At 48.1% G+C, this 57,671-nt stretch carries 34 protein-coding genes (2 of these 34 cut by a window edge); 30 read left to right on the top strand and 4 right to left on the bottom strand.

Going from position 1 to position 57,671, the window contains the following annotated elements:
* Window positions 1-5,141: the 3' portion of a DUF4962 domain-containing protein gene (locus LOZ80_RS19300; RefSeq protein ID WP_238173045.1), read on the top strand. Its footprint begins 619 nt before the window's first position; the window shows 5,141 of its 5,760 coding nt (coding positions 620-5,760); the start codon falls outside the window, past its left edge; it ends in the stop codon at window positions 5,139-5,141.
* Window positions 5,142-5,216: 75 nt separating this feature from the next.
* Here the strand turns inward: LOZ80_RS19300 and LOZ80_RS19295 are convergent, their stop codons facing one another.
* Window positions 5,217-6,245, bottom strand: a complete 1,029-nt coding sequence (locus tag LOZ80_RS19295; protein WP_238172841.1) for a Leu/Phe/Val dehydrogenase — start codon at window positions 6,243-6,245, stop codon at window positions 5,217-5,219.
* A gap of 536 nt (window positions 6,246-6,781) precedes the next feature.
* Between LOZ80_RS19295 and LOZ80_RS19290 the strand changes: the two genes are divergently transcribed.
* The 23 genes from LOZ80_RS19290 (at window position 6,782) to LOZ80_RS19180 (ending at window position 47,784) form a co-directional block, all read left to right on the top strand.
* Window positions 6,782-15,484 (top strand): cadherin-like beta sandwich domain-containing protein, encoded by an 8,703-nt coding sequence (locus LOZ80_RS19290; RefSeq protein ID WP_238173044.1) that lies wholly within the window; start codon window positions 6,782-6,784, stop codon window positions 15,482-15,484.
* 202 nt (window positions 15,485-15,686) lie between these two features.
* Window positions 15,687-16,541, top strand: a complete 855-nt coding sequence (locus LOZ80_RS19285; protein WP_238172840.1) for a sugar phosphate isomerase/epimerase family protein — start codon at window positions 15,687-15,689, stop codon at window positions 16,539-16,541.
* A gap of 3 nt (window positions 16,542-16,544) precedes the next feature.
* The gene (locus LOZ80_RS19280; protein WP_238172839.1) at window positions 16,545-17,576 is read left to right on the top strand and encodes a Gfo/Idh/MocA family protein; all 1,032 of its coding nucleotides are present in this window, start codon (window positions 16,545-16,547) and stop codon (window positions 17,574-17,576) included.
* Window positions 17,573-18,346, top strand: a complete 774-nt coding sequence (locus LOZ80_RS19275) for a glucosamine-6-phosphate deaminase (protein ID WP_238172838.1) — start codon at window positions 17,573-17,575, stop codon at window positions 18,344-18,346. The genes LOZ80_RS19280 and LOZ80_RS19275 overlap by 4 nt, the downstream gene beginning before the upstream one ends.
* A complete protein-coding gene (locus LOZ80_RS19270) occupies window positions 18,333-19,517 on the top strand; it encodes an N-acetylglucosamine-6-phosphate deacetylase (protein WP_238172837.1) in 1,185 nt (394 codons plus the stop codon). The genes LOZ80_RS19275 and LOZ80_RS19270 overlap by 14 nt, the downstream gene beginning before the upstream one ends.
* A 12-nt stretch (window positions 19,518-19,529) precedes the next feature.
* Complete coding sequence (locus LOZ80_RS19265) at window positions 19,530-20,387, top strand: sugar phosphate isomerase/epimerase family protein (RefSeq protein ID WP_238172836.1); 858 nt, start codon at window positions 19,530-19,532, stop codon at window positions 20,385-20,387.
* A gap of 44 nt (window positions 20,388-20,431) precedes the next feature.
* Window positions 20,432-21,337, top strand: coding sequence for an AraC family transcriptional regulator (locus LOZ80_RS19260; protein WP_238172835.1), 906 nt, complete (start codon window positions 20,432-20,434; stop codon window positions 21,335-21,337).
* Window positions 21,338-21,364: 27 nt separating this feature from the next.
* On the top strand, window positions 21,365-22,444 hold the full coding sequence (locus LOZ80_RS19255) for a Gfo/Idh/MocA family protein (RefSeq protein ID WP_238172834.1): 1,080 nt from the start codon (window positions 21,365-21,367) through the stop codon (window positions 22,442-22,444).
* A 701-nt stretch (window positions 22,445-23,145) separates the two neighbouring features.
* Window positions 23,146-23,334 carry a hypothetical protein gene (locus LOZ80_RS19250; protein WP_238172833.1) on the top strand — a complete coding sequence of 63 codons (189 nt, stop codon included), beginning with the start codon at window positions 23,146-23,148 and terminating at the stop codon, window positions 23,332-23,334.
* A gap of 106 nt (window positions 23,335-23,440) precedes the next feature.
* A complete protein-coding gene (locus LOZ80_RS19245; RefSeq protein ID WP_443147040.1) occupies window positions 23,441-25,159 on the top strand; it encodes a spore germination protein in 1,719 nt (572 codons plus the stop codon).
* On the top strand, window positions 25,107-26,228 hold the full coding sequence (locus LOZ80_RS19240) for a GerAB/ArcD/ProY family transporter (protein ID WP_238172832.1): 1,122 nt from the start codon (window positions 25,107-25,109) through the stop codon (window positions 26,226-26,228). Before LOZ80_RS19245 ends, LOZ80_RS19240 begins: the two co-directional genes overlap by 53 nt.
* The gene (locus tag LOZ80_RS19235; RefSeq protein ID WP_337951024.1) at window positions 26,200-27,423 is read left to right on the top strand and encodes a Ger(x)C family spore germination protein; all 1,224 of its coding nucleotides are present in this window, start codon (window positions 26,200-26,202) and stop codon (window positions 27,421-27,423) included. The genes LOZ80_RS19240 and LOZ80_RS19235 overlap by 29 nt, the downstream gene beginning before the upstream one ends.
* A 36-nt stretch (window positions 27,424-27,459) precedes the next feature.
* Entirely contained in the window at window positions 27,460-27,660 is a 201-nt protein-coding gene (locus tag LOZ80_RS19230) for a CLC_0170 family protein (protein WP_238172831.1), read from the top strand.
* A 154-nt stretch (window positions 27,661-27,814) separates the two neighbouring features.
* The gene (locus LOZ80_RS19225) at window positions 27,815-29,380 is read left to right on the top strand and encodes an extracellular solute-binding protein (RefSeq protein ID WP_238172830.1); all 1,566 of its coding nucleotides are present in this window, start codon (window positions 27,815-27,817) and stop codon (window positions 29,378-29,380) included.
* Window positions 29,381-29,464: 84 nt separating this feature from the next.
* Window positions 29,465-31,843: a glycosyl hydrolase family 95 catalytic domain-containing protein gene (locus tag LOZ80_RS19220; RefSeq protein ID WP_238172829.1), complete on the top strand. Its 2,379-nt coding sequence runs from the start codon at window positions 29,465-29,467 to the stop codon at window positions 31,841-31,843.
* Window positions 31,840-34,167 carry a glycoside hydrolase family 95 protein gene (locus tag LOZ80_RS19215; protein ID WP_238172828.1) on the top strand — a complete coding sequence of 776 codons (2,328 nt, stop codon included), beginning with the start codon at window positions 31,840-31,842 and terminating at the stop codon, window positions 34,165-34,167. Before LOZ80_RS19220 ends, LOZ80_RS19215 begins: the two co-directional genes overlap by 4 nt.
* Before the next feature lie 167 nt (window positions 34,168-34,334).
* Complete coding sequence (locus tag LOZ80_RS19210) at window positions 34,335-35,351, top strand: response regulator (protein ID WP_238172827.1); 1,017 nt, start codon at window positions 34,335-34,337, stop codon at window positions 35,349-35,351.
* Entirely contained in the window at window positions 35,348-37,174 is a 1,827-nt protein-coding gene (locus tag LOZ80_RS19205; RefSeq protein WP_238172826.1) for a cache domain-containing sensor histidine kinase, read from the top strand. Before LOZ80_RS19210 ends, LOZ80_RS19205 begins: the two co-directional genes overlap by 4 nt.
* Before the next feature lie 11 nt (window positions 37,175-37,185).
* Window positions 37,186-38,991 carry an alpha-L-fucosidase gene (locus LOZ80_RS19200; RefSeq protein ID WP_238172825.1) on the top strand — a complete coding sequence of 602 codons (1,806 nt, stop codon included), beginning with the start codon at window positions 37,186-37,188 and terminating at the stop codon, window positions 38,989-38,991.
* A 31-nt stretch (window positions 38,992-39,022) separates the two neighbouring features.
* Entirely contained in the window at window positions 39,023-40,321 is a 1,299-nt protein-coding gene (locus LOZ80_RS19195; RefSeq protein ID WP_238172824.1) for a cupin domain-containing protein, read from the top strand.
* 180 nt (window positions 40,322-40,501) lie between these two features.
* A complete protein-coding gene (locus LOZ80_RS19190; protein WP_238172823.1) occupies window positions 40,502-41,458 on the top strand; it encodes an ABC transporter permease in 957 nt (318 codons plus the stop codon).
* A gap of 23 nt (window positions 41,459-41,481) precedes the next feature.
* Complete coding sequence (locus tag LOZ80_RS19185) at window positions 41,482-42,351, top strand: carbohydrate ABC transporter permease (RefSeq protein ID WP_238172822.1); 870 nt, start codon at window positions 41,482-41,484, stop codon at window positions 42,349-42,351.
* 192 nt (window positions 42,352-42,543) lie between these two features.
* Window positions 42,544-47,784: an immunoglobulin-like domain-containing protein gene (locus tag LOZ80_RS19180; RefSeq protein ID WP_238172821.1), complete on the top strand. Its 5,241-nt coding sequence runs from the start codon at window positions 42,544-42,546 to the stop codon at window positions 47,782-47,784.
* 580 nt (window positions 47,785-48,364) lie between these two features.
* Here LOZ80_RS19180 and LOZ80_RS19175 read toward each other — a convergent pair.
* A complete protein-coding gene (locus tag LOZ80_RS19175; protein ID WP_238172820.1) occupies window positions 48,365-49,789 on the bottom strand; it encodes an aminotransferase-like domain-containing protein in 1,425 nt (474 codons plus the stop codon).
* Window positions 49,790-49,904: 115 nt separating this feature from the next.
* Between LOZ80_RS19175 and LOZ80_RS19170 the strand changes: the two genes are divergently transcribed.
* Entirely contained in the window at window positions 49,905-50,831 is a 927-nt protein-coding gene (locus LOZ80_RS19170) for a DMT family transporter (RefSeq protein WP_238172819.1), read from the top strand.
* A 177-nt stretch (window positions 50,832-51,008) separates the two neighbouring features.
* On the top strand, window positions 51,009-52,508 hold the full coding sequence (locus LOZ80_RS19165) for an MDR family MFS transporter (protein WP_238172818.1): 1,500 nt from the start codon (window positions 51,009-51,011) through the stop codon (window positions 52,506-52,508).
* Between the two features lie 72 nt (window positions 52,509-52,580).
* On the opposite strand, the gene LOZ80_RS19160 is transcribed toward LOZ80_RS19165, so the two are convergent.
* The gene (locus LOZ80_RS19160; RefSeq protein WP_238172817.1) at window positions 52,581-52,742 is read right to left on the bottom strand and encodes a hypothetical protein; all 162 of its coding nucleotides are present in this window, start codon (window positions 52,740-52,742) and stop codon (window positions 52,581-52,583) included.
* A 343-nt stretch (window positions 52,743-53,085) separates the two neighbouring features.
* On the opposite strand from LOZ80_RS19160, the gene LOZ80_RS19155 reads away from it, so the two are divergent.
* Complete coding sequence (locus LOZ80_RS19155; RefSeq protein ID WP_238172816.1) at window positions 53,086-54,279, top strand: beta-ketoacyl-[acyl-carrier-protein] synthase family protein; 1,194 nt, start codon at window positions 53,086-53,088, stop codon at window positions 54,277-54,279.
* Window positions 54,280-54,282: 3 nt separating this feature from the next.
* Window positions 54,283-55,701: a sensor histidine kinase gene (locus tag LOZ80_RS19150; RefSeq protein ID WP_238172815.1), complete on the top strand. Its 1,419-nt coding sequence runs from the start codon at window positions 54,283-54,285 to the stop codon at window positions 55,699-55,701.
* 73 nt (window positions 55,702-55,774) lie between these two features.
* Here LOZ80_RS19150 and LOZ80_RS19145 read toward each other — a convergent pair whose 3' ends face one another.
* On the bottom strand, window positions 55,775-56,233 hold the full coding sequence (locus LOZ80_RS19145) for an Lrp/AsnC family transcriptional regulator (protein WP_238172814.1): 459 nt from the start codon (window positions 56,231-56,233) through the stop codon (window positions 55,775-55,777).
* A 171-nt stretch (window positions 56,234-56,404) separates the two neighbouring features.
* On the opposite strand from LOZ80_RS19145, the gene LOZ80_RS19140 reads away from it, so the two are divergent.
* Both LOZ80_RS19140 and LOZ80_RS19135 read left to right on the top strand, forming a co-directional pair.
* Complete coding sequence (locus tag LOZ80_RS19140; RefSeq protein WP_238172813.1) at window positions 56,405-57,580, top strand: serine hydrolase domain-containing protein; 1,176 nt, start codon at window positions 56,405-56,407, stop codon at window positions 57,578-57,580.
* Between the two features lie 15 nt (window positions 57,581-57,595).
* A protein-coding gene (locus LOZ80_RS19135) for an MFS transporter (RefSeq protein ID WP_238172812.1) crosses the window boundary here: on the top strand, window positions 57,596-57,671 show its 5' portion. The gene runs 1,133 nt beyond the window's last position; the window shows 76 of its 1,209 coding nt (coding positions 1-76); the start codon lies at window positions 57,596-57,598; its stop codon lies beyond the right edge, outside the window.

Below are 57,671 nucleotides of genomic sequence, written 5' to 3'. Positions count from 1 at the left end.
AATGCAAATTGGTAGAACCGACTTTCCCGTATCCGGCTACTTACAGTCATAGTGCCCCAGAGTACGTGAAGGCGCAGCAAGAACTGCGAAACAAAGCAGAAGCGGCCGTTAATAAAATGTTCAATGCAGCGTTCCTGTATTTCTTGACGCAATCTCCGGAAGTCGGCGAATATGCGAAGGACCGGTTAGTTGATCTGGCAGGCTGGAATCCGAATGGGTCAACAAGTTATTACATTCACGATCAGGTGCATCGGATCATTGCGCTTGATTCAGCCATGGCTTATGACTGGCTGTATGATCTGCTTTCACCAACGGAAAAGCAGGCGGTGCTGACGATGGTGAAAGCACGCACTTCAACGATGGTGGAGGAAATCGTCAACAAATACCCGATACAAAACAATCCGTATGATTCCCACGGATGGACTGCATTCGGCTTTATCGGCATCATCGCCACGGCGTTGTTGAATGATATACCCGAAGCGGAGTCATGGTTTCGACGAGTCGTTCCTGCCTATATCAATATCTTGCCGCCGTGGGGCGGAGAAGACGGAGGCTGGTCCCAGGGAACTGGCTACTGGCAGTGGTCGTCGACACTTTCCAAACAGTTCATGGATGTCCTGCTGAGCGCAAGCGGTTTTAACCTCTATGACAAAGCCTACTCCCGCAATGAAGGCTTGTATCCGCTGTATGCGTTTCCTAAGGGGAGTCCTTCGGGAATCTTTGGCGACGATAGTCAATATACGCCTGGAGCACCGAGCGTGACCGTCTATAACCGCCTCGCGCAAATGTATGGTGACCCTCGGTTGAAATGGGCAGCGGGCGCCATCGGAACGGGCATGAACGGGGAGCTCAGCAACTATTTTTATGGCGATAACAATCTTGCCGCAAGGCCGCCTGTGGATTTGCCGGATGCCAAATGGTTTCAGGACATCGGTCTGGTGACGATGCATTCGAAGTTATACGATCCAGACCGTGTATCGCTTTACTTCAAATCAAGTCCGTTCGGTACGTTCAATCACAGTCGCGCGGATCAGAATGGCATCATCGTGAATGCATTCGGCGAAGCGCTCGCCATTGAGAGCGGCTTCTATGACTACTACGGCAGTAAGCACGATGTTCATTATGCGAAACAAACGTATGCAACGAATGCGATCACAGTGGATCGCAAGCAAGGACAGCCGTATGACAATCTCGATGCGGACGGCAAGATCATGAGCTTCGTCACGCATCCGGACTTTGATGCAACAAGCGGTAATGCGGCAGACGCATATGCCGGCAAGTTAAATAAGGCTGATCGCAGCATTGTTTATGTCAGACCTGATATGTTCGTTGTCATCGACCAACTGCAAGCGGCTGATCCGCAGGGCTCTGAATTCGAATGGCGGCTGCATGCTGACCGGGAACTTGAGATTGACGACGATCATGCTGGTGCGACGATATGGCGAAGAGATGCGGGGCTGAAAGTGCGTTTTCAAGCACCAACAGGACTTCGAACAACGCTGGAAAATCAGTATCTGGATGCCGACGGGATGGAATGGAACCCGGATGCGGATTCCGTTTATGCCGACAAGAGGCAGCTTCATGCAGCTTTCATTACGCCCAAAACGAGTAATACAACTTTCGTCTCTACGATGGAAGCTTTTAAGAAAGGGACTGAACCACAACAAGTGGTTTCCGAGAATCACGGATCGTATATGAAACTTTCGTTCAGCGATGGATCGATCGTATATGTGCGATTGGCTGCGAGCGGGGAAGTGGATGCCGGCAGCATCCGTTTTGACGGCACGGCTGTTGCGGTGAAAGGGAGTACGGTGCTGCTCGTAGAGGGGACGAAGCTAGTGAAAGACGGGACCGCGCTGATTCAGAGCAATCAGCCTGCGACTGTCGTGTACGGCGGAGATCAACTATCGGTGTCGAGTGCTTCGGATGCACAAGTGCAGATAGCTGTGAATGGAACGGTGCTGGTGCGTGATGCGGAGAGCGGCCGGGAAATTCCAAGCGGCGGCTCTGTTGCGGAAGCCATGGGACTGCGGGGAGTGCAGTGGAGTATAGCAGAGGGGACACTTATGCTTCATGTCGAGCAAGGACAGCATGCATTCAAGCTGAGTAATGCGCCGATGCCGCACGTGATGGCTCCAGCGACGCTGCAGACAGAGATTAACGGGGTACAGGGATCTGTAACGCTGCAAGTGTACAGCGATTTGCAAGGCATTCCTGTAGCGTGGGGCAAACTTAACAATTCGGCTGGCTTATACCACATTGAAGCAGCGCCGGAGGGCTTTGTTTTTGAAAAACACGGACGTCCGAATGACGTCTACCTGGAAGCGAATGCCTCCCTGCTGATTCGCGGTCCATTGAGTACAGTCAAACTGGCGAAAACAGCCGGAGATCACGTTGCGCAGACAGAATCATGGACGGATCCGGAAACGACAAAAAACAAACTGTTTTTTGACTGGGTGGAAGCGGAGTCCTATGCGGATGCAGATCCGGGAGTTAGCGTGTATGCAACAAGAGCGTTTTTGTCTGGCAAGAAAGGGGTCGGCACCTGGGATCAGCAGGGACAGGAGGTAGAGTGGAACTTCCATGTGCCTAAGGCGGGAACCTATGATCTGGTGATGAAATATGTAGCTGGATGGGGCATGAATCCTGGTGAGCTCGCAAGTCGAAGCGTGATGATCGGGGATCAAGCGGCTACCTTCGAGGTGCCCATGACTTACGATTACGGGACGCAACCGCAATATTGGCAAGGGCTTCGCGTTAAGTTGGGGCAGTCGTTGGCAGCGGGGCCCGTTACCATTAAAATGTGGAATGACAAAGGTCCGATGAATCTGGATTGGATTGGACTCATCGAACGGAAAAGTGATGAAGAACGCCCGACAACGCCTGGAGGTATCCAAGTTGTTTCGCAAACAACGACGTCCGTTAATGTCCTTTGGCAGGCATCAACGGATAATGTTGCCGTTAAAGAATATGCCCTATATGCGAATGGCCAATTGAATAAAAGAGTCCCGGCCGGTACATTGGCAACAGCAATTACGGGACTGGAGGTAGGTCATGCGTACAACATAACGGTGGCTGCTGTAGATACGAGCGACAATTTCTCGCTCATAAGTGAAGGTGTTTACGCATTGACGGATGATCAAGATGCGCCTACATGGGATGCCTCGGCAGCGCTCCGTTTGGTGCAGTGGCTGCCGGGAGCAGCAAGATTGGCTTGGGAACCGGCGGAAGACAACTCTGGCAAAGTGTCCGCCTATACCATTTATCGGAAGGAGGCAGCTCAATCCTCTTATGTCAAAGTAGGGACAGTAAGCGGGGCGGTTTATGGCTATGATGTGACAGGTCTGCAGCCGGACATAACCTATACGTTCCTGGTACAGGCGAAGGATGGGGCGGGCAACGAATCGGCCGATGGCCCGAGCAAGACAGCGAAGATGCCAGCGGCTAGCGGTACAGGCGAATACTATGAGTCGTTTGACGACAGGGCAGTGGGCCCGATGACAACTGGCGGCGGCTGGACGGTGAGTGCAGAAACAGGGTCTGCCGTATCGATCATAGCGTCACCAGATTTGAACGGCAATGTGCTTGAACTGACCGATCAATATGCGCCTACGCAGACGGATTCAACGGAAAGGCCTGTAGTTCTAAGAAGCAATACAGCGGTAAGCGGAAAGGTCACTTTCGAAACTAGATTTATGTTTAAAAAGATGGACAGCGACATCGGCAACTTCGAGCTCAAGCTGCGCGGTTCCGGGACAGATGTCGTGCGAATCAACGGCTTCTCGGATGGCGCATTCGGCTACTGGAATGTGCTTGGCGGTACGAATACGTCTGTCAAAGTCCCTGGCTCCGGATTTAAGCTGCCGCTTGATCAATGGCTTTCACTTCGTGTGAATTTGGATACTGCGACGCATAAATATGACCTCACCATTCAGTCAGATGCGTTCAAAACCTACAGTGGCACCGTGGACGATGCCGGAAAACTGGATAGGAAAACAGGCACTTACCAAATCACAGGGGTTCCATTTTATAACAATAATACGACAGCTGCCTCCCTTGACAACTTCCGGTTCAGTTCATTCAGGTTCACTAGCAAGTTCCTGCTGGATTACGTGGCGTTGTATAAGACCATCGATCTGGATACAACGGCGCCAACATGGGGGGGATCCGCTGCAATCCAACCTGTTAACTTGTTCCCGAACGCTGCTAGATTGGCGTGGACTCCTGCAACAGATCTTTCAGGCGAGGTAGCTTCCTATGTGATCTACCGCAAGGAAGCAGCACAAACTTCCTTCGTGAAAGCAGCGACGGTAAGCGGAAGTACGTACGGCTATGACGTGACTGGCCTGCAGGCGGGAGGAACGTATACGTTCCAGGTGCAAGCGGTCGATGCACAGGGCAACGAATCGTCCGACGGCCCAAGCTTGGCGGTAACACTCCCCGCTGGAGGCAGCAGCGGCGCCTACTATGATTCCTTTGATGATTGGGCGACTGGTAACATAGTGAATGGCAATAATTGGACTGTGAGCACGAATAGCGGCACGACTGTTTCGGTCGTAACCTCACCGGATGGCGTGGGGAAAGCACTCCAACTACTGGACAATTATGCTTTATCAGACAGCGATTATACGGAAAGTCCTGTTGCTGTGAGAGCAAATGCCGCGCTTGACGGCAAACTCGCCTTCGAAACTAGATTCATGTTCAACAAGGTGAACAGCGATATCACCAATTTTGAACTCAAGCTGCGCAGTGCCGGAACCGATATCGTGCGGTTCAATGGCTTCTCGGACGGCACTTTTGGATATTGGAAGATCTTGGGAGGCGTCAACTCGAATGTCAAAATTCCCAAAGCCGCTGGCATAGCGCTCCCACGCGATCAGTGGATCACGCTTCACTTTGATTTGGATATGACTGCAAAAACGTTTGACATTCGTATGCAGGCGGATAGCTTCAAAAGTTATGCTGGTACCGTGGATTCTCCAGGCACACTGGATAAAGCAAGCGGCACTTATCGTATCAATGGCATACCGTTCTATAACAACAATGCAACAGCAACGTCCATCGATGCTTTCCGTTTCAGCACATCGCGTTTCACGAGCAAAATCTTGCTCGATTATGTCACGCTGTACAAAAATCCATAAACATTGGCTGATGCCGCCTACTAGCAAGGGCTATTCCGATTCCGTTTGACAGCGGAAGGGAATAGCCCTTCGTTGTTACTTGGCTAGGAGCTGCATGGTAAGATCATCCGCAGCAGCTGAAGGCGAGATGCCTTTATTATCAGCAATGGTGAAAACGTTCGTTAACGTGTCGAAGATTTTCTCCACTTCCTGCTCAGCTGTGCGGGCATCTCCGCATGCCAGTTCAACGGAAGTGACAATAATTCCGCCAGCGTTTATCACATAGTCCGGGGCATACAAAATACCAAGTTCATGAAGCTTGTCGCCATGCCGACGTTCCGCCAGCTGATTATTGGCGCCTCCTGCAATAATCCGGCAATTAAGCTGTGCAATTGAATCATCATGCAAGATGCCGCCGAGCGCGCAAGGAGAGAAAATATCGCAGGTTGTCTGAAGGATGGCATCTGGAGGCAGCGTCTTGGCCGCAAAGTCTTGGACAACTCGTTGCGTTCGCTCGGGGTCAACATCGGATACGACTAATTGAGCGCCAACCTGATGCAAATAACGACATAGCTGATAGCCTACTTTGCCTAAGCCTTGAACGGCAATCACTTTATGTTGGAGTGCTTCCGTACCATAAGCGCGTTTAAGCGCCGCTTTCATGCCCAAAAATACCCCGTATGCCGTCATTTTCGCTGTAAATTCTCCTTCTGCGCCGAGGGAACCGCTTGTGTCCGTGACATAAGAAGTTTCCTGACGTATCCAATCCATATCTGCAACGCCTGTACCCAGGTCCATACCTGTTATATAACGCCCTTGCAGGCTCTCTATATGTCGACCTAATGCTCTGAATAACTGTTCACGTGAGCCTTGACCTGGATGACTAAGGATTACCGCTTTGCCGCCTCCGAAAGGGAGTCCTGAAACAGCCGATTTGGAAGTCATTCCCCGGGCTAGCCGCAGTGCATCTTGAATGGCCTCTTCCTCACTATCGTACCGCCACATCCGACAGCCCCCAAGGGCAGGCCCTAACTTCGAGTTGTCAATCACGATAATCGCTTTGAGGCGAACGATGGGATCTTGGAGGAAAATAAGCTGTTCATAATTTTGCTCGAATACGTCCATGTTAAATCCTCCTTTTGCAGCCTTAGTCAGCACTTTAGGATATATCCTATTCAGGAAAGGCTGATTGGGCTACTGCGAGAAAGGACCGTGTGAAAAGGTCTTACGAACACCATAGACCCTATTTGATCAAAAAGGGGCATTTAAAAAATCTAGCGAATTCCAGAGTCGCTATACCAAACAAATAATCACAATTCCGCCATATCCGACTACATAACGCCAATACAATTCACTAGATCTCAAAAGTAGCCATTTTCTCGTCTATAAGCATCAATCAGTTCGTTAGAGTCACTTAATTGCGGATAATGTCGAAAAAACAGCCTTCTTGTAAGTGAATTGTAAGAATTCAATCCTACAATAGAACTATGTTCGCAGTTATTGTTTCCCACTTGAACACTATTTTTTGAGAAGGGAGGATCCTTAGTCAGAGGCTAGGCCTTTTCACTCAAGAGGAAGTAAGGAGTTTCTAGTATTTTGAAAAGGAAGTATATGGTTGTCGTGATTGAATTTGAGGAAAAGAGGAATAATCGTTGAACAAAGTGTATCATCGCATGCTGACTTCATTTGCAACTACTTCTACTCTGATGCGAAAACGTTGGAAGGCCGGGCTAGCCAGGCTATTAATCGCTGCGCTGCTGCTGCAGTGCTTGCCTCTTATTGGCGGGGGGCTGAGCACAGCGCAGGCAAACGGGACGGTAACGGAACAAACTTACGGCAGCGGAGCTGGCAAATTCACGGTTCAGTCGAATATCTACGCGCCCGCTACTAAACTAACGGACTATACCTGGAACCGAGTAACCCTTAATTTATCGCCTGATGCTAGGCAGGCTGCTTCGATGATCTATGACGAACAAGCCGGCAATGTGGTGATGTTCGGTGGTCAGGGCAATAGCGGCCTCTTGGATGACACCTGGATTTGGGATGGAAGCGAAAAAAAATGGCAGGAAATGTTGAATCGCTCTCCGAAACCACTGAAACGCAAAGGCGCGGTAATGGCGTTTGACGCTGTAAGCCAGAAGGTTCTTTTGTTTGGTGGAGAAGGTCAGTCAGGTGTACTAGGTGATACGTGGCTTTGGGATGGTATTGATGCCAAATGGGAACAAGTTACGCAGCTTGCGACATCTCCTTCCGCTCGTGGTGGAGCGCAGCTAGCCTTCGACGGCGAACATCTTATCCTGTTCGGTGGTTATACGGGCAGTGGAAATTCAAAGACGCCGCTCGGCGATACGTGGATATGGGACGGTGCGGCTTGGACTGAAGCTCAGCCAACGGATTCCCCGCCTGCTGCGTACAGCGGACAGATGGCTTATGATGGCCATACGGCAGTGCTGTATGGAGGCAATTCCGGTGCTATCACAGCCTCTTATGAAAGTACAAACACACATGAAATAAAATCCATCACTCACGATGACAGCTCTCCACTTCTGTGGAAATGGGATCGCGAAGCACAAAATTGGACTTCCACAGACGGCCCTGAACCGTATGGTCGTTGGGGTCAAAGTATGGCTTATGATGGACGTCGCGTAGTATTCTTTAGTGGTGAACGGGATTATATTCATATGTATTATCCTGTACTGGTAGACAATTTGAAATTGCCTTCCACCACTTATCCCTTGATGGCTGGCAGTATGGCATATGGATGGACGGGCAGTGCGTGGGAAAAATTGCCGCGAACGGTATCCATGGAAACAGCCTATAAAAGCGACACAGACGGAACAGGAAAGGTGTTTTCGGTCCAACGAGTTCCGAATCAGCTGCCTTTTCCGATCAGTTACGCGAATATGGCGTTTGATGGCAAAAACTTCGTCGTGTTTGGTGGAAACAGAAGCGAAATCAAAATCATGGATAAGGTTTTTGGTTCCGTTGTTGGTTCAATGCCAGCCGGCAATATGAACGAAACCTGGGTGTTGGGCTATACACCGCCTTCAGCGCCAGGTATCAAGATGACAGTTGATCCTATTCTCAACTTTGACCCCCAGCATACCCATGATACGGTCAGTGTGATCTCGAATGTGTATGATGACGGGACCCGTGCCATCAAATCGCGTGGTGTGGAATATCGGCTTGTCACCGAGACAAATGATGCTGCTTGGATCCAAGTTCCTTATACGCATACAGGTACAGGTACAGGTACAGAAGCAGAGGAAACAAGCTCATTTACTGTTCAACTGGAAGGCTTAACCTGGCACCAAAAGTATGAGGTTCGCGGTTATGCTGTCAATGAAATTGGCAGAGGCTATACGGACACGAAGTCCTTTGAGATGAAAAACGATCCGAATATGAAAGAGCCAGATGTCGACTATGATCGCGTCGGCGCATCGGTCCTTCATGTGAAGGATAAAAAGCGGTTGGTCGCAGTTGGAACGGGTGTCCCCAACTTGCTGCGGAAGCCTCTGGACAACATTCATTATTTCCTGCAAAGCCAGAGTGGTGTGCAATATAAGCTTAATTACAACGTTCTCAATGAACGCCAACTGGAACTGACATGGAAGGATGAATTGCCGTCAGGCAAATATGATGTACATCTGGAGCATGATTTCTACAACGATTATGTCTTCCCTGAAGGGCTGTTGATTACAGCGCTTGATTTCTACAAGCCGCGCAGTTTCGCGAGAGTAGAAGTGCCAAGCTCATCGCCCAGCAATGAAGTGAACAGCTTGGTGCTGCAAGGACCGTTTACTGAGGATCCGTCAGCGGCAAATGTCTACGTGCTTAATGATACGTCTGAGCCTGTAATGATTAATGATTCGGTCATGTTCAAAGGCAGTCGACTAGTCGTAGACAAAACAACTGCTAAGGCCACGATCAGCGGAGAAGGCCGCTTGTATGTGAACGGTGGCGGCGCGTTGGGATCTAATTTGTCTTATACGCTGCAGGATGGACCGTTCACGATCTCATCGGACAACTTCTCCCTTGCACTCAGCACTTCAGAAGCGACGGATTATTTAAATGTCGATATGCCTGTGAAGGCAAGCTCATTTATTTTTACCAAAGATGGCTTGCGTTTGACCGGTGATCTTCAAATCGGCATGCAGGTAGGGAATCAGAAAGTTTCCGATACCGTGTCTGTAGAAGCTTTGAATTACCGTAATAACCGTTTTGATTTGTCTGGAACTTTTGTGATGAACAAGAGCTTTAAGGTGGGGCCGTTTCAGGTCAAAGACTCCAAGTTTGTCGTGGACAGCCGCATTCCTTATATGAGCGTTCGTGGCACTGGCAGTTTGCCTGATACTGATCTTAGCTTCGATCTATCGATGAAGACCAAGCAAGGACGTCTTGACGGCGTTAATTTCGGTATGTATCAGAAAGTGAAACTTGCATCGACAGGTCTTCAAGTCAATTATTTATTCGGTAACGTGGAAAAGCTGGCGGAAAAAACACAAGTTCCTCAGAAATTCAACGTCACAGGCTCGGTAAATGACGTTATTGTGCCGGAACTTAAGCACCCGCAAGTCGATTACAAGTTCAATCTGCTTGGCACCGATTCGGTGGATATGGATGTGTCCTCCTATGGATTTAACGCCAGTGGAATCGAGTATTATTATTGGCTGCCTGTGAAGAACATGAACATACAAACGGTGGTTAACCCGACCGCAGCCGGGATCAAAGGCTTTACGGCTCCAGGTTTTGCTGCAAAGGGCGATATCAATGTCTTTGATGTTGTCAAGGGAGCAATCGGTACGTATTCGTTCAATAAAAAAGGTTTTGACGGAGTAATCAAAGGTACGGTCTATGTGCCTAAAGGTATTCCGCGTATTGGTGGCGCGACAGTAAACAACGTTGCCCTCACAGTAAATGAAAAGGGCATATCCGGCACTTTCAGACATAATGGGGTTGGTGCCAATCTGAAGTATACCTTCAACAACAACACCATCTTGTTTGAGGTGGAAGCGGAGCCGCCACCGAAGAAGTGGTGGGAAAAAGGTCTTGATTTCATAAACAATGTTTCCGACTTTATGGACGCGGCTGAGCCTTGGCTGGACATTGCGGAAGAACTGTTTCTGATGAAGCCTGCTTCCAAGCAAGAAGTCAGCATCGCTGCTGCGAATCCGCTCAAGCGAGTGTATGATTTGAAGCCGATAAGCTTGTCCTTCCAGCCGGATGAATCAGCGCAAAAGGATGGCAAGGCGCGAATTGTTGACGGACAATTAACGACGATTGATCGGACTCCAATGATCTCAACGGAGGCGACGAGCGGCACGTCAACGACAAGTTTTGCGGTAGATCGTTCGTACGAAGCACTAATTGCCTTATCAGGCGATCAGCGAGCTGCTGTATTGAAAGCTGCTCCTGCTGGTCAACAGTACGAGCAAACGGTGCGGTCGGAGAAGTTCTATGACGCTGCGAACGCTATGACTTTCATGCGTGCAACGTTGAATGCAGGAAACTTGAAGCTTGCTACAAACGGCAGCAGCCATATTAGCATCAATGAACTTGTGTTTGCGAACGAATCCTTGAAGCTTGAGGAGCTTGTTGGCCTCTGGACAAAAGCACCTGAGCGTTCGGTCACCTCGCTGGTGATGAAGGAACGCGGGTCATATGTGCTTAGGGTTGGCGAGGCGCAGGGCGAAGTGATTGTGTATAAGCCGGATGGTCGACCTTACAGTCTGCAAACGAACTCAAGTAAGCCGGACTGGAACGCCTTCCGCGATGGAAGCGGCCAATTATATGTTTTATTGGATGCGGTGGAAGCAGGCACTTGGATGATCAGTGCTGGCACGAGTCCAGCGGCGGCGCTGAACAGCGTATCTCCTGAGACTACGATCAGCGATGTTAGACAGTGGGGTCAATCCCAAGCGTATCCAAACGTCTTTGAGATGAGCCGAACGGACAATGGCCAGGCCATCGTAGAAATTTATGGGGCAGATGCACAAATGAAGCTGTATCAGCCAAGCGGTGAACTTTATACGCTGCAGCTCGATCCGAATCAGCCTGGCATGAATGCCATTTATGACGAAGGGCAGCACAAGCTGACGATCCTGCTCAATGAGGTTGAATTGAAAGGGCAGTGGAAAGCAGTGGCTCGTAGCTATACGAGTGTTGTCGCGTATAAGTCCACCAGAAAATTCAAGTCGATCAAGCCTCTTCTGATGGAAGGTAGATTCTCGAAGTTCTTCCAGCTGCCGCAGAAGGGCGATTATATGCTGGCTGTCAGCGGCGGGGATGCGAACACAGTCATCACGGCTCCTGATGGAACGCCATATAAGCTGAACTTTGAAACGCCAAACGGCAATGCTTATCTGCAACCGGCATCAGATCGGATGGCAACACTCAGTCCGCCAGGAGTTCCGCTTGATCAAACGAAGATTGACACGCCAACTCCTGCGCTGGATGGACGAGATATGCTTTATGTGTCTTTGCTGGGTGCGTCTGCTGGCAAATGGACGATTCAAAGCACGAAAAAGGTTGATGTGCAAATCCAGAAATTAATTGCGCAGTCAGCTATGAAGGCGTCCGTATCTCCTGTACCGGGTGTCGAAAACCGGATACAAGTGACGTGGTCACTGGAAAATACGGCGCCTGATACGACTGTTACGGTCAGTCTGACGGACAGTGCGGATCAAACGATTGGAGAAGTTATCGCCGAAGGGTTATCAACTGCAGGTCAAACAACGATTGATCTACCAGCTTCCATGCAGCCTGGGACTTATTATTTGTCCGTGGCAAGTGCCGGCGCGAACATAGTGCCAGTGTACGCAGTAGCTGAAACGACAGTTGAGGTAACCGCTCCGTATACCCTGAATACGCCTGCGCAGCCTGAAGTGATCTCCACAGGCAACGGAGAAGTATCACTTCGCTTTGCTTCTCTTGCTGGCGATGTGACGGCGTACCGGATCTGGGCTCGCCAAGCTGATAAAGGCCAAGCGGCTGTTCCTGTATGGGAAATGGTTCCGGTGCCAGGGAATTTGCAGCAAGCAATCGTTACTGGCTTGACGGCAGGAGCTTCCTATACCTTCGCGGTATCGGCAGTGGGGCAAGAGCAAGGACGTTTGGCCATAAGCCCTCAGTCCGCAAGCGTGACAGCTGAACTTCCTGTTCCACAACCGGCTAATTTAACGCTGAAGCTAGATGCAGGAGCCAAGGTAGTCACTGAAAGCGAATATACGGCTTATGACGGAAATAAGGAAAAACTGCTGTTAACAGCAGCAGAGCAAGCATCCTTGCAGGTAACTGCGGATCAAGCTGCAACCCTTACCCTATCTGTAAATGGTCAGCAAGTTGATACTCAGCAAGTATCCGTAGGCGGAACTTACGCGTTCGCGCTCCAGGATCTGCTGCATGTGAGCGTGCTGAAAGAGCGGGAATACAATCTGTTGATTGAAGCTGTTAATGAACGCGGAGATCGCACTCTTGTTTACCGCAAGTTGTTTGTTGATCGGACGGGTCCGATGCTGATAGCGTCCGGCGGCAATGATACGCAAGGCAAGCCGATTTCGTTGAACGGAACGGTGACAGACGACAGCAAAGTGTATATCACGGGTCAAACGGACGCTGGCGCTAAGCTGGTTATCAATGGTACGAACGTTCCGCTTAGTGTTGAAGGACGTTTTGTCTATTATGCTCCGCTTGTTTGGGGGGCGCAGACGGACCGCAATCAAGTGACATTGACGGCAACCGATCAAATTGGTAATAAAACGGAGTATGGCTTTGAGGTGCTGCGCGGGATTGTTGGAACACTGCCGACATATCCTAGCGATCTTGCGACTTTGACGACTGGGAACGCAAAGATGAGTGCGCCTTACGTTTTCGGACAGACGGCTTATCAAGCTTCTGCTTTCGCTGACAAGGTGCGTGTATACGCAGTACCGATGGATGCCTCTTCGGTCGTGAAAGTAGATGGACAAACACTTCCGGATGCAGGTTATGTGGACGTGGTTGTGCCTGCTGCTGGAAGAACGGTGGCTGTAAGTGTTCATCCAACCGCTGGCGCTGACAAGCAGTATAGTCTGCAAGTGGGCGGAACCGGATCCAATGTAGCTTTGTTAAGCACATTGAAACTGAATAACGCTACAGCAGCGCAAGCAGGTGAAGTGCTGCCTGCCCAAACGTTCACGGGAGCAGAGGATTCCTATGCTGTTTATGTGGATAACACAATCGACAGCGTTACTTTGACACCTGGCGCTCTTATGGCGGGATCCAGCATTCAAGTGAAAGGACAGTCCGTTCAGAGCGGTCTAGCTTCCCAGAAGATTCAGCTGCAAGTCGGCGAAAATCAAATTCCTGTGACGGTTAGTTCACCAGACAGAGCGGAAACGCGCAGCTATCAAGTTCGTGTAATGCGGGAACAAAGCGGCAATGCCCAGCTTCATAGCTTAGGGCTGGCTACTGACGGAGCGCAGCTGGTGTCGGCCTTTAAGCCCACTACTATGAGCTATCAGGTGCTTGTACCATACGCGACGGCAGCTTTCAAGCTGCTTCCTGTCGCTGAGCAGTCTGATGCCGTAATTAGTTTGGATGGCCAAGCGGTAACGAACGGGAATGTTGTATCGATTCCTTTGGCGAAAGATGCCCAAACGTATGCGATTAAGGTCCGCGCGCAGGACGGCACTACGCTCACTTACAGTGTGTCCGTGCTGCGTCAACAGACATTGCCTGTTCAACCGCCTTTGCTGGCGAGCTTGGAGGTAAGTACTGTTCTCGATAGTGAGTTCAATCCATACAAGCTTAACTACGGTTCCAAAGGAAAGACAACGAACAATAGTGTATTGGTAATAGCACAGGCCAATGATCCACTGGCTACAGTGACGGTAGATGGCATTTCCTTGAAAGGTGGCGGCAGCTTTGGGCCGAGCCTCAATCTTGGAGATAATACCATTCTCGTAAGTGTTGAATCGGCAGATTTGAAGTCATCACAAATGTACGCCATTGATGTAGTTCGTTTAGATGATTCCAGCGCGCCGCCTCCGAACGTTCGTGAAACGACGATAACTGGCAGCAATGGGGGTTGGACGTTCCAAACGTCAATCGTTCGGACCACTTCGACGGATGGGAAGATCCTTGATACGGTGAGACTCGATGCCTTGAATGCCCGCACGATCTTGGAAAAAGCTGAGCAGAATAAGGATAAAGTTGCACGCATCTATGTCTCTGACCTGCCGGATGCACCTGCAGATGAGCGGATTGTAAGTTTGAGCGCTGAATCTCTGAAACTGCTTGCGGATGGCGCTATGTCGCTTGAGCTTATGCTGCCAGACGCCAAATTGGTTTTATCTGCGGAGTCTCTGCAGCAGATGAGCCGTGATGGGAAAGACGCTTATTTCCGAGTGGTTCCGATTCGAGCTGCTGAGGAGCGCAGCGAGGTTGCATCACGCGTGAAAGCGGCTGAGCTGGTACTAAATGCTGCGGGAGGGCAACCTATCGCTATTCTCGGTCAACCAGTGAAGATTGAGACGAATTACACAGGCTACAAGACGGAGATTTTATTCCCGCTGGATAACTTGAAACTGCCAGCCAATAAGGCTGCTGCTAAACGAATTTTAGCAGAACTCGCGGTGTATATTGAACATAGCGATGGTGACAAGGAACTTGCGCAAGGAGAAATCCGGTATGACGCCGAAGGCAAAGCCGGTATTGCCATTCAAGTGAGCAAGTTCAGTACGTTCACGATCATTCAAAAGAATGCGCAACAGGTGCTGAAACCTTACTTGTCCGGTTACCCGGATGGCACATTCCGACCATCACAAGCGATTACACGTGCGGAATTAGCAACTATTCTGCACCGTGTTGGTGTGGATGGTGCTGAAGGTACCGGCCTTGCAGCAGGCTATCCAGATGTTGCCCAAGGACATTGGGCCATGGAAGCTATCGCTCATATGCAGCGATCAGGCGTGATGCTTGGCGATAACAATGGCTTATTCCGCCCCGAAGATTCCGTTACTCGCGGGGAAATAGCCAGTATTGCAGCGAGACTAGCTGGAACTGCTGCGGATGGATCTGCACAGACCGGTAATTATAGCGATACACAGGGGCATTGGGCTGCGGACGCCATCCGACAAGCGTCGAGAATGGGTATTCTGCAAGGTTACCCAGATGGCACGTTCCAACCTGATAACCAACTGAATCGCGCTGAAGCGGTGCAAGTGCTGAACCGATTGTTTGGACGACCGACGGCCGTAGTACAGGCTTCCAGTTGGCCAGATGTTCATCAAGATCATTGGGCACTCAAGGAAATTGAGTCGGCTTCCGGCAGTGTAGAATTGCTGCCAGATGGCCGTGTCAAAATAGTGCCAAACCATGAATAAGCGTTAATTGCAGAGGGGCTGCCTCTCAGGGTCACATGACCATGAGAGCAGCCCCTCTTTTCGCTGTTGCCATATCGCCTGCGAAGCGTAAAAAATGTCTATTTATTTCGAAAGAAAAGTCAACTTTAAGAAAAGCAATGTTGATATAGTAGTAGACAGGATTAGAAGAACCTTGGGAACAGGTCAATGAGGAGGGCTAAGGGTGGTATGGGAGCGTTTGGGCGTATTAACAGATGAAGTGTCTGCCCACTTCGAAGAGGCGTTGGACTGGGCTGCTGAACAGGGCTTGAAGCATGTTGAAATTCGCGTAATCAACGGACAGAATGCAGCTGATCTGGATAACGAGCAAGTAAGTGAAATTCGGCGTCAGGTGGAGGCGCGGGGATTGTTCATTTCAGCGATTGCTTCGCCATTGTTTAAGTGTGCGCTGGATCCTTCGAGGCAAGTTGCCGCAGGGGATACTTTTGGTCAAAGGGAAGAAAGCGTGCAGTCGCATTTTGCTAAATTAGACCGGGTTATCACGATTGCGAATATGCTTGGGACAACGAGAATTCGTATCTTTTCATTTTGGCGGGAAGCGGACCCTGCCTCGCATAGAGATGAGATCGTACGTTATTTGCAGCAGGCAGCAGTGGTGGCAGAGGCCCGGGGTGTTCAGCTTTTACTGGAGAATGAGCCAGCATGCAACGGGGGTTATGCGGAAGAAGTGGCGGTGATTGTCCGTGCGGTTGCATCGCCTGCCCTTCGGGGTTTATGGGATCCGGGCAATGAGGCCTATGGCGGGCTGGAGGCATTTCCAGCTGGATACACGGCTATGAAGGATGTGCTTGCACATGTTCATCTCAAGGATGCCTATATCCGTGAAGACGGACTGCCCCATTGTGTTCCGCTAGGTTCAGGCAATGTGCCCGTTATTGCTCAGTTGAAAGCGCTGCTCGCAGACGATTATAATGGACTTTTTACGATTGAGACACATTATGTGCCAGTCGGGGGCAATCAGATGATGGGTACCTTGATGTCCCTGCAAGCACTTCGTGTTCTAATGAGCGAGGTGTAGCCCGTGACGAAATGGAGATTCGGAATTATTGGCTGCGGCTCAGTCGCAGATTTTCATATCGAGGCGATCCGCCAGATGGAGGAAGCTGAGCTTACATGCGTGTCGAGCCGCAACGAAGCGAAAGCGCAAAAAAATGCCGAACAAGAGAGTTGTGCCTGGACGACGGACTATCATGAGCTGTTGAGCCGGGCGGATGTCGATATCGTCTGTGTGACGACCTCCAGCGGCAGTCATGCCCGCATTGGACTTGATGTGCTGAATGCCGGCAAGCATCTCATTATCGAAAAGCCCATTGCGATGAGTTCGCAAGAGGCAATGGAACTCGTACGTACAGCAAAAGAACGCGGCGTTATCCTCTCCGTCATCTCGCAGAGGCGATTTGAGGCGCAGAATCAGGCGATAAAACGCGTGCTTGATGAGGGAAGCTTAGGTAAACTGCTTTTGGCAGAATTGTCGATTCCGTTCTTTCGTTCCCAAGCTTATTATGAAAGCGCTGATTGGCGCGGTACCCGCAATGAAGATGGCGGTGTTTTGATGAATCAAGGCATTCATGGGCTGGATCTATTATTGTGGTTTGCAGGAGAGATTCAGAGCGTATTCGGCAAGATAGCAACACAAACGCATCAAATGGAAGCAGAAGATCTGGGACTTGCTTTGCTGCAATTCAAGAATGGCGCATTCGGAACCATCATGGCATCTACCAGCATTCAGCCGGGATTCGCAGCTACCATGAATCTGTACGGAGACAAGGGGACAATTAAGTTGGAAGGATCTTCCATTGTTCATTGGTCGGTACCAGGCTGGAGTGAGCCCCATTGGACACAAAGCCACATGTATGGCGGCATCTCAGATCCGCGAAGCATCGTTTCCGATTTTCATCAAAGTCAATTCATTGATGTAATCGCAGCGATTGAAACCGGGGGGGAACCGTTGGTAACCGGAGAAGATGGCTGGAAGGCGCTGCAGCTGGTTGAAATGATCTATGAGAGTGCGGCATTAGGCGCGCAAATACAAAACGGGGAGGGAACACAATGAGTAAGCAACAGCAGGCTGCGAAGCACGCCGTGGATGCATTGAAGGTGCAAGTTTATCAAGATCGTCATGTCATGGGGGCTGCTGCAGGAACTGACGTTGCCGCCAAAATCAAAGAGCTGCTGCTTGTCAAACCATCGATTCGGATGATTTTTGCTGCTGCACCGTCACAGAATGAACTGCTAGGCCATTTGGCGGCGGACAACACGATGGATTGGTCGCGCATCACAGCTTTTCATATGGATGAATATATCGGATTACCGAAAAATAGTCCGCAAACCTTTAGCTATTTTTTGAACAAAAGCCTCTTTGAACGAGTTAATCCGGGTAGGGTTCATTTAATTGACAGCTCAAATTCGAGCGCGGCAGAATGCCTTCGCTACAGCGAACTGATTCAGGAAGCTCCCATTGATATCGTCTGTCTGGGCATCGGGGAGAATGGACATATTGCTTTTAATGACCCGCCAGTAGCTGATTTCAATGATCCTTTGCTGATCAAAAAGGTTGAACTGGACGACGCATGCCGTCAGCAGCAGGTAAATGATGGTTGTTTCCCTTCATTTGCAGATGTCCCAACGCATGCCTTGACCCTTACGATTCCTGCTCTTCTCGCTGGCGCTCATCTATTTTGTATCGTTCCAGGCAGGACGAAGCATCAAGCGGTTAAGCGAACATTGAGTGGATCTATTTCCACGGAATGTCCTTCGACGATACTAAGGAACCACTCGGACTGCACCTTATATGTGGATCGTGACGCTTATGGGCCTGTCTAAGACGCAAGTGAAAGCCATCCATTATGCGACCGAGCAGCCCGTTGTGATGGGAATTGAGAACGGATTCATCAAGTCGATAGAACCGGTCCATCTGCAGGAGCATGAGAAATCCGAACTGGCGATAGTCGCACCAGGCTTGATCGACTTGCAAATTAATGGCTATGCAGGCTGTGATTTCAACCTAGGTTCGATGCCTGAAGATATGGTCGGCAAGGTGATCCGAATGCTCTGGCGAGAAGGTGTAACAGCCAGCTATCCAACGCTGATAACGAACAGCGATGAAGCTATTACGCAGGGGCTGAAAACGATAGCTCGCGCCTGTGAGGAAGACCCGGTTGCTGCTGCCGGCATCGCAGGCATTCATCTGGAGGGTCCCTTCATTTCTCCGCATGACGGCGCAAGAGGGGCGCATAACCTGGGGTATGTCAGGGCGCCGGAGTGGGAGCTGTTCTGCCGTTGGCAGGAAGCTGCCGGAGGAAGGATTCGCCTTCTCACCCTGTCCCCGGAATGGCCGGGGAGCGGTGATTTTATCCGTCGATGCTCGGAAAGCGGCGTTACGGTGTCGATCGGACATACGTCTGCAGCATCGGAACAAATTCAGGAAGCGGTCGCATGCGGAGCGCGCATGTCTACCCACTTGGGGAACGGTGCACAGCTATCCCTGCCGCGTCATCCCAATTATATCTGGGAGCAGCTAGCGCAGGAGTCCTTGTGGTGTTGCCTGATCGCTGACGGCTTTCACTTGCCTGATCAAGTCTTAAAGGTAGTGCTTAAAGTAAAGGGAAACAAGGCTATGCTTGTCAGTGACGCAGTTTCAATCAGCGGATTGGCGCCAGGCGCGTACACCTCTCATATTGGTGGTAACGTTGTACTCACCCCTGAGGGAAAGCTGCATATGGCAGAGAATGAGCAGTTGTTGGCTGGTTCCGCGCAAATGCAGCTTTGGGGAATTGAGCACCTGCTGAATCGGGGAATCGCAAGCTTGACAGACGCATGGAATATGGCCTCTCTCGGACCCGCGAGTTGTATGAACTTAATTTCAGCGGCAGGTTTGTCGCCCGGCGCGCCTGCTGACTTCGTCTTGCTCAGTAAAGAAGGAAACCGTCTTCGCGTGGAACAAACGTACAAATCAGGTGAACGTGTATTCAAGCGGAATTCACTTCATCACTAGGAGGAGCCATCATTGAAATTTGCAGCATTTAGCGGTGTTTTTATTTCACACAGTATTCAAGAAGCGATGAAGCTGACCCAACAGCTGGGCATGGATGGGATCGAGATAGCTGCTCGCGAGCCACATCTCTCACCCACAACGAGTGCTCCGCGGATCCAGGAAATCAAGACGCTAGCAGCGGATTTGGGGCTGGAAATTCCGGTGCTTGCCGGCTATATGGGCGGCTTCTCGACAGCTAGTGATCAAGAGTGTGAGGAAGCATTTGGCGATTTTAATCGTTTGTTGGACATGGGTGGAGAACTGGGATCATCGATGATTCGGGTAGCACCGGGAGGGCCGAATGCGTTCATGGCGCACGACTACCATTATGCCAAAGCGGCTCACTGGCTGAATAAATGCGCTGAGGCGGCACAAGCCTATCAGATAAAACTCGTGCTGGAAATCCACAATCAGTCGCTTGTAGAAACCGTAGACAGCAGCTTGAAGCTGCTGGATCTGATTGAGCATGACCATGTTGGGGTGATTCATGACGCGGGTAATATGTATATTACGGAGACGGATTATGGCAGGGATTCCATCGTCAATCTAGGCAAGCACTTGTTCCATGTCCATGTCAAAGATGAGATTCGTGTGGCGGAGGTTGGTGCGCCGGGCACTTTCCTTAACCTGACGCATCGCGGAGAAGAGGGGTTTCTGCAAAGTCGCTTGGGCGAAGGGGCAGCCGATCATCAGCCCATGTTCGATGCCCTGAAAGAAGTCGGTTATAACGGATGGATAACACTGGAATGTCATGCGCCGTTTCCTGCCTACGAACGGCTTGCGCATGATTTTCAAGTAGTCAAAAAAATGTTGTCTTGGGAACATGCATAACATATGCTTGGGTAGTCAATTAGCTCAGGGAAGGTGGTCGGAATATGGATAAAGGGAATGGCATGTCCTATTTGCAAAGCAAGTCCCAATTGAATCAGGACTTTCCTTTCAAAATATTTCGCTACTCGAGCCAGCTATTGAAGCAGCCTATGCATATTCACGATTACGTTCAAATCGCTTATGTGCTTAATGGCGTATGCAATCACCAGTTGCGCGGTAAATCGTTGACCGTAAGCCGGGGGGACGTCTTCCTTATTGCTCCGGGTCTTGAGCACAGTTTCCGTGCTATCGAAGACAAAGCGTTTGAATTGGTGCTAATTGATTTTCTGCCGTTTCTTATATCCGAGCAACTAAAACCTTTTTCAGGTACCTTGGGGCCGCTGCTGTACCCTTCTGAGGATAACGTCGAGAGCGCTGCAGTCCCACAACCGTGGCTGCATATTGGGAAAAACAAGCAAATATTGTTCGAGCATCTCCTGCAAGATATGCAAGATGAGTTTGAGCATAGGGAGCTCGGCTATCAGTATGCGATCCGGATAACGCTGGCCAAGCTGCTCATCTTATTCGACCGTGAGTGTCGCAAGGCTAAACGAAAGCCGGCCAAACAACCGACACTTGTCGAGCAGCAACCAATTGATGAAGTGAAACGCTATATCAATGACAACTATAGTCAAGACATCCCACTCGAGCATGGAGCTTTTCTTGCCAATATGGCACCGGCTTATTTCAGTCATGTATTCAAGAAGGAAACGGGGCAGACGTTTATCGATTTCGTCAATGAAGTCCGTATCGAGCGGGCTATGGAGCTTATACGCCGAGATGCGCATACGATCACGCAGATTGGTTTTCAGGTTGGTTTCCATCATTTGAGCCATTTTATTCGCACCTTTAAGAAGCGAACAGGGATCACGCCGACCGAGTATAAGAAAACATTTCGTAATTTCTTATAAATCTGATTAGAATAGAGGTCTTTACATATGAGCCATCCACAATTGAAAATTGGCATTATTGGACAAGGGCGCAGTGGTCGCGATATCCATGGAAATTTGCTGGCCCAAATTACGGAATACTACAAGATTGTCGCCGTTGCTGATGCCATTCCTGAGCGTCAAGCACTCGCTCGCCAAGAATATGGCTGTGCCGCCTACTCCACTTGGGAGGAAATGGTAGAACATGAGGAGCTTGATCTGGTTGTTAATGCCTCAGTGAGCCACCAGCATTTCTCGATTTCCCTTGCCTTGCTGAATCGGGGATTCCACGTGCTTTGCGAAAAGCCGCTTGCCAAAACTGCCGAAGAAGTAGACCAATTGATAGAGGCTTCTGAGCGAAATGGGAAAATATTGGCTGTCTTCCAGCAATCCCGTTACCAGCCAGCCTTTGTGCAAATTCGCAAAGTGATTGAGTCGGGCGTCTTAGGAAGGATTGTACAGATTAATTTCACGTTGAACAACTTCGCCCGCAGGTGGGATTGGCAAACACTGCAAAGCAACAATGGCGGAAGCTTAATGAATACGGGGCCTCATCCCCTTGATCAAGCGTTGCAATTGTTTGGGACAGACACCATGCCATTCATTACATGTATCATGGATCGGGCCAACACTTTCGGAGATGCGGAAGATTATGTGAAGCTGATCATGCGTGGAGCGGGGCGTCCGACGATTGATCTGGAAATTTCTTCGACGTGTGCGTACCCGCGTGAAACCTTTCACATCCAAGGCACGAACGGCGGGCTGAAAGGGACAGGCCAGGAACTGGAATGGAAATACTTTGTGCCGGAGGAAGCGCCGGAGCAGAAGCTTATTAAGGAGCCGCTGGTGAACGCGAATGGTTTGCCTGCTTATTGCAGCGAAACACTAACTTGGCATGCAGACAGCTGGAATCTTGTACTTGCCGAAGACCGCGATACGATGAGTCATATGACGGAGCAATTATACCTCATGCTCCATCGGGCGCTGACACAAGGGGCTGATCTTGAAATTACACCGCAGCAGGTACGCCAGCAGTTGTTGGTTATCGAAGAGTGTCAAAAACAAAATCCACACATTTATTTGACTTAAATGAAAGCCTCTTAACCGAAAACCTCGGTTAAGAGGCTTTTTTAAAAGAATATATTTGGAGTTGATCGCTGCCCGTTACCCAGTGGCCTCGCAGGAGATAAGGGAACCTCAATCCGTTATTCTAGCAAAAAAGTGCCCATATCGCGAGGTTAAGGGAACTACAGGGCGCTATTTTGCTGTTTCATGAGAAATTCAGCGATTTTCGCGGAAATAGGACCCTGTAGTTCCGCTACCATCCTAGCATCCCTGCTATTTGACCAAATAGCGTCCCACAGTTCCCTCAATAGAATTTGTCGCTTGTAAGAAGCTCAACATTCAGAGCGGCGAAGCCGTTTTTTTCATTGGCGTCACCTTAGACTACTTTGCTACGGAGGTTCGTGGACTCCAAGGGGATTTAATGAACGGCATGGTGCTTATAGACGAGAAAATAGTTGTACCGTGAGCCAAACTCTTACGAATTCCAAAGACCCTATTTGATCAAAATTGGTCATTTAAAAAATCTAGCGAATCCCAAATTCGCTATTTCGCAAAAATGATCACAAAACCGCCCAAAAGCGACTACTTAACGCCAATACAATTCGATAGATCGCAAAAGTAGCCAATTTCTCGTCTATAAGCATCATACAGTTCGTTAGAGTTACAGATTGTGAGAGAGGCTACAACCTGATGCGTAGTGTTGCAAAGGTCATCTTGCAGATTGAGTGCGAAGCTACAACCCGGCGTGCAGTGTTGCCAAGATCCGCGAACTGGCGATCAGCTATGCCAAGGTCTGCGAACTGGCGATCAGCTATACCAAGGTCCGCGAACTGGCGATCAGCTATGCCAAGGTCCGCGAACTGGTGATCAGCTATGCCAAGGGCCGCGCCCCAGTTAGCAGCTTCACCAAATAGCCAGATCAAGCGGAAAAATAGCCGTTATGTATATATTCCGAAATTTGGATAAAAATACGTAGACGGAAATGCTTGGAAAGCGGCAAAGTTGGGGAGGCGGTATCCTATGGCAGATTGGCAATGGTTGAAGCGATTGTCGAAAAAAGGGACTCAAAGCCAGCAGTTCCGCAGGAATCCGCCAAAGCAAGCTACCATTAATGAAACGATGGAACAAAAAGAAGCTGAGCTCATCAGTCCATATATTGAAGAGACAAAGTCGTTCATTGAACAAATGCTTGGTGAAAATGATGATTTTGTACTGCGCGAATTTTGCATATTTGATCTTTATCCCGCTTTCGTGATGTATTTCTCTGACTTAGTCGATAAGCAGTATTTGAACGAACATATTTTAAAACCGTTAATGTTAACGTCCACACACGAACAAGGGAAGGACAGCCGTCCCTTGAAGGAGGTTTTGCTCAACGATACGCTGTACGCCTCAGAAGGCAGAACAGAAGGGCGTCTAACGGAGATTGTCCAAGCCATCGTGCAGGGGGAAACGGTCCTCGTTGTGGAAGGGTTAGAGGAAGCGTTCCTTTTCAGCACACGCCATGTGGACAAGCGATCGATTACACAACCAGAGACGGAACAGGTCATCCGAGGCGCCCGGGAGGGCTTCATCGAATTGTTGGGAACGAATCTCTCGTTGCTGCGATATCGCTTGCCCACCCCGGAGTTTCGGGTGAAAACGATGCGCATTGGGCATGTCACCAAATCCAAAGTAGCGATTTGTTACTTGGATGGGATCGTGAATCCCGAGCTGGTTAAGGAAGTATTCCGAAGACTATCCCTGATCGATACGGATGGCATCATTGATATCGGTTACTTGGAACAGTTTATCGAAGACAACCATATCTCGCCGTTCCCGCAGATTCAGAATACCGAACGCCCGGATAAAGCCGTTGCTAATTTACTGGAAGGACGAGTTATCCTGCTGGTGGACGGCTCACCGTTTGCGCTCATTCTACCGACTGTATTCAGCCAGTTTTACCAGACGGTAGAAGACTATTCCGAACGATTTATTCTAGTCAGTTTCATTCGGTTGGCGCGACTGGTAGCGCTGGTATTCTCATTAATATTTCCCTCTTTATATGTGGCCTTGATTTCGTTCAATCCCGAGCTTATACCAACGGAGTTCGCGGTCGCTGTTTCAGGAGGGAGAGCAGGGGTGCCTTTCCCTTCGGTCATTGAAGTTCTCATCATGGAGATTTCCATGGAGGTTTTGAGGGAAGCGACCTTGCGCCTGCCCCAGCAGGTTGGCGGAGCGCTCTCGATTGTCGGGGTGCTTGTCATTGGACAGGCTGCCGTCGCGGCAGGCTTCATCAGTCCGATAACCGTCGTCATCATTGCATTAACGACGATTGGTTCTTTTGCGACACCAGCCTACAACGCAGCTCTTGCATTAAGGATGCTGCGCTTTCCGCTCGTTATTTTGGCAGGCATATTTGGCTTATATGGGGTTATGATCGGATTAATTCTCATCGCCAATCATATGCTTTCGCTCAAATCGTTCGGGGTCCCCTATTTAAGCCCCGTAGTCCCTGGAAACTTTCAGGGGATGAAAGATACAATTGCACGCTTTCCTCTATGGGCTATGCCGAAGAGACCTGCTCTTTTGCATACGCCAAATGAAACGCGTCTGGGTTCTGACATTAAGGAATTAAAAGATAAACAAAAGCCAAACAATACGTTGGATCCGATCAAAGTATTGAATTCAAAGGGGGAGATTTCCGATGGAGCAGCCTCGCCAAATCACAGTCATTCAAGCAGCGATCATATTGATTAGCTCGATTATTGGCGTAGGTGTGTTGGCGCTTTCGCTCTTTGGTGTGCGAGCAGCAGATTCAGCGGCGCCGCTCGTTACTATTTTAGGCATCTTCTTAGGAACTGTCGGACTTTGGCTGCTTACGAAGCTTGGCATGCGTTTCCCCCGTCAGTCGATTGTCCAGTACAGCGAAGAATTAATCGGCAAATGGACGGCTCGTGTGTTCAGCGTCTTAATTATTGCTTTTTTTTCTATCATAACCGCACTGGCTTCTCGTGAATTTGGGGAAGTTGTTGTTACATCAGTTATGACGAAAACACCATTGGAAGTGACCGTTATTGTGATGCTGATCCTTGCGGCCATTTCTTCGCGTGCGGATATGACGACTTTTACTTATTTCCATCACTTTTACTTCCCCATCATCGTGTTTCCACTTGTATTAATTGTAGTTCTTTCCTTGAAAAATGCGCAAATGGTCTATTTGATGCCAGTATGGGGCAATGAACCGAGTGGCATGTTTGCCGGGACGCTTACGATGGCTGCCTTGTTTCAGGGATCATTCATCATAACACTGGTGATTCCTGCTATGCGCAGGCCGGAGAGAGCGATGATAGCGAGTTTCGTCGGCATGGTTATTTCGGGTGGACTGTACCTGCTCATTGTTGTGGCCACCGTTGGGGTATTCGGAGCGGAAGAGGTCAAAAATTTAGTGTGGCCAACGCTCGAGCTGGCAAAGACGACATCATTGCCCGCTAATATTCTCGAGCGATTGGATGGCGCTTTTCTTGCCGTATGGGTGACAGCTGTGTTCACAACACTGCTATCGAGCTACTACTCGGCTATTCGTTTTTTAATGCAATTATTTCGCCTGCAAGATCATAAATTGTTCTCGTTTTTTCTGATTCCTTTTATCTATGTCATCGCGATGCTTCCTCAAAACTTGCTTGCTATGTATGACTTTATTGAGGTTGTCGGTCGTTGGGGATTAGTTTTTACGATCGGTTACCCCTCCGTTTTGCTTATCGTAGCCCTCATTCGGAAGAAAAATCAAGGGAGTCAGGGTGATCCAAGTGTGGCGAAACCGAATTAAGCGAATATTCGTCTTCCTATGTTTCGTTCCCCTGCTCACAGGATGTTGGGATCGGTTGGAAATTGAAGATCGAGCGGTTGTGCTGGCCATTGCGATCGATGAAGCAACGTCCGAAGACAAGAATGAGAGCAGCAATGCTACCCAAATGACGAAAAATGATTCGAACATCAAAAGACCATTGATCAAGATTACCGTACAAATTGCTGTCCCTGGACGCATCCCTTTGGGCGCTGGGGGCACGGGAACGCCATCGAATCAGAAACCTGTCTGGGTATTGAGCAGCTTCGGATATACGATCGAAGACTCCTTGATGAATCTTCAGCAGCAGTTGGCAGATCGTCTGTTCTATGGGCATTTGCGTGTTATCGTCGTTTCAGAAGCCATTGCTCGCAAGGGGATTCAGAACGAAAAGGACTTCTTCCGCCGTCAGCCACAAGTACGAAGAACGGTTTGGATGGTTGTTTCCAAAGGAAAAGCTTCTGAACTTATGAAAGCAACGCCTCAATTAGAACGTGTACCCTCTTTATATTTGCTGGCTACGCTTGAACACGCTACAGATATGGGGAGGCTCCCCAATTATTTCCTGGGGGTGTTTTACAGCGCGAGTTCTGCCAAAGGGCAGGAAGGAGCGCTGCCTTATCTTGAATTGAAGAAAGCATCGAATATCGAAATTGCGGGATTGGCTTATTTTAAAGGGGATAAAATGGTAGGGGCTACGACCGCACTGCAGATCGGTCATTTTATGGCAATGAAACAAATCAATCCTGGGGGATACAGCGTCTTAGAGCAAATTCCCGAGTCGGATACAACGGTTGTTTTTCAATCCACTCATCGGAGGGCCAAAATTATAACCAACATTGTGAACGGTAAGGTTCATGCTACCATCGTGAGTCAGATCGAAGGTGATTTGCGAGAAAAAACAGACGAAAATTGGCTCATTACCAGGGAAACAATCAAAAAACTGGAGCAGAAAATTGAAAAAGACGGTGAACAAGGGTTTCTGAAATTAGTTCAGCAAACGCAAAAAGATGCTTGTGATATTTTTGGCTTTGGTGAATATGTGCGTGCTTTTCAACCCTCCTTTTGGAATCGGGAAGTTAAAAACAAGGAGCAGTGGAGCAACTTGTACAAGACGATGACTGTCGATATTAAAGTGCAAATCAAGATTCGACGTATCGGAACGAAAACCCAATAGGTCCTCGTTCCTGCCAGCAATCGGAGGGGGTTAATCATGATAACCTTTAATTACTACACCATCATGCTGTTGCTCCTTTCAGGGATTCTTGTTTTGGTTTTTGATGTCAAAATTTATGCCAAAGCCAATCTGACAAGGGAGAAGAAGGGGGCTTTAATCCTAGGTTGGCTCAATATCGTTCTCGCTGGCCTGTCCTATATCTGTTATTTCATTTATGATAAATGGTTCTGGAAATAATTGGGCAGTTTTCTTGCGCAGAATACCCCGAAAATAGCCTATTTCGAAAATGAACACAACAGGAGTGTAAAAAAATACATACCGAATCCTGTCGGCAAAGGGTAAGATACGAATAACCAGACGTGGTTAATTCTAGGAAATTGAGGCGTATGAGATGAAAAAAGTGATGGGGTTGTTATTGACATGTGCAATGACGGTCAGCGTAGTGGCAGGTTGCAGCAGCGATGCGACACCGAGTCCGACATCCAGCCAAGCGGCTAAAAAAAATGAAAAATTAAAGTTTTCGATGTCCATAACAACAAGCGGCAATAAGTTTGCCGAGAAATCAGCGGACGTCAATCAGGAAAAATGGGTGAAGAAGCTGGAGGAGTTAACAAATACAGACATCGACTTCCGCATGCTTCCTTTGAAAGATTTTGACCAAAAAATGTCATTGATGTTCGCTTCAAATGATATTTCTGATGTTGTTCAGAATGTTGGAGGCGCTACCACAAAAGGGATGTCGGGATCGGTTGAATCCGGCGTGTTCATGCCCTTGGATGATTTGCTCAAACAGTACGCACCGACAATTATGAAATTAGTACCGAAAGAAGCTTGGCAGGAAACAAGTTTCAACGGTAAAATTTACGGAATTCCATCATGGTTGTCCACGCCTTCGCGCCGCGCCTTGTTTATGCGGACTGATTTGCTTGAAAAAACCGGCTTGGCTGCTCCCAAAACAGTGGATGAATTCTTGAATGTGATGCGGGCCTTTAAAAAGCTGGGTGTTGAAAACCCGTACCAAATGCGCGAAAACTTTAAGTATGCCGACACGATACTAGGCGCATTTGACGTACTGCCGTCTCAATTCGAAGTGCAAGGGGATCAGGTTGTTCCTAAGTTCTATGATGTTGAGAATATGACGAAAGCGCTTCAAACATTCAAAACGATGTTCGATGAAGGTTTAATCCCTAAGGATTTTGCGTCGATCAGCTCATCTGATTATGGCAAGAACATTGATGCAGGCAAAGTAGGCATGTGGTCTGCCAATGCACAAGGATTGAGCATTTACCGTGAAAAATTCAAAAATACAGTTCCCAATGCGAAAGTGGACATTGTTCCTGCCCCTCGTGGTCCCGAGAACAGAGGAGGCCATCTGCTGTATTCGAGCATCAACACGTCCTACTACATCAACAGCAAGGTTTCGAAGGAGAAAGCGATCGAGATTGTTAAGTTCTTCGAATGGATGACAACGCCAGAAGCAGAAAAATACTTTTCCTTCGGCATCGAGGGCGAAACGTACACAATGGAGAATGGCAAAGTGAAGTTTACAGCGCCAACCACGCCTGAGGAGATTGATCTTGACGGCTTCCGCGGCATGTTCTGGTTTGTTCATGACACCGCATACAACAAAGCCAAAGAAGAGCTGACGCCGACAGGGCGCGAGATGATGAATATCCTTGATAATGTTATTTCCAAGGAAGGTCTAGGCTCGGTACGTTTCGTACCTGCGCTGCAAACTTATTCGAAATATCCGGATGTTGCTGCACAAGCGGATGATGTCGGTCCTAAGCTGATTCTTGACCATATGATCAAGATGGTATACGGCAAAGAGCCGATCTCCGATTGGCCGAAGGTCATTGAGGAGTACAAGAACAAAGGCGGCAACGACATTATTAAAGAAGCGTCAGAGCGTTACAAACAAGGCAATGGTGTCATTGTGTCCAGCAACAGAAGTTAATCATTCACGATATTGGAAAGTTGTTGCTCCTTGCGGGCAATGCCTTTCCTTTCTTTACTTACTTATGAAAAGGAGTCGCTTAGAATGAAGAATTTCATAACGATGAGCTATCCTGCTTCATGGTGGCGTTCACTGTGGAGGGAGGCTACGCCTTCCGGCAACGGGAGAGTTGGGGCCGCCATCTATGGTGGCGTGCACGAAGAAACCGTGCTGCTCAATCACGAAGATCTATGGTGGGGCGGACAGGCACCCGAACTTCCAGATGTCAGTTCGGCACTCCCGGAAGTACGTCGATTGCTGCTTGAAGGCGAAGCGCCCAAGGCGGACCGCGTCTTGCCCGATGCCCTTCTGAAGCAAGGCTATCAACCGAAAATGGCTTCACCCTTGCCGTTAGGTGATTTGAAAGTGTTCATGCCGCTTCGCCATGCGTTCCGTCATTACAAACGAACGCTAGCGATGGAATCTGGAGAGGTGAACGTGAGTTGGACAGATGGGGATACCCGGTATGAGCGGATTTTATTCGTATCGCGGACGGATGATTGTGTGGTCTATGAAATTCGTAAACAAGGACCCAAGCGGATTGAAGCCAACTTGCTGCTGCAATTGCACGATAAGCGGGATGTGCGCCGGCAAGGTGTTGTTTTTCCTGAACTGGCTGAAACTAGAAGTGAAGGGGAGTTCCTCTATTATGCTGCCCAGAATAGCGACGGCTCCGATTTCGGCGCTGTAGCTCGGGTCATAAGTCGCAACGGCTCTATTGAAGCAATCCCGGGAGGTCTTGCTGTCAAGGAAGCAGATTCTGTGCTTGTCATCATGAAATTGTTCGCACGTGGGGAGCGCCATACGGAGTGGGCCCAGTTGAAGGCTGATGTATCTGGACTCGATCCAAGTTACAGTTCGCTGCTAGCTTCTCATGCTGCTGAACATGGCCGGTTATTTGGCTCCGTGACCTTCGATCTAATGGCCGAAGGCCGGGAATTATCGAACGAAGAGCTGCTGCGGCAAGCTTATCAGGGGGAAACGCCTGATGCATTAGTGGAGAAAATGTGGGCTTTTGGCCGTTATTTATTAATTTCAAGCTCAAGCAAGCACGGCCAGCCTTGCCATCTATACGGTTTATGGTGCGGCGATTACGATGCCATGTGGGCTTTCCATATGGTTAACGAGAATTTGCAGATGATATATTGGCAGGCGCTATCCGGCAATATGCCTGAACTGCTGCTAGCCGTATTTAATTACATGGATAAGCATATGGCGGATTTCCGCACGAATGCAAGCCGTTTGTACGGCTGCCGAGGGATCTACATTCCTGCCCCTAGCGCTCCGGATTCAGGACTGCTTAAACATACTTCTCCTCATATCATCCACTGGACGGGTGGAGCCGGTTGGGTTAGCCAGCATTATTACGATTATTATCTGCATACAGGAGATATTCAATTTCTGCGGGAGCGGGCCTTGCCGTTCATGCGTGAAGCCGCTCTGTTCTATGAGGATTTCTTTACGCTCTCGGAGTCAGGCTATTCCGTCAGTTCGCCATCCAACTCTCCGGAAAACACACCTGGAAACTACTGGACAAAGGGTGTTTCTATGGGGACGACGATGAATGCCACGATGGACTTCGCGATTGCCAAGGAGCTGCTGACTCACTTGATTGAAGGGGCAATAGCAGCCGGTCAATATACCGAAGATATTCCGAAGTGGCGTGAAATGCTGGAGCGAATTCCGCCTTATCAGATCAATGCGGATGGCGCGATAACGGAATGGATGCACCCTCTCTTCACAGACAATTATCATCACCGTCACGAGTCGCATGTGTATCCTGTTTTTCCTGGAACCGAAGTGAACAAGCATTCTGACCCTGAATTATTCGGTGCTTTTGTCAAAGCGATCGAAAAGCGGCTTGTTATCGGACTTAAAGAGCAGTCTGGTTGGTCTCTGGCTCATATGGCCAATAATTATGCCCGTATGGGCGCAGGGGATCAAGCGCTGGAATGTTTAGAGATAGTAAGCCGCTCTTGTGTCATGAATAATCTCATCACGCTGCATAATGACTGGCGGGGGATGGGCATCGGCGTTGATATGGACTGGGCACCTGTCCAACTGGATGCGAATATGGGATGGACTTCGGCGATGCAGGAAATGCTTCTCTTCTCCATTCCTGGCGAAGTTCATATCATGCCAGCTCTGCCCTCCCGCTGGACCCAAGGGAAGGCAGGACCCCTGCTTGCCAGAGGCGGTGTGGCATGCGAAATGGACTGGGATGTTACGGAAGGACGACTCGATATTACGCTTCGTTCAACCAGTGGAAATAAGCAAATCGACGTGCTTCTTCCTGCGACAGCAGTTGGAGTAAAAGGCTATGAAAAATTTCAGCAATCACTGAAAGCGGTATCTATCAGTGAAACGCCGCTGCTGCTGCAAGTTCTACTGAGACCGAGTGAAGGGATGGAGGCACTGAAATGATTACAGCTGCAGAAGGAAACTCGAATTTAAAACTATGGTATGAACAATGGGCCAGCAAGTGGGACGAAGCGCTGCCGATTGGAAATGGACGTTTAGGCGGCATGATTTATGGGACGCTGGCGCAAGAAAAAATCCAGTTGAATGAAGACACCATATGGTATGGCGGTCCCAAGCAAGGGGACAATCCCGATACCCCGAAGCATTTGGCAGAGATACGCCGGCTGCTTTCGGAAGGCAAACAGAAGGAGGCCGAGCATTTGAGCCGGATGGCCCTCATGTCCGGTCCCAAATATTATAGTCCATACCAGCCGCTTGGCGATTTGCTTTTATGGTTTTACGATCATCAACAGCCTGCGGAGTCTTACCAGCGCGAGCTGGATTTGCAGACAGCGGTATCCACGGTTCGCTACCGTCTGGGTGGTAGCGGCTATCGGCGTGAATACTTCAGCAGTGCCGCCGATCAAGTCATTGTCGTTCGTGTGGCATGCGATCAGCCAGGCGGGCTGACCTTTAGCGCGAATCTGATGCGCCGTCCTTACGATGCAGGCAGCAAGGCACTAGCGCAGGACACGATCAGAATGACAGGTGAATGCGGCAAGGATGGGGTTTCTTTCTGCTGTGTCGTGAAAGCTATTCCCGAAGGCGGACTTGTTCGAACAATCGGCGACTCCCTATCGGTGGAAGGAGCGAACGCGGTGACGCTGCTGATCTCGGCAGAGTCGACATTCCGCTCGGCGATGCCGGAGGAGACTTGCCTTGCGCGTATTGAAGCGGCAGCAGCACAAAGTTATGAGCAGCTGCAGCGTAATCATCTTGATGAATACAGTGAGAAATTCGAGAGGGTTTCGCTGCGTGTATCTGCGGGAACAACGGAGACCGCTGCGGCACTTCCGACGGACAAGAGGCTTGACCTCGTCAAGGCCGGACAGGACGATACAGGATTGGTCGAACTCTTTTATCAATATGGGCGGTACCTGCTTATTTCTTGTTCACGACCGAACAGTTTGGCCGCTAACTTGCAGGGCATCTGGAATGATAGTTTCACACCGCCATGGGAGTCCAAATACACAATTAACATCAACACGGAAATGAATTATTGGCCTGCAGAATCATGCGGACTTGCTGAATGTCATGAACCTTTGTTCGATCTGATCGCACGCATGCAGCCTCAGGGGCGGAGGACAGCGGAAACGCTCTATGGCTGCAGCGGCTTCGTTGCTCATCATAATACGAATATGTGGGGCGAAACGCAGGTCGAAGGGATGCTCGTGTCTTCCTCCATATGGCCGCTTGGAGCCGCTTGGCTATCGCTGCATTTGTGGGAGCATTATCGGTTTGGCATGGACCAAACGTTCCTTAAGGACAAAGCATACCCTGTTATGAAAGAAGCGGCGCAATTCCTGCTTGCTTACATGGTTGAAGACGCCGAAGGACGTCTCGTGACAGGTCCTTCGATTTCTCCGGAAAATAAATTTATCCTTGCAAGCGGAGTTCAGGGAAATTTATGTATGGGACCGTCCATGGATATACAAATTGTCCATACACTGTTCAGCGCATGCTTGGAAGCATCGCGCATCATGGGGATGGATGAAGCATTTCGCGGCAGTTTGGACAAAGCGATCAAGCAGCTGCCTGCTATTCAAATCGGCAAGCATGGACAGATTATGGAGTGGTTGGAGGATTATGAGGAAGCGGAGCCAGGACACCGTCATATCTCGCAGTTGTTCGCTCTGCACCCGGGAGAAATGATCGACAAGCATCGGACGCCGGAACTGGCGGCAGCGGCCAGGCGCACACTTGAGCGTCGATTGGCGAACGGTGGCGGTCATACCGGATGGAGCCGCGCATGGATAATGAACTTCTGGGCGAGACTCGGCGATGGAGATGCCGCTTACGATCATTTGCGGAAGCTGCTCGCAACCTCCACATACCCGAATCTGTTCGATTGTCATCCGCCGTTCCAAATTGATGGCAACTTTGGCGCAACCGCAGGCATAGCTGAAATGCTGCTGCAATCGCACAGCGGTGTGATTGAACTGCTGCCAGCCCTGCCCAAAGCCAAGTGGCGGAATGGAGCAGTGAAGGGCCTGCGTGCTCGCGGAGCATTCGGCATCGACATCAGTTGGCAGGATGGGCAACTGCAAGAAGCCACGGTGCGAGCTGCTCAAAATGGCGTGTGCTGCCTGCGTTACGAGAATAAACTTCAAGTTCAGCTCGAGGATGGGAATGAAACAGCATGCCAATATGACGGCTTGATCATGGCTTTTCCTGTGCAAGCAGGTCAAACTTATCGCTTGTGCCAGAAATCAGAAGAGAACAGATGAACAGGCTGGATCATAAAAAAACACATTATAGGCTAAAGTTTGGACATATCAGGGCTACTCGCGTTGCGGTATGATGGAAACAGATCCATTGTTCATTTCGTCTATACTATAGTAAGCTAACTCATAGGGATAGCTCTTTTACAACATGAAAGGTGGAGGCTTGGCGTATGAGATTGCTGATTGTAGATGACGAACCGATTATTCGCAACGGATTAACGAAGATGGCGCAGGAATATGCCCACTCATTTGATGCTATAGAAACCGCTGTAAACGGACTTGAGGCCATGGAGCGAATCGCTCAGGCGGAACCTGACATTTTGCTTACGGATATTCGTATGCCCAAAATGGACGGTCTGGAGCTTTGTCAAAATGTGCAAGCGAATTACCCGCATATTCTAATGGTCGTCATTTCCGGTTATGGCGATTTCGATTATGCCCAAAAGTGTTTATCCTACGGGGTCAAGCACTATGTATTAAAACCTGTTACGCCGCCAGATTTGCATGAACTGTTCGATCAGATTCTGAAAACGCGGACGCCTGGGTATATACCGGTTTCCAAGTATGTGGATTGGATAGAACGGATGGAGCAAAGCATCTGGTCTTTGCAAACGGATGAGCGCTCCAAGCTTCTGGTCGAATGGCGGGATCACTGTGCGCAAGTGTCTGTCCAGCAATTGAAGGAGCTCATGAATGATGCGGCTGCGCTCTTGCAGAAGTATTTTCAAGAGAAGAAATGCCCGTTTCAATTGCGGATTTCCGAACCCTTCCTGGCATCGTCCAAAGCGGATCTGTTTCGCGAATTTGAGATCAGGTTGCAAGCGTTTACAGATGATCTCCTAACTTCCCGCCGGGGGAACTTCAAAGATCCCATGGAGGAAGCAAAGGCGTATATCGACACGCATTTGTCCGTTGAAATCTCTTTGAAAGAAGTAGCCGATATCGTTGGCATCACGCCTACTTATTTCAGTGCTCTATTCAAAAAGCTGACCAACGAAACATTCGTCAGTTATCGCATTCATAAGCGGATGGAAAAAGCGCGCGAACTTCTTTCCATTCCTCACAAGCGCACCGTCGATGTGGCGGCCGAGGTCGGCTATGATGACTATCCGCATTTTACCAAAACGTTTAAGAAAATATTCGGAATTTCACCATCGGAATACCGTTTATCGCTCGGGATCAAATGAAAAACCTGAATTTATTTAAGAAGCTTTTCCTTTCCTACCTGATTGTCATCCTGATTTCCTTGGCAAGCGTTGGTATCTTCTCGTACCGGGCGTCTTCCGGAGAGCTTGACCATCTCGTGGAAAATCAAATGTCACAGGTCGTTGACAATGCGGTGCACCATACGGACCTTTACATTCGCGCATACGAGCGGTCGATGGTATCGCTCTTGAACAGCAATGACGTAAAACGTTTTATAGACCTCCCGCAAGGGGAGAATGGCTATCCCTATTATGAGCTGCGCAAGGTGATCAAGGAACTTGGCATCGTGCCAGCTTTTATTCGCAATCCTGAAATCGCTGACATTTTTATGATTAGCTTTAACGATAATGCGATGTATTTTTTCAACGACACGAATGGGGAATCTTTCAGCAAAGAGCAAATTCAGCAGCAATTGGCATTTTACAAAGCGGGGACTAATCCTGAAGGCGTACTTAGCGTCATGAATCACAGCATCTTGCCGGATCAGAATAATTTAATGTTGACGCTTGTCAGGCGCATACGTGGACTTTCCTCATCGGAGCCCAAAGGAATCTTGGCCATTGAACTGCGCGCTGCTGAGCTTACAGAGCTCTGGAAGGGCATCGAGCTTGGGGAGAACGGCTACTTCTTCATTGCCGACGAGAATGGGAAATATGTGTATCACCCCGACGTGACCAAGGTGGGCACGAACCTGCCTGATGTGATCCAGCAGCAGGTTCTGCAAGCGGGACCCCAGGCGTTCACGGCCCAGCTGGATGGCAAAGCGGAGATGTTCATGAGCCGCAGCTCCAAATATGGCAATTGGCGGTTGGTTGTGTCGATGTCGGTCAACGAGCTGCATAAGCCTGTGAATACAATTCGAACTACGACGATGGTTGTCGGATTTTTCACGCTATGTTTGGCGCTGTGGATCGCCTTCCGATTCGGCAAGACGATCACAGGTCCGATCCGTGTCCTGAAAAGCGCGATGCGTCAGACGGAGAAAGGCAACTGGGCGATGATCCCGATTCCGGAGCATCGCGACGAAATTGTTGAATTAATGAGCCGCTATAATTTGATGGTGAACCGGCTTTCGGAGTTGGTTGATAAGGTGTATCAGGCCGAACTCAGCGATCAGCAAAGCCAAATGGAGCGGCAGAAGGCGGAGCTGCAATCGCTGCAGCTGCAAATTAATCCGCATTTTCTCTATAACACACTGGAGACGATCGTTTGTTATGCGGTCATTCGCGATTCGCGGGAAATCTCTGAAATCGTCAAAGCCTTATCGTATATGCTCCGTTATTCGGTACGAACGAATTTGGAAGAGATTACGGTAGCGAGCGAACTCAAGCACGTCCTGTACTTCCTGGTGGTGCTTCAGCATAGAATCGGCAGGGAGTTCGAAGTCGACGTAGCCGTCCCTCCGGATTATCTGCTCCACAATATGGTTCGGTTAACACTGCAGCCGCTTGTAGAGAATGCTTTCCAGCATGCCTTCCCGGAGGGGGTTGAGGATTATCATTATATCCGCATCCATGCCGGAGAAGATGAGGGTATCTTCTGGGTGAGTATCGAGGATAATGGCGCAGGCATAAGTGAAGAGAAGCTTGCTGAACTGCGAGAGAAACTGGATGCTAACCAACTTGCTGACCGGGAGATGGGTCCTTCTCCAGGAGCCAGCGGACTTGGCGGCATCGGTATCGTCAATGTGCATCGACGGATTCAAATGGTATTTGGCGATCAATATGGGTTGAGAATTGAAAGTGAGATTGACAAGGGAACGAAACTGACGATGATCATGCCTGTATTAGGCAAGAACAGATAGGAGACAGCTCCATGATAGAACGAGAGGATTTACTGGATAATGAGGGGCAGGAAGCGCAAACAGGCGGTTTGGCCAGCAAGCAGGACCGCCACCATGACGCCAAAATGGCGTGGTGGCGGGAAGCGCGTGTAGGCATGTTCATTCACTGGGGCTTGTATTCGCTGCCAGGTGGGATTTGGAAAGGTGAGGAAGTCCGCGCCTCTTATGCCGAGCATTTGATGCTGCGCGCGCAAATTCCGATTGCTGAGTATGAGGAGATCACGGGGCAATTCCGCGCCGAACATTTTGATGCCAAGCAATGGGTCCAATTGGCGAAAATGGCTGGGCTGCAGTATTTGATTTTCACAGCCAAGCATCACGAAGGATTTTCCATGTATGACTCGGAGGTATCGACCTATAACATTGTCCAGCGGACGCCTTTCGGCCGTGATCCTCTAAGGGAATTAGCGGACGCCTGCCGAGAGGAAGGGATTAAGCTATGCATCTACTACTCGCACTCCATGGATTGGCATCATCCCGATTCTCAAGGAAATACATGGGATTACCCGGGCAATATTGGAGCTTATGACAATGTAGCTTTTTGGATTACAGATGAAGATAAACGTACCCGCTATGAGCATTATCTGCACACGTTTGCTTTGCCGCAAGTGAAAGAACTGCTGGAGAAATACGGACCTGTTGGTCTTATTTGGTTCGACTGCGGTCATAAGCTGACGGCCGAGCAGGGTGCAGCTTTCATTGAGCAAATCCAGCAGGTGCAGCCAGATTGTCTGGTAAATCGCCGCGTTTGGATGGAGCCCTACGGCGATTACGGGAACAGTTCGGATAATCAGCCACATGTGCGCGTTCCGAGGGAAGATTGGGAATCTATCGCCACTTTGAATGATTCGTGGGGATACAAAGCCAATGATCACAACTGGAAATCCGCCGAGACGACGCTGCGCCAGATGATTGATGTTCTGAGTTTGAACGGTAATTTCGTGATCAATGTTGGGCCGATGGGCGATGGCTCATTCGATCCCAAATCACTGGAACTGCTGAAGGAGATCGGCGCATGGATGCAAATCAATAACAGCGCTGTTCATGGTTCGCGCAGAAGCCCAATTGGCAAGCCGCCGTGGGGCAGATGCACAGCCAAGGGGAATACGTTGTATTTGCACATATTCGATTGGCCGGCGAATGGCGAGTTGATTGTGCCAGGGCTGCGAAGTGCTGTTGTGAAAGCCTATGTGCTTGCTGATCCCAATCAAGCAAATCTGGAAGTGCAGCGAATGAGTGAAGAAGATGTATGGATTGTAGTTCCTAGTGAGTTTGCTAATACACTGATTCCTGTCATAGCGGTTGAATTGGCAGGCGAATGCGATGCGAATCCACTTCAGTTGCTGCATCCTAATCGATATTCGAATATTTTCGGTGCTTTTGATGCTGATCTTGCAGGGACTACCCTGCGTTATGATACAGGGAAAGATGATCACGATAATCTCATTCATTGGAAAAGTTCAGATGATCAGGCTGCGTGGAACTTCCGTGCAGGAGAGCCGGGGACCTATCGCGTCTCCATGAAGTACGGCGCTATCGATGGCGGCGGAGCCCTAGAGGTCACAATCAGCTCGCAGCGGGATCAGAAGACGATCATGCGCCAAGTTGTGGATATTCAGCCAACTGGGGGTTTCTATGCCTTTGCGGTTAAAGAAATCGGCCAGGCCAGCATTTCCGAAGCGGGCGAGTATGTGCTGCGGGTCAAAGCAGCCGTTCTCTCAACTGATTCCTTCATTTGCTTGAAAGCAATTGTCCTGGATGGCGTGGAAATGACCTGAAGCTGTGCATCAATAAGAGGAGGGCATCGCAATGAAAGCAGTGTTAATCGGTTTGGGAGGGTTTGGATCGGCTTGGTACCGCCGGATGCGCGGTGTCTATAAAGACAGGATTGAACTTGCGGTCGTCGATACGAACCCCGATAAGAAAGCGGTGTTAAACGGGGAAGATGTGCCTTTTTACACCTCGGTAGAAGAAGCGATTGAATGCGAGCGTCCAGATATTATTATCAATGTTACACCGCGTCAATCGCATACGGCCATCAACCATTTGGCACTCGACCACAAACTACCGATTTTCTGTGAAAAGCCCATTGCCGCCAATTATGAAGATGCGGTCGCTGTCGTCGAGCGAGCAGAACGCGAAGGCATTCCGCTCATGATTGCCGAGAATTACCGCACATATCCCGCTTCGCGCAAGCTCAAGCAGTTGCTTAGCGAGGGGGCTATTGGCGATCTGCTGACTTTGGATTGCGACTTTTATCGGCAGCGGGACAAGGATAAGCGGGATTTCGAAGACCCAGCAAGCGTGCTGGAAGAGCTGAACGTGCATCATTTTGACCTGCTGCGTTATTGGACGGGGCGGGAAGTGGGCAAGCTGTATGCTGTGAAGCGCCATCAGATGCAGATTGTTATGGACATGCAAATGGGGATTCAAGCGACGCTGCGCTGCTCGACGAGCACATTCGGCCGTCAGACGGATTGGACGGGCGATTGGCGTATCGAGGGGACGAAGGGGACTATTTTATTTGTTGATAAACAAATAACACTGACGACGGAAGCCGGCACGATCCATATCGCTGACTTTGCAGATGCAGCAGCGCCAGGACCGTTCGACGAGTTCCTGCTGTCACTGGAGCAGGGGCGTCCTGCGGAGACAAGCGGCAGGGATTATCTCAAGAACCAGGCGCTTGCCCATTACGCCCGGCAGTCGCTGTCTGAAGGTCGTCCCGTGGACACATCGCCCAGTTGGGGCTATGGTCCGATGATAGTCCGCAACTATCTGAAGGCAGAAACCCACGACAGCGTCAGCCACCACGGACTGGGGAAGGTGCGAGGCGCCAGACTGTTCGACGGAACTGACTTTGAGACGCCGATCAAGTTTTTGGGTTACAGCGAGATCCCTCCGGGAGCGTCGATCGGCTATCACGGACATCGGGATGACGAGGAAATCTACATCGTACTCGCTGGTTCGGGGCAGATGACGGTCAATGGCGAGACTTACCGAGTGCGGGCAGGCGACGTTCTGCTCAACAAGCCGTGGTGGAAGCATGGCTTGGAGAATGACGGCGAAGCACCGCTTAAAGCGATCATATTTGAAGTAGGCAAATAAGGATGAAGAGGCTGTCTCCTAGCGAGCAGCTTCTTTTTTTTGGGCGCCATCTCATTTTTTCGTCATTAAGCATCGGACCATAAAAAAACACATGTAGCTTCGAAGTTTCCACATGTATGCGTATTCAAGCCTATAGTATGATAAATGCAAATGCTGACAGCATAGAAAGGAGTAATACACATGGCTTCAAAAACGGATACTTCCGGACAAGTGCTTTATCAATTTGCAAATACGAAAAGCAAAAGGGCCTTCTTTTTCAAACACTGGCCGTTGTACGTCATTTCGATTCCGGGTCTCATCTACTTTGTCATTTTCAAGTACATCCCCTTATTCGGATCGGCGATCGCTTTCCAGAATTTTAATATTTTCAAGGGGATTTCTGGCAGTCCTTGGGTGGGTTTCGTTCATTTCCAGCGAATGTTTGCGTATGACGAGTTTCTGATCATTTTAAAAAATACACTGTTGATTGCCGCCTATGATCTAATCTTCGCCTTTCCGGTACCGATTATTCTGGCGCTGCTGCTCAATGAAGTCCGAATTAGCATTTATAAAAGGATCGTGCAAACGGTCATCTACATGCCCCATTTTCTATCTTGGATTATTGTCGGAGGGATGATTGTCAGCTTGCTGTCCCCGACCAACGGCGCTATTAATCATGTACTAGCTTTCTTTCATATCGATTCGATTTACTTTCTTGGTGAAAATAGCTTTATCCGCACGATTCTGATTGGATCCGGTATTTGGAAAGACAGCGGCTGGGGCACCATTATTTACTTGGCAGCCATCGCTGGGATTAACCCCGATCTGTATGAAGCAGCAGACATCGACGGGGCTGGCCGATTACGTCAAACGATTTCGATTACCTTGCCATCGATTCTGCCGGTAATCACAATTTTGTTCTTGCTGCATATTGGACGATTTATGGACTTCGGCTTTGAGCGCGTATTCGTGTTCCTGAACCCGCTCAACAGTGAGAATGGAGAAATCCTTGATACGTATGTTTACCGGGCAGGACTTGTCGACAGGCAGTATAGCTACACGACAGCGATCGGTATTTTCAAATCATTTGTCGGCTTGATCCTGATTGTGTCTGGTAATATGTTGAGCAAAAAAATGACCGGCGACGGACTTTATTAATTACTGCCGAGGAGGTGAAAGCTTTGATTCTAACAAAAGGCCAGCGCGCTTTCCAACTGTTCAACATCATCCTGCTGTTCGTCATCGGGCTTACGATGGTGCTGCCAATTTTGAACGTGCTTGCACAATCGTTCAGCAACGCGTCTGCTATTAATAGCGGAGCGGTAGGCATTTGGCCTGTCGGATTTACTTTGGAGAATTATCATTTGATCCTAAAAGATGCTTCCATATGGGTGGCTTTCCGAAATAGTTTGATTATTACGGTTTTTGGTACCTTGATTAACCTGCTGGCAACAGCTAGTCTTGCCTATCCGTTGTCGAGACCCGAATATCTTTATCGGAAAATGGCTCTCGTTTTTGTCTTGATAACGATGATTTTCCACGCGCCACTCATTCCGAATTACTTGCTGCTGAAGAATTTGCACATGCTCAACACCTTATGGGTGTTGATGATTCCTTCCGCTATCAGTGCTTATAATCTTTTCGTGATGCGTTCTTTCTTTATGAATTTGCCGAATGAACTTTTGGATTCAGCAAGAATTGATGGCTGTGGCGAGTTTCGCATGATCTGGAACATCGTCTTGCCCATGTCCAAGCCGGTAATGGCGACGATGGGCATCATGTATGCCGTTGCGAACTGGAATATGTACTCGCAAGCCATCTTCTATATCGACAAGCGAACGCTAATTACGCTGCAAGTGAGATTGCGCGAAATTGTCATCACGGACAATATGGGCTCCTCCGACGTCACCTCGGAATTAATGGCGCTTGTTTCGCCGGAAGGCTTAAAAATGGCGGTTATCGTCATAGCGACGATTCCGATCATGCTCATTTATCCGTTCTTGCAAAAGCACTTCATCAAAGGCATGCTGGTCGGTTCTATCAAATCTTAATAAGTATGCTTGACGAGGCGTGAGCTTGCTGGATTCTTGGCCGAACGTGTGGCAAGCGTCCGGCTGGACAGCGAAGCAGCGTTAACAATTATTTAACCCATCATTCAGATTCTGTTTGCTATACTTTGGTTGATGTGATGAGGCTCATCATCGCACAAACAAAGAGAGAAACAAAAATGGATAGGTGGAGAAATGATGTCATTTAAGAAGTTGAAACGTTTCATTGTATGTTCGACGCTTGGGGCAGTGCTGATTGGTCAAAGTATTCCCTTAACAGGCGTTTATGCGACTGCTGGGGACAAGGTATTTGATATTCTGCAAATACCAGATCTACATGGCACACTGGTAGACAACGACAATAACTACCCCATTGTGTCTGTCATGGCTCGCAACATTGAAGAGATCAAAAGTCAGAACCCTGCGCGTTCTCTGGTTTTAGGCGGAGGCGACAACTACAGGGGGACGAACGTGTCTGAGTATTCGCAGGGCACATCTGTGATGAAGATGTTTAATGCGATGGGTGTGGAAGCGTCTGCTCTTGGCAATCATGAGTTTGACTGGGGACTGGATAAGGTTACACAAAATGTGCCAGCCACGTATCCATTATTAGCAGCAAACCTCTACTATAAAGATAACGATGCAGACGAAAACAATGATCAACGCGTCTTGGACGCATACAAGGTTTTCACCAAAGATGGCGTGAAAATTGCCGTCATCGGCGCTGTTACGACCGATACCCAATATGCGCTTCCAGGAACGGTTGACGCCTACAAATTTAAAGATATTGCTGCTGAGGTCAACAAAGCGGCTGTGGATGCGAGAGCTGAAGGCGCACAGATCGTCTTGGCTAATATTCATGAAGAACAAAACGATGATGTCTCAGGCCCTATTATTGATGTAATGAATCAATTGGTCGGTGTAGATGCCGTGCTGGGAGCACATGCTCACCGGAATCTAAAAACAATGATCAACGGCATTCCCTTAATCATCGGTAGAGATCGTGGTAAAGATTTGGTACAGATGAGGATTACACTCGCTGCTAATGGCGCGCTATCCTTCGATTACAATTCGCTTGCTCTGGATACTGAAAGCACGAGCTTCCCTTATGGTTATAAGGCGAAAAAACCTGTTGTCAGCACTAGCATGCAACAAATCGTCGAGGATACGTTCAATACGTATTTGGATCATTCGACGATATCCCATTTTACATTTAATGAGAATAGCGGTACGACTGCAGGGAATTCTGCCGCAGGCGGATTGAATGCCAGTCTGGTTGGCGGAGCTGCCTGGAAGAGCGGCTTGAACGCAGGGGCTGTCGATTTGGACGGAACTGACGATTATGTCAGCTTGCCTGTCGGTGTGCCGTTGAACACGAATGAACTGACGGTTGCCACTTGGGTGAAAATAGATCAAAGAAAACAATGGGCACGCATTTTTGACTTTGGAAATGGCGAAGCAGGCAACAAAAACTCTTTCGCCTTAACTCTGGATAATGAAGGCTATTATTTATTTTATAATGACAACGGCAGCCAGAATGGCGATCACATCAGCGATATACCAACAGGGATCTGGACGCATGTTGCCGTTGTTTTCTCGGGGACGACAGCTACCATCTATATCGATGGCAAATATAAGAAGAGTATCAACGTAAATAACCCGCTTTCGCATTTGGGTGCTACGGTTAATAATTATCTTGGTAAGCCGCAAGCCGGCAATGATCCTTATTTTGATGGGCAATTAGACGATTTCCGTATATATGCACGAACGTTGAACGCAGGAGAAGTTCAAGCACTCGTACAAGCGCAAGATGCGGGATTTGTCGAGATTGAGAAGAATGCGCTCAGTCTTGGAGACGTAAGCCAACTAACAAGGAATCTAACCTTGCCGTTGACGGGGGCGAGCGGAACGACGTTGACATGGGCAACGGATCGCTCTTCCGTTGTTGAGAAGGATGGAACTGTTCATCGCCCTGCTGCTGGAACAGGTTCCGCAACTGCGACTTTGACAGCGACGATAACCAAACGAAATATGACAGTGAGCAAGCCTTTTACCGTAACGGTGAAAGAAAAAGAGGCTAATGTAGGAAAATGGTTGACAGGTGAATTTCACGTTCACACCTTTGAGTCCGACGATGCGCAGTCGTCTCTAGAGAGTGTACTAGACACAGCTTTTACCAAGTACGGACTGGACTGGATGGCTACAGCCAACCATTTGCGCTCCTCCAAGCGGGATGACGAAGGGGTTGATGTGCCGGGTGGACCTATTCCGTTCTCGCAAGGCGCAATCAATTATGAAGTTCCTAAAGTAAATAGCTTGCAAAACGCTGGGAAATATCCGAACAAAACGATTTTCTCTGGATTTGAATGGGATATTCCGAAGCATGACCATGCGGCCATTGGGATTCTTACGGATAACCCAGGGTCGAATCAAGCGTTAAAAGCAGCGAATCAATTTGAATATCTGTTTACAGATCGAGCAGAAAATCTGTTTAATCCAGATGATATTGCAACTTGGAAGACGCAGAATAGTAAAATAACGAATTTTGATCACCAGGATTCTTTGAAAGCTCTCCAATGGCTGCAAACGAATTATGGGAAGAACAGCAATAATGATACGAAAAGCTATTTCATTGTGACGCATCCGTCCAGAGGGGCAGGCAAAACGACAGCAGCAGCGCTCCGTGATTTCAACAACGCCGCTCCAGACATTAATTTTGGATTTGAAGGCATGATTGGCAGCCAAATGGAGCCGGATAGAGGCGGTTATAACACGACCTACAATACTAGCGATCCTACAGCCGATGATAAATATAAAAATAGATCTTTTGGTGGTTCGGACTATATGATTGCGAAGGTTGGCGGCGTGTGGGACTCGCTTCTGGGCGAAGGCCGCAATTATTGGAACTTTGCCAACTCGGATTACCATTTCAAAATTATTAACCCTTACTCCAGTGGATACTGGCCAGGTGAATATTCGAAGAATTATACATGGACCAATGGTAACGATATGCAAGCCATCCTGAATGGTATGCGCTCTGGGAAATCCTTCTCCGTCTATGGCGATCTCATTCAAGCCTTGGATTTTAATATTGAAGGCAGTAATGGCAAGCTGGAGATGGGCGCCAAGAACCCGCTGGTTTCTGTGAAGGAAGGCGATCCTCTCAAACTGACTATTCGCTTTAAAAGTCCAACTAAAAATAATTATGAAATACCTGTTGATAAGGGGATTTCAGCGAATATGGCTCCTGTCGTAGACCATGTGGATCTTATTGCAGGCGATGTGACTGGGTTAGCTGCACCTGGAACACCAGCCTATGAGAAAGACACTAACGATTCTACCAAAGTAATCGCAACGTTCACTAGTAAGGATTGGACAACAGACAGCGACGGTTACAATGTCATTCACTATGATTTGGGAGCAGCGAAAAATAACCAGTATTTCCGGTTAAGAGGGACGAATCTGGGGATGAATGTTCCGGGAGAAACAGATGCGCAAGGAAATCCACTCCTTGATCCGAAAACGGATGATGGGGATAACACGACACGTTTTAACAATATTAATGACCGGAACTATAAAGATCTGTGGTTCTATTCGAATCCAATTTACGTTAATCCTATTGCTTATACGAATCAACAGGCAGTAACCGACACAATCAATAAATTAACATTAGGTGCATTAGATCATGTTACGGATGACATTGTGCTGCCGACGGCAGGTGAACACGGGGCAACGGTGGTGTGGAAAAGCTCGCAACCTTCTGTCATCGGAAATGATGGCAAGCTCGTCCGACCAAACAACAATACGATAGTCGTTTTGACTGCTACGATTCAAAGAGGGGATGTCAGCCAAACGAAGTTGTTTACTGCGACCGTCAAGGGCGCTAATCCAGCAACGATTGAGCTTCAAGGCAGCTTGATTGCGAATGGGCAGCCCTATGTTCAGGATTCATGGACGAATCAGCCTGTAACGGTGAGTGTCTATGCGAGTGTCTATGCGCCAAGCACCTCATCAACGATAGAGCTGTCTCTGGATGGAGACAATGAACTGAGTTACAAGCCTTATGAAAGCAATAAGCTGCTCACTATTGCAGAGCAAGGCGTGCACGAACTGATTTTCCGCGGTATAGATAATCTAAACAACAAAGTGAGTTTGTCGTTGACTGTGAAGATTGACAAGGTCATCCCGGTTATCACGCTGATCGGAGAATCGAGCATAAGGCTGAGAAGAGGTTCCACGTATACGGAACAAGGCGCCTCAGCAACGGATAATATCGGTCTTGCCGGGAAAGTAATCGTTACAGGCACAGTGGACACGAATAGTATTAATACGTACACCCTTCATTACAACGTGATGGACGTAGCTGGGAATTCAGCGAAAGAGCTTGTACGTACCGTCGAAGTTTATGAAGAAAGTGACTCTACGCCGAGCGATCCACCAGTTCCGAACCCGACACCGACACCGACAACACCAGTTGTTAAGGAATCTGTACAAAGCGTACAAATGGATGTCAAGGCTGGGAGCGGCACGGAAGGCAACATTAAGGATGTCGTGAAATTCAAGGTTCCGGCAGCAGCATTGTCTGCGGACGGTCAATTGAAGGTAACGGTTCTAGCGGCTGATCAAACGCCGGCTGCAGGCAATCTGCAAGTGTTAAGCCCGGTAACGGAGTTTACAAACACATCAGGCCATACGTTTAGCAAAGCGATCGAAATTACATTTAATTACAAAAGTAATGCAAACGGCAAGCCGGCAGCTGTCTATTACTATAATGAATTGCAAAAGAAATGGATTTTCATTGGGGGAACTCCGAATAAGGACGGCACGATTTCCGCAAATGTGAATCACTTTACGAAGTTTGCTGTTTTTGCTTATGAGCCTGTGTTGTTTACCGATTTAGTGGGACACTGGGCAACTACCTATACGAATCGGTTGATCGGAATGAAAGCTATTCAAGGCTATGAGAATCAAACATTCCATCCGGAAGAAACCGTCACGCGCGCACAATTTGCGAGTTTGCTGGTCAAAGCGCTTGGACTTCCGGCTTCAGCGGGTACGTTTAATTTTGCTGACCAAAGCGACATTCCTGCGTGGGCCAAAGCGGATATTGCTGCTGCGGTGCAAGCGGATCTCATCAGCGGTTACGATCAAGATGGTAAGACGCTGTTTAAAGCAAACCAAACCATTACGCGTGCAGAAATGTCCGTTATTATGGCGCAAGCGTTGAAATCGAGCGGCAGTGCAGCGGTTTCTGGCTTGAAGCCGTTCGCTGACGCGTCGGACATCCCTGGATGGGCTGCTTCAGCGGTGAAAGCCGCATCAGCAGCGGGCATTGTGAATGGTTACGAAGATAACACATTCAGGGCCTCCAAGTCAGCAACGCGAGCAGAGGCGGCAGCTATGATTTATAAGCTGTTGGAAGCTTTGCATATTTAGATCAGCTAAGTTAAAGAGATTGGACCACCTGCGTATGCGGGTGGTCTTTTCTAAAAATAATATGTTTTGGCGCGTTCGCGGAGCTATTCCAACAGCCTCTCGCGGAAGTAAGGGAACTACGATACGCTATTCTAGCTAAAAGTGTCATTTTCGGGAGGGGGAGGGAACTACAGTACGCTATTTTGCCGTTTCATGAGAATTTTCAACGTTTTCGTGGAAATAAGACCCTGTAGTTCCGCTATTACTCACGCATCCCTACTTTTTGCCTAATTAGCGTCCTCTAGTTCCCTTACAAGGCTTTGCCGCTAAGAAGAGACTGATCTATCAGGGCGGGGATGCCGTTTTTCTTATGTAAAGAACCTAACCGCAAGTTGCCCCGTCTAGCTTTGTTCTTGCTGCTCCTGAAGGGCGAGATACACCTTGGCCAGCAGCAGCGACTCAGAATTTAGAGAGCGGCGTGTTATGGGCGATGCTGGCTGCGCTTTTTCTTGGGATAGATGAGCCGCGACAGCACCAATTTGCGCGATTCCCGCCCAAATAGCCTCACTGAGGTCCCTCAGAGGAGACGTCCTCGCCCCTGCTAGTATTTTCGAGCGATATCCACAAGTCGTCTGACGCCTTCCCGCAATTGTTCCTCATTGACGAAGGAATAGCTTAAACGAATCCAAGAACGCATTTCTCTAAGCGGATCACAGATTAATCCGGGTACAAAGGAGATCGATTGCCGGATACTTTCGTTCAAAAATTCCTCCATCGGTATGCTCTCGGGCAGCTTCAACCACAAATTGAAACCGCCTTTTGGACTGATCCAAGTCCATTCAGTGTCAGCTAATTCCTGCTCCACAATTTCTTTTCTTATTTGAAGCGCGATGCGCAGTTTATCCAAATGTGTTCTTATCCGCTCGGAGTCGAAGTAATGCAAGAATATTTTCTGGTTAACCAAAGGGGTACCATTATCAGCCAAAGATTTTGCGGTACTGAGCGGTTTGATGACAGAAGGACGCCCCATGACAGCGCAAATACGGAGTCCAGGTGCTACATATTTACTGAAGCTGCGGAGATACACAACCCATCCATCGGTGTCATAAGAAAAAATAGGCTCAGGAGGCGGCTCATCAAAATACATTTCGTGAATCGCATCATCTTCAATCAGCAAACAGCGGTAACGTTCAGCCAGTTCGACTAATTGCTTGCGTTGAGCTGAGGGAACCGTGAACCCTGTTGGATTATGGAAAGTAGGATTCATATAGAAAATGCGAGGTCGGTACTGTTTCATCAGCATCTCAATGTTGGCCAAATCATAGCCGTCAGGGTGAATATCCACCGAGATAAACCGTGCTCCCTGTTGCCGGAATATGTCAAGCGCTGAGCTGTAAGTCGGTCTTTCTACCAAAATGTGATCCATCGGCCTGACATAGACTCTGCAGATTAAGTCAATCGCCTGCTGCCCGCCTGTTGTTATCAACAGATCGCTCTCAGACAATTCAATACGATGCTGCTGCTTCATATAACTGCAAAGAAACGCGCGAAGCTCCTCATCGCCTTGAGCACTGGAGTAGGTGCCCATTAATTTCGGATAAATGTCGAAAACTTTCTTCACATATTCAGACAGGAACAGATTAGGCAGTAAATTGGGATCGATCAGTGATTGCGAGAATTGGTAGATAACCGGTATCTGCTGAATTTCGGACAAAGCGTTTCTCAAAAAACCGGAAGAAGGGACAGGGCTTCTGTCTGTTTGCTCGGGCAGGTCAAATTCCAAAAAACCAGGGTGTACATAGTAACCCGACTTCTCTTTGACATACACTTTCTCATGCTCCTTCAGAAGCTGATAGGCCCGGAAAACCGTTAACCTATGGATTTGGAGCTCTTGGGCGAGCATTCGAATCGATGGCAGCTTGTCATGAGCTTTCAACTCGCCGCGCTCGATTTTGGCAACGATATGGGCGTAGGCTTGTTTAAAAAGCAATTTGTTTGTTTCTGTCCAAGATTGTGTACGTTTCATCACGCGTTCTCCCCTTCTGTTTTTATTATATAGCAAAAGTGAATGATCTGTTCTGTTATCTTGCATCTGTTCTATTTGCGGCCTTGTATAATACAGAGCAAGAGGGGGAGCATCCATGATCATTATTAATTACTTGCTTATATGTCTTATTTTTGGCACGACGTTTTTGGCGATAAAAGTTGGGGTCGATGCCTCGACGCCACCGTTCTTCTCAGCGGGAATTCGCTTCTTTCTGGCAGGTCTTCTATTATTCCTGTGGATGGTATGGAGGAAGAAAGCCAGCTTTAAGCTTCTCCTGCACAAAGAAATGCTGCTTACCGGCATCGGACTGACATTCGGTACATTTGCAACCTTGTATTGGGCGGAGCAATATGTTTCTTCCGGTATCGCTGCCGTTTTGTCGGCTACAGCACCAATGATGATTTTAGTGCTGCAAATGCTAGTATTGCGTCAAAGAGCGAATGCTAACGCTATATTCGGTTGTCTTCTTGGGTTCGTTGGCATCATTCTACTCGTGCTTCCGCAGCTTGCCGTTACGGCTGATATCACATGGGTACTAGGTTGTTGCGCTATTATAGTTGGGCAGATTTTCTATGGGGGTGGCGCTCTTTATGCCAAGAAAGTTATTCAACAATTCCCGCAAGCATCGCCTATCGCGCTTAATGCAGTCCAGATGATCTATGGCGGCTTAATGCTTCTCGCATTGGCTTTATGTACTGAGCATATAAATTTCAGAGGCATGTTAACGACTAGTGCGGTCGGATCACTTCTGTATTTAATCGTAATCGGTTCCATGGTGGGGCATAGTCTTTTCTATTGGCTTGTCGCCAAGACAAATCCGATCTTCCCGGCCACATGGCTTTATATTTCACCTATCATTGCCCTCGCATTCGGGGTATTGCTTTATGGTGAAAAGATTACGTGGGTATCGGCAGCCGGTGTAATCATCATTATGGCTGGAACAATTTATGCCAACTCGGGTAATTTAAAGCTGCTTCTTCCTGGGTGGCGTGTTCTTTTATCCAAAATTCGCAATCCATAAGAAATAATGCAAGCAGCACTATGGTAAGCTAAGGGTGTGAAGCCGTATCGTTCTATTGACAAATAATCATTATTTCGTTAGCATCAGTGTTGTAATACGGACAATTGTCCGTAAAAAAAGTTAGATAAGAGAGAGCACCATAAACAGAGGATGCTCGAATCGGATGGAGGGAATTAGATGTCATCAGAAAAAACGATTGCAGCAGACGCCCCATTTTCTATGCGCAGCATATTAGGGCCGCTGGTCGCAATTGTCGTTGGGATTTTCATGGTCATTTTGGACGGGACAGCGGTAAACGTTGCTCTTCCTAAGCTGCAGGAAGAATTTAATCTTTTGAATTTGTCCTTGGTGCAATGGACCGTGATAGGCTATGCGCTGGCACAAGCAGCGGTTATTCCTTTGGCGGGATGGCTCTCCGACAGATTTGGCGCCAAGAAAATTTTCTTGATCTCGGTAGGTCTTTTCACGATCGGTTCTGGTTTATGCGCGCTGGCTAATACAGTTGAAATGTTGATTACTTACCGTATCATCCAGGGTCTGGGTGGCGGTGTTGTTGTACCTATTGCTATGGCGTTCATCTATCGTCTGTCGCCCCCAGGAAAAGTTGGGGCCGTTATGGGGATGATGGGGATTCCAATTTTGCTGGGACCAGCTCTTGGACCCGTCGTTGCAGGCTGGCTAGTTGAATATCACAGCTGGCAGTGGATCTTCCTGATTAACCTGCCTATTGGTGTCATCGGTATTATCCTGGGCATTCGTACCTTGCCGAACATCCAGCGGCAGTCTGTTGCATCCTTGGATTTACTTGGCATGCTGCTGGGGCCAATCGCCTTTGCAGCGCTTGTATACGGCGTTTCTAATGGTGGTATTGACCCGATTACGGGGAAATCCACTTGGATGGATGCAGACACCCTGATCGGCTCAGGAATCGGAATTGTGGCGCTTATTTTATTCGTTATTGTGGAATTGAGACGTGAGAATCCGCTTCTCGAGCTGCGCGTTTTTCGCTCAGGGAATTTTACCAAAGGGATCATCGTGCAATGGATCTCTCAAATTGCGATGTTCGGAACCATGTTCCTTGTTCCGCTGTATTTACAACAAGCGCATGGCTATAGTCCTTTGAAAACAGGACTCATCATGCTTCCGCAAGCGCTGGCTTCCGGATTATTCATGCCAATTGGCGGTAAATTGTCCGATCGTTTCGGCGCTCGTCCGCTAGTTTTGGCTGGGATGGCTCTAACAACGATTTCGGCCTTGTTACTGTCGAATATTTCCGGCGATTCAGGCGTAGGTGCTGTGATCCTGCCGCTTACCTTGTTAGGAGCTGGAATGGGACTGTTTATGATGCCGCTCAATAACCACTTGATTCAATCGGCGCCGCAGAATTTGGTGGGGCGTGTAACGTCTCTCACGAATGCCGCGCAGCAAGTTATGATGTCCTTCGCAATCGCTATTCTGATGACGATCTTCACAACCAAGATGAAGAATCTTATGGTGGAATCGGGCAAACAAAAGCCTGATTTAGATTTGTATGCTTCTTCCTTCGGGTATACATTCTTAATTCTGCTTGGCATCGCAGTTGTCGGTGGTTTGCTTGGTCTTATGCTGCGCAAGCCTAAGAGAGCAGAGGGCGAGTCCACAGAAGGTACTGAAATCCCAATTATGGTGGGTCATTAATCAGATATTGTTCATTAAATGGGAAAAGCCCGGTTCATGGGGAACCGGGCTTTTTTTTGCCAGCATAGTTGATTATTGATCTTGAGATTTGCTGCTGGAGGATTGATTTTCTTGAAATGCCTCTGCCGCTTCTTCTGCGGAAAACTCCGTATCCTCTTGACCTGGAACAGGCAATTTGTTTAACTCCGTAGATTGCACTTCTGCCTTCGTTGCCTGATGATCTGAATTAGGCATGTGAACACCTCCTTTAGTAAACTAACAACAAGGAATAGTTTTCCACATCACCAATTTTTTATTCAGATAAATTTTAACCAATAGATCGTCGTAAATGCCCTTAGGCAGAACAGTTTGACAACTTCATTCATGACATTAAATTCTTTTGCAATAAGCAACAAATACCATATCCACAAGAATGGAAGATATGGTATAATTCTCGCGTATTTAAATTCTCTATTAGAGAATTTATCAGGTAACTGTTACGCGTTAGACATACATATATGACCAATTAACACGATCTGGGCTTACAACCATAAACCGTTGTAGGTCTATTTTATTGCAAATGAAGGGGCTAAGGACTGTGAAAAACAAGACAGTAATTACAGGTTTTGGACTTAAACTACCTAAAATCCAAAACGTTGAGCAATTCGAAAAAGTGCTTAGAAATGGTACTAATACACAATCGATTGTCACTGGAATAGGCCCCAAAAAAGAAAGTATGGTTTGTGGAATTATTGAAGATGAATTGGAAGAAGCCAAGGAAAAAAAACTGCGAGGATATCCAAGAGCAGCGCTTCTTGGCATCGCTGCGACCAAAGAGGCAGTTGAACAAGCAAGAATCGCAAGTCCTAAAGCTAGAGTAGCTGTTATTATGGGGACTTCGACCGCGAGTCTTCCTGAGGTTGAGCAAGGTTCTTATCTGTATCGAAATAATCAATACAATAAAATAAGTGCTTTCAATGCAGGAATGACCAACATACATAGTCTTTCTTCCGGGATAGCCAATTATTTTGGCATGGGGGATGGCAATCTTGTATTCACATTAACCAACGGCTGTGCATCGGGGTCAGATGCGATATTTTTAGGGAAAACTTTATTAGAAAATGGTATTGTGGATATATGCATTGTCGGCGCAGCTGAAACACCTATTTGTGATTCAGCCATTGCAAGTTTTGCCAAGCAGCGAGCAATAAAATTCAATGCCAATATCGGAGAAACAGGCAATCCATTTTCCAAAAATAGTAATTCATTTGTCATTTCAGAGGGGGCAGCAGTTATTGTTTTGGAAACGGAGCAGCATGCAGACCAAGAAAGCAAAACCAAATATGGCTATATTACAGGCGCAGCGGCGAATAATGACGGTGTAAATATTCATCAAATGGACGAAGATGGGGAGCGATTATACCAAACTTTGGATCAGGCAGTGGGAAGTAAAATCATTTCCTATACAAACAGTTTAGCACTGGGACTGAATTTGCAAGATGCCAATGAAGCCAGAAATCATCTCAAAAAGCTGGGAACTCCTACACCAATCACATCAATAAAAGGGATGATCGGTCATGCTTTCGCTGTCTCAGGGGTTGTGCAGCTAATTTCATCTTTGCTAAGTTTAAGAGATCAGTTTATTCCTGCAACTACAAATAGTGATTTCATCGGGTATGAGCACCTGAACATTGTCAAAGAGACTACATTTTGTGACGTTCAAAATATCGCAATTACTTCTCATGGATACGGCGGAAATAATAATACAATTGTGGTATCGAAAGTAGGTTAAGGTATGAATTTTATCCTTATGGCAGCAATGTCCTTGGTACCGCTGTTCTTGGGAATGTCCTGCAAATTGCTGTTTAAAACAAAATTAACTAACGCCATGTTAGTATTTATGATTTTTGTGAGTTTATGGCAGTTGGATGTCAGTGTTTTATATAGTATCGACATACTGAATAAAGATATCATATTTTTTCTTTTTAAGCTTTTTCGAATAGGTTCAATTATGCTTCCTCCGGCTTTTCTATATGTGGGATATGTCATACTGAAATATCTGAGCAAAGAAGAAGCCAAATGGATGAACTGGGTTATCAATAAATATACCCTATTCGCTTATGCAACTTGGTCTTTAATCATTTATTTGATTAATTGGACCGATCATGGTCTATTAGGCTTAAAGAATATTGAAGGTTTTGGCAGTACGGTTACCGTCCTCTACCCGGTTTACGGTGACTTGAGTTCCTTATTTGTCAACCACATCAAACTACTGATTGTAAGTATTCTATTAACCTTGATTTCGAGCAGAAAAGTGACGGATAAATATGTGAAAAATTTCCTGACTTTATTCAGTCTAACGTTCCTATTGACGTATATGATTGGCGTATTAAATCTACAAGCAGGAACATTTATTTATTCAAGTCAAATTGCTGTGATGATTTTCTCCATTTTTATCTTCTTTATTTTTGTGCATTTGAGCACCAAGATGATTAGAGAAACGACCCAAATATTAAAAAGGAAAGAAAAAGAAGAACAAGTTGAAATAACGACCTCGGGGTTAATTCATGAGATCAGTAATCCTTTGACGATAATGAAAGGGTATTCAGAGCTTTTGTCACGGAATGAGCAGTTGGACGTACAGGCCAAAGGAATGGTTAGTCAAATCAAAATAGCCGGTAACCATATGAATAGTATCATCAAAAATTATAATCAATTCATTAAAAGTGGTAAAATTAATACAGAAGATGCCGATGTTATGGAAATTATTAAAGAATCGCTTGTATTAACGTCTATTAGAATTAAAGAAAAGAACGTATTCATTGAAGTGAATGAACAAAAAAGTCGGATTGTGAAAATAGATAAAGATAAAATGAGACAAGTTTTCATTAATCTAATCAACAACAGCATAGAAGCAATGGATGAAAAAGAGCTGAAAACAATCAAAATTACTGTTTATGCCAGCAATAATGCCATGAATATTGTGTTCACGGACACGGGGTCAGGAATTCCCAAGAATGAATGGGATCGAATATTTGCGCCCTTCCATACAACCAAAGAAGCAGGTATGGGCTTGGGACTATCCATTTCTCAGCGTATTCTTAATTCTCACGGCGGATATATTGAAATCGTAAAGAGTGATGAGGAGGGAACTGAAATTAAAGTTACGATACCTTTGATCGATTACGAACAAATCATGGATGTAGCCAGATAGTTAACTCGAATTGAATAGGGTGTAAAGAGCTAGGAATCCGTTTTGACACCGGATTCCTTTTTGTTATGTTTATCTAACTCAGCAAGTTTAGGTTTGCTTCTTCTAGGGAAGGAAGAACAAATTTATGATCGATAGGCGACGACATGACGATTAGAATCGTATAGGTTCCGTATTTATCACATTGATTTCCGAATTCCTCAAGAGATCGCGTAGAGTCGGATATGACTTTCAATAAGTAGTTGTGTTCCCCGCTAATCCGGTAACATTCGACAACATCGGGAGACGAGCGGCAGAATTCAAGGAATGCAGTACAGTTTCTTGAATGAAAAAGTATATAGGCTGAAGCGTGTTTTCCTATTTTTTCAGGGGAGACAATAGTGCGGTATTCGCTGATGATCCCTTTTTCCTCCATGCGTCGAACTCGTTCTGTTACTGCGGGTTGTGATAAAGCAACACACTTTCCTAGTTCCGTCATAGAAATTCTCGCTTGATTTTGAAGGTGAAAAAGGATTTGTTTGTCAATCTGGTCCATCGCATTCGACTCCTTTAAATTTAAGGTTTTCCTTGCAAACTACCTTGTCTTTCATTGTTAAACCGTATATTTCAATTTATTTCTTTATGTAAGGAGTATAACTAATTTTATATAATAAACTTACAATAGTAAAGTGATTAACACTTTAACTATCCCGAAAGGATGAAGTATATGAGTAAGTTATATTCAAACCGAATGAATTCAGAATTTCCACCAGGTCGCATTGACGAGGTAATCGATCGAACGCTTGCTGACAAGCGGTTGGTCGGCGCTGTCATTCAAATAGCGTTAGACGGGGTACTGGTTTATAGCCGAGCTGCTGGTTATGCCGATCGAGAGATGAACCGGCTCATGCAAGAAGATGCGTTATTCCGACTTGCTTCGGTTACGAAGCCTATCGTTTCAACGGCGGCACTGGTTCTAGTTGCGCAAGGTCGCTTACAGTTGGACGACCGCGTTGATCGTTGGCTTCCAGCGTTTCAGCCACTTTTGCCGAACGGAGAATCTGCGATTATGACAATTCGCCACTTGATGACGCACACCGCGGGTCTGACTTACCGATTTTTTCAAGAAGAGAATGGTTCATATGAGCGAGCTGGCATATCGGATGGAATGGACAATTCCGAAGTTACCCTGGACGAGAACCTGCGTCGTATAGCCTCTGTACCGCTTCTCTATACACCAGGAACCGAGTGGAAATATTCCATTGCGACAGATGTGCTGGGAGCAGTAATAGCCAAAGTTACAGAGACATCGCTCAGCGAGGCAATACATTCGCTGGTGACAAAGCCGCTTGGCTTGAGCGACACTAGTTTTCTCGCAGTCGCCCCAGAACGGCTCACCCAAGCGTATACCAATGATATGCCAGAGCCGCGGATTATAGATGATCCTGATAGAGTGGCTTTCTTGGAGAACACGGCGGGCTTCACGCTTGCCCCAGGCCGGGCACTTGACAGATCGGCCTATCCTTCTGGTGGAGCGGGCATGGTCGGCAGCGCCGGAGACTTCTTGCAGCTGTTGGAAACATTGCGCAAGGGCGGAGCCCCTCTGCTGCCTGAGTATCTGGTTAGCGAACTAGCAACCAACCAGATCGGTGATCTGCCAATGGCCTTTTGGCCAGGTCGAGGTTTCGGTCTAGGCATTACGGTGCTCAAGGATCCAGTCACTGCTGACACTCCGGAATCCCCGGGTACATGGCGCATGGGGGGGACCTATGGCCATTCGTGGTTCGTCGATCCTAAGCATCGGCTCAGCGTAGTGGCGTTCACCAACACGGCACTGGAAGGAATGTCAGGTCAGTTTACTGTTGACCTTTGTGAAGCTGTTTATGACACGATAAAAAACTAAAGAGGTGTTTCTGAAATGAGCTCACATACAGCTTCTGCCACACAGAGATTCTCCAACAGCAGCTCATCTGGCCGACTCCCATGGGCTGGGT

The sequence above is a fragment of the Paenibacillus sp. HWE-109 genome (assembly GCF_022163125.1).
GTDB lineage: Bacteria > Bacillota > Bacilli > Paenibacillales > NBRC-103111 > Paenibacillus_E.
This window is presented reverse-complemented; position numbering and strand designations above follow the sequence as displayed.

What these genes read in the sequence shown, in the direction of transcription:
- LOZ80_RS19210 (WP_238172827.1), top strand. Translation starts at nt 34,335, where the DNA reads ATGAGATTGCTGATTGTAGATGACGAACCGATTATTCGCAACGGATTA.
- LOZ80_RS19255 (WP_238172834.1), top strand. Translation starts at nt 21,365, where the DNA reads ATGAGCCATCCACAATTGAAAATTGGCATTATTGGACAAGGGCGCAGT.
- LOZ80_RS19150 (WP_238172815.1), top strand. Translation starts at nt 54,283, where the DNA reads ATGAATTTTATCCTTATGGCAGCAATGTCCTTGGTACCGCTGTTCTTG.
- LOZ80_RS19145 (WP_238172814.1), bottom strand. Translation starts at nt 56,233, where the DNA reads ATGGACCAGATTGACAAACAAATCCTTTTTCACCTTCAAAATCAAGCG.
- LOZ80_RS19270 (WP_238172837.1), top strand. Translation starts at nt 18,333, where the DNA reads ATGGGCCTGTCTAAGACGCAAGTGAAAGCCATCCATTATGCGACCGAG.
- LOZ80_RS19215 (WP_238172828.1), top strand. Translation starts at nt 31,840, where the DNA reads ATGATTACAGCTGCAGAAGGAAACTCGAATTTAAAACTATGGTATGAA.
- LOZ80_RS19240 (WP_238172832.1), top strand. Translation starts at nt 25,107, where the DNA reads ATGGAGCAGCCTCGCCAAATCACAGTCATTCAAGCAGCGATCATATTG.
- LOZ80_RS19200 (WP_238172825.1), top strand. Translation starts at nt 37,186, where the DNA reads ATGATAGAACGAGAGGATTTACTGGATAATGAGGGGCAGGAAGCGCAA.
- LOZ80_RS19160 (WP_238172817.1), bottom strand. Translation starts at nt 52,742, where the DNA reads ATGCCTAATTCAGATCATCAGGCAACGAAGGCAGAAGTGCAATCTACG.
- LOZ80_RS19205 (WP_238172826.1), top strand. Translation starts at nt 35,348, where the DNA reads ATGAAAAACCTGAATTTATTTAAGAAGCTTTTCCTTTCCTACCTGATT.
- LOZ80_RS19180 (WP_238172821.1), top strand. Translation starts at nt 42,544, where the DNA reads ATGATGTCATTTAAGAAGTTGAAACGTTTCATTGTATGTTCGACGCTT.
- LOZ80_RS19170 (WP_238172819.1), top strand. Translation starts at nt 49,905, where the DNA reads ATGATCATTATTAATTACTTGCTTATATGTCTTATTTTTGGCACGACG.
- LOZ80_RS19295 (WP_238172841.1), bottom strand. Translation starts at nt 6,245, where the DNA reads ATGGACGTATTCGAGCAAAATTATGAACAGCTTATTTTCCTCCAAGAT.
- LOZ80_RS19225 (WP_238172830.1), top strand. Translation starts at nt 27,815, where the DNA reads ATGAAAAAAGTGATGGGGTTGTTATTGACATGTGCAATGACGGTCAGC.
- LOZ80_RS19220 (WP_238172829.1), top strand. Translation starts at nt 29,465, where the DNA reads ATGAAGAATTTCATAACGATGAGCTATCCTGCTTCATGGTGGCGTTCA.
- LOZ80_RS19195 (WP_238172824.1), top strand. Translation starts at nt 39,023, where the DNA reads ATGAAAGCAGTGTTAATCGGTTTGGGAGGGTTTGGATCGGCTTGGTAC.
- LOZ80_RS19140 (WP_238172813.1), top strand. Translation starts at nt 56,405, where the DNA reads ATGAGTAAGTTATATTCAAACCGAATGAATTCAGAATTTCCACCAGGT.
- LOZ80_RS19245 (WP_443147040.1), top strand. Translation starts at nt 23,441, where the DNA reads ATGGCAGATTGGCAATGGTTGAAGCGATTGTCGAAAAAAGGGACTCAA.
- LOZ80_RS19230 (WP_238172831.1), top strand. Translation starts at nt 27,460, where the DNA reads ATGATAACCTTTAATTACTACACCATCATGCTGTTGCTCCTTTCAGGG.
- LOZ80_RS19175 (WP_238172820.1), bottom strand. Translation starts at nt 49,789, where the DNA reads ATGAAACGTACACAATCTTGGACAGAAACAAACAAATTGCTTTTTAAA.
- LOZ80_RS19275 (WP_238172838.1), top strand. Translation starts at nt 17,573, where the DNA reads ATGAGTAAGCAACAGCAGGCTGCGAAGCACGCCGTGGATGCATTGAAG.
- LOZ80_RS19165 (WP_238172818.1), top strand. Translation starts at nt 51,009, where the DNA reads ATGTCATCAGAAAAAACGATTGCAGCAGACGCCCCATTTTCTATGCGC.
- LOZ80_RS19190 (WP_238172823.1), top strand. Translation starts at nt 40,502, where the DNA reads ATGGCTTCAAAAACGGATACTTCCGGACAAGTGCTTTATCAATTTGCA.
- LOZ80_RS19260 (WP_238172835.1), top strand. Translation starts at nt 20,432, where the DNA reads ATGGATAAAGGGAATGGCATGTCCTATTTGCAAAGCAAGTCCCAATTG.